Here is a 45,715-nt window from a genome sequence, read left to right on the forward strand (position 1 = left end):
TTCAAATCTGGCCCCCGCAACCACTCTTTCCGATCCGTTGATTTTTGAGATATAGACTCGACGGATTCGCGAAACAAGAGAAAAAGTTCGGGTGCATGCCTCTAACAGAGGAGGCGGCACTTCCGAGTTTCATTTTCCCTAGAATTTTCAAGTAGATAAAGAAAAAACCCGTCGGCTGCAACCAACGGGTTCTTGGAAAGGCTTAAACTTCGCCCTCGCTGAAACATGAGGCAAAGTTTAGGCGATGGGACCGCTTTGTCAAGTGCAAATGCGGTGTGTGGACTCTGCCGATATCATAGATGACATCTTCCATTTCCGACGCGCAAACCGGCGCGGGTGCTGAGCCTTCAGCACCGGTCGGAACGTCTGCCGTTGCCCGCTGGCACTGGGTGCAGACAAAGGTTCTCGATCATCCTGATCTCACGACCGCCGAGATCTGCGTCGCCGTTGTTCTGGCGTCGCATGTCAATGACCGCACACAGAACTGTTTTCCCAAAATTGAAACCATTGCCCGTGAGGCGAGCCTGTCAGATCGTAAGGTGCGTCAGGCGCTCAAACGGTTATCCGAGCTTGGCCTGGTTGCCAAGCAGCGCCGGGCGGTTGGGCGGTTGCGGAATCGCAATGCCTATCAGTTGCTCGATCTTGGCGCTAAACCGGCATCTGGTTCCCTCATACCGGCATCAGATTCCGCTGTTAAACCGGCACGGGGTGCCGGTTCCAATAAGAAGAACACGGATAAAGAAGAAAACACGGATGAAAAGGAACAGGCACCTGCCGTTTCCGGCACGGGTGCCACCGTCCTTCCTGCCGTCAATTATCATTGTTTGATGTTAGCAAGGGAATGGCAGCGGCTGTGTTGTGAGCCCTGGACGCTGGCCAATGCTTGTCTGCGAGTGAATGAAGCGATTGAACGGGCTGGCGTGGATGCCGTCAGGCTGGAGCTTGATAGTTTGCAACAGAAGGGGAAACGGCCTTCACGGCTTGTCATTCTGGATGTGCTTGATGGAATACAGCCAGAGGCTTGCGCAGAAGACAACGCATCCGCTTCTGCACCGATATGTGATGCTTCTGATCCGGCTGAATGGCGCGAGATATGCGCCGTTATTGCTCAAAGCAATCTGCCAGACTGTCGCCATCCCCGCGCATGGTTGTCACAGATCCGGGCGTCTGTCATCGGCAATGCTTTGCAACTGGTCGCCCGTAATCGTTGCGCGCGCGATACAGTGCAAAATCATTTGCTTTCCGAGATCACCCGGCAGGCCGCACGACGCGGGCTTGTGACCGGAGGTGTGACATGCTTGAACTGATCACCCCCACTCAAAACATTCCCCCGTCTTTCGAAGAACGCCTTGAGATTCTCAGGCGTCAGGCCGCAGGTCTGGCGTGTATCCGGCGCTGGAACGGGGCCTGCGAGGTTACGGTGGCCCAGCATTGTGTGCAGGCCTGTGATCTGGCCTCATCGCAAGCAGCGGGATATGCGCTGCTGCATGACATTGAGGAATTTGATACCGGCGACATTATCACGCCGGTCAAAAATACCCTGCGCCGGCTCGGCGTCTGGCAGCGTTTTGAAACCGAAATCGTTCTGCCGATCCGGCGGCATTTTACCCTTCTGGCGGGCCTTGACTGGCCGTGGCCGCAAGCCGTGCTGCATGAAGTCCATGAGATCGATCAGCGTTTGAAGGCAACGGAATATCGCGATTGTGTGGATCCGTCTCTGGTGCAGTTGAGCGCGGGCGATCTGGCGAAACCGTTTGACGAATACATGCTGCCCTGGAGTGCAATCAAGGCGGAGCGGGTTTTTATGGATCGGGTGCAGCGTGTGCTGCCAGCTTTGGGAGGTCGGGATGCAGGATGACAACATCACAGCCTATGCAAGAGAAGCAATTGAAACCCTCGAAGCTGAGAAAAAGGCGTTGCAGACGCAGCTTGTCTAGCTGGACCAGATGCAAGATCGGCAACCCGGTGTCCTGGTCTGTGGCAGTGACCCCCTTGCATCTCTGGAAACGGCACAACGGGCAAGTGTCATGGAATCTCTTGAAGCCGAGATTGCGCATTGGCGCAACCGGCAGGATTCTGCCGGTTGAGTTCGGTCTTTTGGGCGGATTTCCGCTTAAGCTGGCGAAAATCCGCCTGAAACAAGGGCGCGGCATATGTTTTGATTTTTTGAAATTTGTTTTCAAAATCAATCAACTAATAGAATTTCACTCATGACACGCATTTGGCGATTTTGCGGGGGACTCTGCTCAAAGGGTTTTGGCATGGTCTAGCCTGCCACACAAAAGGGTGTGGCAGGGTTAACTGTGTGAGGACGCGCCTGATGAGGATTGTGAGATGACAGCACCGGAAGTGGAGCCCTGGCTGGGGCACTGTCATTTTGTGCGCGATCCTTCAGGCGACGTCGATACTGAGGACGGTTTTGGCAATGATACGGCAACCGTGACAGAAACTCTGACCGGCGTGGCCGCTGTTTGGGCCGATGGTCGTGACGCCTATGAAACTGTGTTGCGCGCGCATCTTGCGGAGAAAGGTGGCGATCTTGCACATCTTCGCCTGCTCTGGGCCGAAAATGTAATGCCAGCCACCGAATGGATGGTGCGCCATGCCCGGGAAAAGAAAGCGCTGGATCTGGCCCGCCATGTCTATGCCCAACATCCGGTCGAACTGGGGCTGCTTGCCAGCGATACTACGGCGACAACAGAACCGGTTGCGTGGCTCGATATTAAAGAGATACCCGGTATTGAGCCGCTTGATGACCAGTTCGGTGTGCATCCGCGCAAAACAGTGCCCGATGGTCTGCTTGAGCCGCTGTTCGGGGAGGTGGAACCAACAGCAGCAGAGATTGCTTTCTATGATGGCCTTGAGAATGTGCCGCCGCTTAAAACCTATGCCGTAATTGATGCTGCCAAACTGACAAGCGGGGCCAGTGCCATTGAAACCTGTGGTATGCCCTGGCGCTGCATGTTCAAGGGCAAGGCCGCCATCGAACTTGGCGATGTCGCGCCTTATCTGATCGAGCTGGATCAGAAGACGGACTTCACCCGCATCCTGTTTACCCATGATCCCAATGCCAACGCACAGGCGACCACCCGGCATCTCTGGCACCGCGAACCGGCGATTTATATTCGCTCGCGTGCCGATATTGACGAGATCCAGTCTCATTTTCGCAAATTCACCCGTGTGCGTGATGAACAGGAACAATGGTATTACCTGCGCTTCTGGGAACCCCGTGAGACGGTTAATCTGTTTTCCCTGGTCAAACATGAGCGTGAAGATGTGGCCGGGTTACTTCATCCCCGTGAGCAGCCACCGATCCAGGCGATATATGCGCCGGTGGGCGAGAGCCTGTTTAAAATTTCCTCCCGGATTGATCGTGAGGTCGAGAAGACATCCTTCATTCTGACCGCCGAAAAACGGGCTGGACTGGGACGGCGACGTCAGGACCGGTTCGCCACGGAGTTTGGTCAGAAGTTGTTTAATGTCGCTCCGCGTCATTTTGAGCGGTTGGAGGTTAAGATTGTCGACCCTGTCATCACAATGATCGAGACTGTGACAAAAGAGCTCCGGGACAAGGGGTTCTTGCGTCGCAACGAGATTGCCAAACTCGCGACCATGGCCGGGTTCCACGGCACATATTTCTTGCAAGATGCCCGGGTGCGTCCGATTGTGCGGTCATATCTGGATGATATCCTCAAAAGCCCGATGGTCCGGCTCCAGCAGTTTGAAGAAGCCTTTCAGAACCACAATTTTCCCAACATCCTGATGGCCAATGCCGCCCTGAAACAGCTTTTGCCATTGCTGGATCAGGGGATAGCAGGTGACCTTTCCGGCCCGGATGAGGTGATTAAAAAATCCACGCCGTTGCTGCCCGAAGAACATATCGGGGAATTTGTCATCCAATGCCGGGAGGCGAGGGAGAAACGCGGGCTCATTTCGGAAGACCAACAGGTCGCGCATCTGATTTGTGCTCTGGCTTTCACGCCCTTTTTTCTTGATGACCCATTGCACACCCGTCTTGCCGGTCTGTTTGCAGAGCAGCCGCCTGACCGGCTGTTTGAACCGTTAAAGATCGAGTTTTTACGTCGTCTGGATATCGCCTGACAGGTATGAATGACATGAACCAGATTACAAACGAATATCAAAAAGCCCAGGCGCTGGCCTCTTCCGAAGGGGGGCGGGTGGCCGCGGATGGGTGCCAGCATTGTCATGACGGCAACTGGATTCATCTGCGCTATGAATATCCAGATGAGCAGGCTGTCACCGATACGACTTATGTGGTGCAAAAGCCCAATGGCGGGGAGCCCGGCGGCGAGGTCATTACCGAAGGGGTGCTGACCGTTACCGAGCTGTCCCGGCATAAATATATTCATGTCGATCTGGGTGATTATGACGGCGAGGTCGAGGTCTTTTTCTTTGACGATCCGACTGAGCCGGTGCCGTTTGAAGAACCCGCCCCGGTTGAAGATGAACGCACCTGGCTGGAACGGGCGACAGAGAGTGTTGCCTCCAGTATTGCCTCTGGTGCTCAGTGGAGTTGGGAGACTCTTCAGGGTGATTTTAACGAGAATATGTCTACCAGCCAGATCATTACCAATGCCGTCGTCACCGCCGTGCCGGTGGTCGATCAGGTGGCTGATCTGCGTGACCTTATTGCCAATAGTAAATTGCTGATTCGGGACAAGCGTTACGACGAAATCGGCGTATGGGTGGGTGTCTTTGCCTGCCTGATCGGGCTTGTGCCGTCGCTGGGGTCACTGGCGAAAGGGGTGATCAAGATCATCTGGAAGAACGCCTCGGAAATGGGGCGGGTGCTGGTTTATATCAACAAGGCTCTGCACCGCACCGGCATGCGGGTGAATGGCTATCGCTTTGTCACTAAACTGGCCGATGATGTGGTCGATCAAGTCGGGTTTGTTGCGCATAAGTTTGACGAGTTTCTTGATCTGACAGCGCAAAAGGTTTCGTTGCTGAAGAACCTCACCCCGGGCTTTGTCGAAGATACGCTTGAAACCATCGAAAAAGTTCGTCGTATGGCAAGCCGCCGTTTTGAAGCGGCTGCTCTTGCAATTCGCAAGCGGATATTGTGGGCTGTGACCGACTTTGCCACAAAGGCGTATGCTGTGCTACCTGGTCAATCCATTATCGTAAGACGGGTCATAGAGCCCATTTTGGATAATGGGGTATATCGACGCTTCCAGAACCATATGGGGCGTGAAGGGTTTGAGGATACGGCTCTGACGCCAGGCGCACGAGAAATAACCGAGGCAGATCGTGCAAAAATTAGAAGAATAAGGGAAGTAGAAGTGGTTCGCTGGCGTCAAGACCTTCTTGCTGATCCAAAGTTCCCAGATTCTCTTCGTGAGTTTGCACAGGAGCCTGAAACTGCGCCTATTTTCCTGGAGGTTCTGAAAACATTTGGAGAAAAGCCATTTTATAAAGATTTCACGAAGGATGGCTCGACCGAGATATATAGAGTAATTGGCAAGGAAGATCAAATCGGCGGTGCTTTTTGGAGCCGCTCTGCACCACCCGATGACGAACAAACATGGCGTGTTCGTGACGCTGTTTCAAATGACTGGAATCGCGGGGGAGGTTATATGGTCGCAAAAGTTCCTCCTCCGCCGGCTGCCTTGATCGGGCCTATTGGGCCTCAGGATTTGGGCGATGCCACAAAACATGATGCAGTTGCTTTGCATCCAGACATGATATTGGATGGTGGCGGAGAACAATTGTGGTTTCCCAAGTTAGACCGGGATACTCCTGCCATTCCCGAAAAGCAGCTATTGGGATTTAAGTATACAAAATGGAATGCTCCATCAGATGCGTTGCGTTCGTTAAGACAAGCCGGAAAAATTGATGAGTGTGATTTATGAGTCAGTTTAACGAAGAAATAAAATTGTTTTCTGAGGCAGATCGGCGCCTGGAGGTTTACCCGTCCAAGTTGCGGGATTTAGTTTCTCATTTGAAAGCGTTTGTGGAACGTGGTGTGCCATTAGTTGAAGGCGCAAATGCCCCACTTTGGCATCCAGATGATGTAGGAAGTGTAAGAGAAGCCATGGTTTATTTCGAAGGTAAAGGAATAGATCATTTAAAATTAATAAGCCAAAATTATAAAAAATCGTTGGGGCAATGTGAGGTAAATGAGGCTTTTTATATAATTTCGGGAATTGGCGGAATTCACCGAGCTTGGCACAATTACTTGGCTGATATATACCAAAGTGATATTTTCCCGTCTCCTGTGGGTTATCTGTACGATATTCACTTAAAAATTTACGATCGGTTTCAGGTTTATGAGGGTCCAAGGGAAAAAGCATTTGTTAAGTATTTGCAAGAAATAGCAAATCCCTGGGCTAAATACCGGACCCTTTAATTGATCGATAACGGTTAGCTTAAGTGGAAATGATAAGTGCAACTTGTCTGTCATGCACGCAGCGAAGGTCTCACACTGGTGACAAACAAGGTCAAAGAATTCAACCGTGTTGCCAGCTTGCGTGTTGTGAACCGGGTTAACAGTTAGCGGCAATACCAATCAGGCTCGTACCAGGTATCATTTCGACATCGAACTTGCGGGTCGGCCAAAGGAAGGGCTGCGCCCTCTGCCGTAAAGCAGAATCAGGGTCCCGGTTCACGCCTTAACGGTCGTGAACATCCCATATTCAGCTTGACGGCATTCACCCCTTTTTGACGACGGGAAGAAGTTGAACCGGCCACATCGGCCATCCTGTTGTCATTAAGGGAACCAGAACAATGCGCAAGGTAACAGAAAACGATATTCAGACGGCCAATCATATTGCCCGTGAATTTGATGCCGCCGTCAGGGCGAACGATGGCGCGACCGCAGAGAAGGCTGCACAGGATTTTAAGGCCCTGATTGTTGCGGCCAATGGCGAAAAGGGCAGCTTTGGCAGTTTTGCCCAAGACGGGGCCGGAACAGCCATCACGGCGGCTCTTGCGGCCAAAGAAGGTCAGGTTCCGCACTGGGGCCAGAACGGCTTGTTTGTTCTGGAAACCAAACATGGCCGGGCACTGGTCGATTTCACCTGCCCACTCGATACATGCAGCAGCTTTGGCTTTATTGCCATCGACCTTGGTTTGCCGTTCATTTCCGAGACCGGCTTTCGTTCGCATTTTTATGCACAATGGCCGCCGCTAAGTGTTCAGGAAGCCGCCGCCGCAATTTTCTGCAAATATGCCGAGACCGAGGTGATGATGAATATCGAACTCGAATACCGGCAGAGGCGGGCGACTTCTTTGCCTGACTTTGTGCAAGCGTCCTGCACCAGCTTTCAGGGCGTTCTGACAGAGACGAACGACAAAGGACAAATCGGATTTCAGTTCTGATTGGCATTGATGAGGGAACCGGCAACATTTTGCCGGTTCCCTTTGTTCTGACCCGGAATGCGCAGCGTTGCGGTCTGTTAAAAGCCAGGTAGTAAACCGGCAGGATCCTGCCGGTTGTCATGGTCTGTCAGTTCAGGGCGTGTTTTATTTCTCGCTCGCAATCAGGGCGTTAAAATCAAATGTCGCCTTGCATTCCTGCCGCCATGTTTTGGTGGCCTGGTCCCGGAATGTATGAATTGTCAGCTTTTCGATAACGCGCCGTAACGGAACCACAGCTTCCGGATCCCGCGACCAGACCCGCAGTCTCGCCACCAGACTGGTATGTTTCTGGATAATGCGATCCAGACTTTTTGGGAGCGTTGTTTCGGCCAGTTCGCGCTGGTGGCGAGAGATATCCAGTTTGGTTCGGTGGATAAGTTCCGACTTGTCGTCAAAAAAGGCACGGATGTCGTGCGAGCGTGCATCCGGCCCGAGAGCCTCGATGACTTTATTGACACTGGCTCGTAAGGCTTCCAGTTCCGCCTTCAGGCGGATGATCTCCTGTTCGTGATGGGTCCGGGTGGTTGTCATTTTATTATCATCGAAATGATCGCGGATTGTGTCCTGGTCAAGATCGCTGATGGCATCGATGACCAGGGCCATAATCTGATCGTAATTCAGGCTACGGTTATGGCAGCCTTTGACTGGGCAGGAATAGTGTTTGGCGTAGGTCGCGGTGATTTTGTGGCCATGTTCTCCGCAATACAGCTTGCCGCCAAAAACGGCATTGGAGCGTTTTGTCGTGATCGCCTGATTTCTCCGCCATTCCTTTGATCGCTTGATCGAGATTTCCCGTTTTTCTTCCTCTGTCGTCACCTTGGGGCCGAGTTTGCGTTGCAGGTGTTTGCTTGACCGCATATCGAGGGCTTTTTGCACCTTGGCAAAGACGTCCTGATCGATGATGGCCAGTTCGGGGATCGGAACGGTGATCCATTCGCTTTCCGGGCGAATGATCGAGACCCTACGGGCACTTTCCGGGTGCTTGCGGTATTGCATCTTGTTGAAGGTGACAGTGCCGTTATAGAGCGTCTGGCGTAACATGCCGGTCTGGCGGACAAAGGAGCCAACAAGGCTGGAGGGGGCCCATTTGCCGCCTTTCGGGGCATCAATGCCCCGGTGGTTCAGATCATCGCAGATATGCTTGAGTTTGCGGCCTTGAGCATAATATTCAAAAATCTCGCGGATGATCACGGCCTGTTCCGGGTTGATGGTGCGCTTGCCGCGTATGGGCTCGCCAAACTCATCCAGTGCGTGGACCAGATCATAACCATAGAGCTTTCCTCCGGGCACGCCGCCGCGCAGAACCGCTGCAATCACACCCCGATGTGTCTTGTATGCGAGGTCTTTAAGGTAGAGCGCATTCATCGTGCTTTTGAGGCCGATATGCAGCTCGTTGATCAGGCCTTCATTGATCGTCTCGACAGGCACGCCCAAAAACAGCATTTTCTTGAAGAAGTTCGCCGTATCGGCCTGATCGCGACTGATGCGGCTGAGATCTTCTGTCACAACAAGATCGAACCGATCATTGAGCGCGCCGACCAGCAAGGCTGCAATACCTGGGCGATTGTCGATGTGGGCTCCTGACATGGCTTCGTCATGATAAACCTCGACTATATCGTAGCCCTTGTGCTGGCAAAACTCCTGACAGAGCCGGATCTGGTCCTGCGTGCTTGTTTCCTGTTTGTCGGTTGAGTGGCGTGCGTAAATTCCGGCTCTCAAATCTGGCCTCGTTTCGGGGAAGGATAAAGAAAAAGGCACGAGGCCGGGAAGGTGAAGGCGTATTTCAGGCCGGGTCAATGGTACCGGCGGCGTTGCCAGGTGACCCATTCAGGCATGCGGGTTCCGATGCCCGGGGCAAGGATTTCAGCAATGGTGTCGTCCGGGAAGTTGGTTTTTTCAAAAAGCTGGCGTGCCACGCCGACGAACATCGATGAGACCCTGCGGTCTTTAACCAATGAACGGTTTTCTTCCAGAAGTGCGATCTTGTCGCGCAGCGCCTCGATCAGTTCCTGCTGGTCATTGCTTGCTGCTGAAGATGCGTGCGGGGCAGGGTGATAGGCTCCGGTCTTGCGGATTGCAGGCAGAACTTCGTTCGTAACCCACTTGCGAAAACGATGCTGTAATGTATCAGGCTTCAAAGCGTTCCGACTGCGCAGGATCAGGATGTAGAGGCCACTTTCATTGATGATGTTCGTTTCCTGTTGCCGCCCGATGGCGTCACTTAAAGTTACGTCATCTTTTTCATCATCGTCGAGCACCTGGATTGCCTTGCGGGGATTTCCAATTCCCAGCGCTTTGCAAACATCCATGGCAACAAACCACGGGTCGTTATCCTTGTAGACAGTACGAATTTCAGCACCTTCAAAGCTGAACGGTATGATTTCATTCATGTTGTGATCCTTGGTCAAGCCATCGCGTTTTATCCGCAGAGGTTGTAAGTGCTCTGAGACAAGAGCATTCCGACTCTTTTGATTACGCGATGAAATGACTTATGCGCAAGGGGTAAAACGTATATTTCCGCAAGAATAGGTATAGATAAAAATACAACAATTACAATATGTTGCCAGTGATTGCCCAAGATTGCCAGAGATTGACGGAGATTGCCAGTTTGTGCCAGAGTGTGCCAGAGATTGCACAACTTTCCCCTGTCGTTGGTCTGGGCAGGATAGGTGTGGTGGGCCCACCACACAGCCCGAATGGGCATCCTGCTTATTCGCATGGCAAGCCATGCTCAATGCATAAAAATCGTTTATTCGTTATGTTTTAATTTCGTTTGATTTGGCTAAAAGAGTTATAGGATCCTAGGGTAGACGCAGGTTCGCCTTTTCCTCAGTCTCAAGGGGCAACCGCATTAAGATGTGCTGGCAGAGGAAATTCCGCAGGAGCCAAGGACCAAGTCTTGCTTATCGAAAACATTCGTTCTGAAGGCGTTGATAGCTTCGGGCAAATAGTAAAGGCACTCAACGGTCCGAGAATGTTGAGGCTTCGCGGTAGGGCGGAGGCACAAGTCTTCAGTAAGCAACCTGTTAAATCGATTTGAAGGGTTTTGATGAGGAAAATAAAATGCGCACCGGGGGATTCGCCCCCCCCCCACCGATTGGAATTCGGGCGCTCTGTTCAGTTGAGCTACAGAGGTCCAATGACCCCTAGTGGGAGCGTGTGTTGAGATGCTCGTATATTTAGAGATTGCTGTCAACGGCAGCCTATAGTTTTATCAGAATTAACAAGACTACTTAATAACAAGGAACTTGCAGTGGTTAACGGGGAAATCGAAAAACGCCTTTGGGCGACAGCGGACCAGCTTTGGGCAAACTCTGACCTGAAGCCCGCAGAGTTTTCAACACCAGTCCTAGGGCTGATTTTCCTGCGCTATGCTGAGAAGAAATATGCTGAAGCCGAAGCCAAGCTCGGTCCCATCGGGTCAGGTGGTCGCCGCAAGATCAGCAAGGCTGACTACGAAGCAGAACACGTCATCTTCCTGCCGCCCGAAGCCCGCTTCTCGTATCTCCAGGCCCTGACCGAGGGCGACAATATCGGTAAATCCATCAACGAGGCGATGAAGGCGATTGAGGAGGAAAATCCCGACCTCAGAGGCGCTCTTCCGCGCAACTATACCCGCATCGACAATAAGGTCCTGATTGAGCTTTTGCGTCTGCTGTCACCGATTGATCTTTCAGGTGACGCGTTCGGTAAGGTCTACGAATACTTCCTTGGCAATTTCGCGATGAAAGAAGGCCAGAAGGGTGGTGTATTCTATACCCCTGAAGCCATCGTGAAGCTAATTGTCGAAATCATCGAGCCTTACCATGGTCGCATCTATGACCCAGCCTGTGGGTCGGGCGGCATGTTCGTGCATTCGGCTGACTTCGTTGAACGCCACCACAAATCCGCGATGGATGAAATCTCCATCTTCGGGACGGAAAAAGACCAGACCACGGTCAACCTGAACAAGATGAACCTCGCGGTTCACGGATTGTCCGGTGATGTGCGTGTGGCCAACACCTTCTATGAAGACCCGCACAACTCGGTCGACAAGCTTGGTGGCCGGTTCGACTTCATCATGGCCAACCCACCGTTTAATGTCTCGGGCGTGGACAAGGAACGGCTCGAAGGTGACGTTCGCTTTTCACTCGGTCTGCCAAAAACGGACAACGCCAACTATCTTTGGATACAGCTTTTCTATACTGCCTTGAACGAAACCGGACGAGCGGGCTTTGTCATGGCAAACTCTGCTGGTGATGCCAGAGGTTCGGAACAAACCATCCGACAAAAGCTGATCGAAAGCGGTGCAGTGGATGTGATCGTCTCGGTTGGTCCGAACTTTTTCTATACCGTCACCCTGCCCTGCACCCTTTGGTTCTTCGACAAGGGTAAAATCGGTAAAGACAATGAAGACAAGGTCCTGTTTGTTGATGCACGGCATATCTTCAACCAGATCGACCGCGCCCATCGTGACTTCACGCCGCAGCAGATCGAGTTCTTGGCAAATATTGTGCGCCTTTATCGCGGCGAACCCATCGAACAAGAGCAAGGCAGTAGAAACCTTTTGACTGAAAAGGGCCTTGATTGCGGCTACGCAGATGTCCCTGGACTATGCAAGGTAGCAACCCGAGCGGAAATTGAAGCTCAAGGCTGGTCGCTTAACCCTGGTCGCTATGTAGGCGCGTCAGCGCGAGAAACCGAGGACGTGGACTTCACCGAACGGCTGCAAGAACTTAACGAGGAACTGGAGGTCCTCAACGCCGAAGCGCGGGAACTGGAAAGCCAGATCGCGGAGAATGTGGTCACCGTATTGGAGGCTGCATCGTGAGTGAGTGGGAAGAGACAACGATTGGGGATATCGTTGAGTTCTACGACTCACGACGCATCCCGCTCAATTCCAGACAACGTGCAGCACGTCAGGGGCCTTACTCGTACTATGGGGCATCAGGTGTAGTTGATCACATCGACGACTACATCTTCGAGGGGCGCTACTTGTTGGTTGCTGAGGACGGAGAGAACCTCAATAGCCGTAAACTGCCGATAGCATTTTTTGCAACTGGTCGTTTCTGGGTGAATAACCATGCTCACATCATTCGAGGTCGTGAGGGAGTGGCTGACGATCAGTTCTTGAAACATTGGTTCGCTGATACGAACATCTCTGGTTACGTGACAGGCGCAGCCCAACCGAAGCTAAACCAAGCCAATCTGAAACGTATGGCTATTCGGTTGCCCGACTATGGAACTCAGCGCCGCATCGCCTCCATCCTCTCCACCTACGACGACCTGATTGAGAACAACACGCGACGCATAGCAATTCTGGAAGAAATGGCTCGGCGGCTCTACGAGGAATGGTTCGTGCATTTCCGCTTCCCTGGGCATGAGGAGGCGACGTTCATCGACACTGAAGATGGAAGGATGCCGGAGGGGTGGGATGTAGTTCGACTTGACCAAGCAGTTGAAATTAATCCGCGAACTAAGGTTCCAAAGGATGGCGAGAAGCTTTTCGTGCCAATGGGGGCCTTATCAGAAACTGGTATGAACATTGCCGCCGCCGAATATAAAACGGGCAATAGCGGAGCGAAGTTTATGAACGGAGATACTCTCGTAGCGAGAATTACGCCGTGCCTTGAAAATGGCAAAACCGGCTTCGTTGATTTTCTACCCCAAGAGCAACCCACGGCTTGCGGTTCAACAGAATTTATTGTCCTGCGGTCACGCACCTTATGTCCTCAATATGTATATCTGCTCGCCCGCTCAAACCGGTTTCGTGACGTAGCGATCAAAAGCATGTCTGGTGCAACCGGACGACAGCGCGTACGAACAGAGGCAATACAAGAATTAATGATTGTTCAGCCTAGTGCTCCTTGCTTAGAACGCTTCGAATACATTGTCGCACCTTTGTTCAAACTCATACAGTCGTTGACCGGGAAAAACCGAAACCTCCGCACTCAGCGTGACATTTTGCTGCCGAAGCTAGTTTCAGGGGAAATCGACGTTAGTAATGCGGAAGTACGTGTCGATGTGGAGGCTGCATGACCAAAAGCTTGGTTGCACTTTTGTTTCTGGTCCAAATCGGTTGGATTATTGCCGCTACCGAAGCGAACGCGCACTATCGGACATGCTACCGACCGGACGCCCCATACTGCATTGATGGTTACGGCACTTTTGACAATGATTGGTCTTTCCAAAGCTGCAAAAGCGAAGTCGAGCAGTACGTTGCAGATATGAATGAATACTCAAGCTGCATTATCCGACAAACCAAGAAAGAAGTTTCTGAGGTTGAGGATGAAACCAGCCGCACCATTGAGAAATTCAACTGCAATGCAAGAGGGGAGCTTTTCTGCCCATGACACCTCCATCTCCCACCTATGAATATTCTGAAGACGCGCTTGAACAAGATGCTCTGCGCCTGTTCGGGGATTTGGGCTGGGAGATTGCAAACCTTTATGGTGAGTGGGCGAATGGTGCGTCCAGCGAGGGCAGAAAGAACGATCATGAAGTGGTAATAACCGCCCGCCTTCGCTCGGCTCTGGTTCGGTTAAATCCGCAGCTCGGCAATGATGCATTTGACCAGGCAATCGAAACGCTGACCCGTGATCGTTCAACCATGATTGCGGTGAACGCCAATCAGGAAATCTATGGGCTGCTGAAGCATGGGGTTCGGGTTGAGGTTCAAGATGAACACGGACGACCGACCAGTGAGCTTGTCCGTGTGATCGACTGGAACACGCCGGAGAATAACGACTTCTTCCTGGCGTCTCAGTTCTGGGTACGTGGTGATCTGTATAATCGTCGCTGTGACTTAGTCGGCTTTGTGAATGGTATTCCGTTGTTGTTCATTGAGCTGAAAGCCAGCCACAACACGCTGAAAGCGGCCTACGACGGCAACCTCACAGATTACCGCAACGCCATTCCCCAGTTATTCACCTACAATGGCTTCCTGATGCTTTCCAACGGCTCCAAAAGCGTGATGGGAAGCACTTCTGCCGCGTGGGAGCATTTCTTTGAGTGGAAGCGCATAAACGACGAAGGTGAAACCGGTGTGGTTTCCCTTGAAACGATGATCAGGGGGACGGCAACATCAGAACGCCTGCTGGACATCGTTGAAAACTTCACGGTGTTTGAGGAAGCCAAGGGTGGCTTGATCAAGAAAGTTGGGAAGAACCATCAGTACCTTGGGGTTAACAAAGCAATCAAGGAGCTGGAGAAAGTCAGCCAACGTCCTGATGATGAAGCCGGTCGCCTCGGGGTTTTCTGGCACACACAGGGGTCTGGTAAGTCGCTTTCGATGGTCTTCTTCACGCAGAAGATTTTGCGCACCGTTCCCGGTAATTGGACCTTCCTGATCGTTACCGACCGAGAAGAACTGGACAGCCAGATATACAAAACCTTTGCGGCCACCGGTGCAGTCACAGAGGCAGAAGCCCATGCGACCAGTCGCGCCCATCTGAGGCAATTGCTGACCGAAGACCACCGCTATGTCTTCACACTCATCCACAAATTCGGCACGGCACAGGGTGAGGTTTACCCGAAGCTGTCAGACCGGCAAGACATCATCGTCATTACAGACGAGGCCCACCGTTCGCAATATGACACGCTGGCGCTAAACATGCGCTCTGCACTGCCGAATGCGGCATTCCTTGGCTTTACAGGTACTCCGTTGATTGCGGGCGAGGAGAAGACCAAAGAGGTGTTTGGTGACTACATATCGGTCTATGACTTTGGTCAGTCGATTGCAGATGGGGCAACGGTGCCTCTGTACTATGAAAACCGTATTCCCGAGCTTCAGCTTACCAACGAGAACCTGACAGACGACCTTCAACAAATTCTTGAAGATGCCGAGCTGGACAGCGATCAGGAACGCAAGGTTCAGCAGGTTTTCGCCAAGGAATATCATCTGATTACCCGCGACGAGCGCCTAGAGGCAATTGCAGAAGACCTCGTGCAGCATTTCACAGGTCGAGGACACCAGGGCAAGGCGATGATGGTCTGCATCGACAAGGCAACAGCCATCAAGATGTATGACAAGGTTCAAGCCCACTGGAAGGGCCACCTGACGCGGTTAAAAGACAAGCTGCCCACTGTACCAGAGGAAGAACGTGAAGCCATCCAGATGACCATTAATCGGATGCAAGATACCGACATGGCGGTGGTGGTCTCACAGGGACAGAATGAAGTCAACGAAATGGCCGCAAAGGGTCTCGACATTCGACCACACCGCAAGCGCTTGGTTGATGGAGAAGTCGACGAAGATTTCAAAAATCCAGACAATCCCCTTCGTCTCGTGTTTGTCTGCGCGATGTGGATTACAGGATTTGATGTACCATCTTGCTCGACCATCTATCTCGACAAGCCGATGAAGAACCACACCCTTATGCAAACGATTGCCAGAGCAAACCGCAAGTATGCGGGTAAGGAAGCAGGCTTGATTGTCGACTATGTCGGCGTCTTCAGGAAGCTTCAGGAGGCCTTGTCGATCTATGGCGGCGAGGTCGGAAGCGATGGTGAGCAACCGATCAAGGACAAGAGTGAACTTGTCGAACACCTCAAGCACCTGATTGCCCATGCCATTGCCTTCTTGGTTGAGCAGGAAATTGAACCCAACGCGATCAAGGAGGCTCAAGGCTTTAAAAAGGTTGCCCTTCTAGACGAAGGTGTCGAGAAACTGATCAAGGATGAGGAGACCAAGCTCGGCTTCCTTGGCATGGCATCAACCATTTCGCGAGTGTATCGAGCAATTCTACCTGACCCGCTGGCGAAAGAAGTAGTTGCTGATGCTGTTCTGATTTCTGTTCTCGGCCAGAAGATCAAGTCGCTGGCACCGGCAATCGACATATCAAAGGTCATGGACCAGGTTGAAGATTTGCTCGACCGGTCTGTCGCACCAATTCCTTACCTTATCAAGGAAACCCCTGACGAAAAGCTTTACGACCTCGGCAAGATCGACTTCGAGAAGCTCAAAGAAAAATTCGCCAAGGGTCGGAAACGGACCGAGGCAGAGAAGCTGAAGGCATTGCTGAACGAGAAGCTGGTCCAGATGGCAAAGCTTAATCCTTCACGCGCTGACTTCCTCGAAAAGTTCGAAAAACTGATTGCAAGATACAACTCCGGCAGCGCCAACATTGATGAGCTTTTCGACCAGTTGCTCGACCTTGCGGCATCAACCAATGAAGAAGACCAACGCGCCATGCGTGAGGGCCTGACTGAGGAAGAACTCGCTGTCTTTGACATCCTGACGCAACCAGAACCGGCATTGACCGACAAGCAACGAGAAGAGGTCAAGAAGGTCTGTAAGAGCCTGCTGGAGAAGCTTAAGGCTGAAAAGCTGGTTCTGGATTGGCGTGATAAAGCAGCCACCAGAGGCGCTGTGAGGCAGGCTATCGAGCTTGAGCTGGACCGTGGCCTTCCAGAAGTATACGACGAGACGATATACGAAGATAAATGCCATACCGCATTCGCTCATATCTTCAGTTCTTACCAAGGCGGAGGCGCAAGCATTTACTCCATACTTCACTGACATTTTCCATCCACAGGAGCAGTCTGACGACGGAGGGAAAGCAATGTGTTATTGTCGCGAGTTTTGCCTCTGGTGTGTCTGTGTTGGAATTTGCGGCCCGGCAAGGGATTGCTTGCAGCATCCTGAACAAGTGGCGTCGACAGTATGGTCTTTCGGCAGATAGCCGTCCCGGTTTTGTGCCGGTCGCGCTGACGGACCGACAGGATGTTGCGGATAATTCTACTGATTGTCCGGAAGAGGCCTTTTTATCTGAACTGGTTGAGGAAACCAGGATTGCCCGGATCATCATTACCCGGTGCAATGGCCGCCGTGTTGAAGTGCGCAAAACGATCCCGCCCCGCACGTTGAAACACCTCCTGTCTGTTCTGGAGGGTAAGCGTCCAGGCACGGCTACCTTGGCAGATTTGTGAGACGCGCTTCCGGGAAGCAATCAAGCTTGGAGGTCGATGTTCCAGGAAAGCAGTTCATTCGGGCGTTTTGCGTGTTCTATTTTCTATCAAATATTCCCGAAATAGTGGTTGTAACAGTTTGTTACTCACGGATAGATTGGAATGTATTGACTTACTTCATTAACCGTAAGGTCGGAAGTCTATACTGTTTACAACTATGTCCTAAGTGCGAAATGTGAACGGTTGTTAGGGCAATAAATTTCTCGGGGGGGAGAATGGAAAACTTCAAGGAAGTGGCGGATGATGTTCGCCCTATTGCCCAAGAAAGCTTGGATACGTTTGAAAAAATTGCACGCTCCGCCTTGCAGGATATCCAAAAGAAGCGTGCGTCCGGGAACACAATATCAATCGCCAGAAACACTTTCACAGATGGGGCCGCTGTCCGTTCCGCAGGTAATACTGCTCGGCGGATTCTTGAGGGTAATCGCTCCTTAAAGCAAGAGCCAGCGATCGCGCGCGTTGTTGTTGCAGACGAAGACGGCCAGAGAACAACGTACTATTTCTCGCGCACATATGCTGCTTCGCTGCCTGGTGAAAAAGCAAAATTTACAACGTATCATTCCAAATTAGGTACTCTTGCAGAAATCGAAGTAGGCGATGAATACACCGTTATGTTAGGCGAAAGAGAGGTTTCTCTTGAAGTCCTCGAGCGCGCAAAATTCTCTCCGTTCCTTTCTGATGGAAAATGGGATGCTGATAATGTTGTGTTTCAGTTGGAGAACGAGCGTTTTCTGAGCGCTGATTCATTGCGTCAACTATTATCAGAATATGAGGATTTCAATGAGGACATCCTCGATGCTTTGATTCGAGAGGAAAGTGCCGCAGCTGGTATTCGAGAGGGGATTCGCAGAGCCGTGATCTCCAAAATGGGTTTGCGAGACCAACTAATCCTTGATCGTTATCAAGGTGAGATTTTCCGCATGCCACTTAGTGCTCGTTTGCTTTTACTTGGGGCTCCTGGAACCGGTAAAACAACTACCTTAATCAGGAGACTCGCGCAAAAAATTGATGTCGAATTTCTTGAAGGTGATGAGCAACAGTTAGTGTCTCGCGATCATAGTCAAAGCTGGATCATGTTTACGCCGACAGAGCTTTTGAAGCTTTACGTGAGAGAGGCGTTTAACAAGGAAGATATTCCAGCGCCGGACGGTCGTGTTCATACCTGGTCTGAGTTTCGTAGCCATTTAGCACGGAATGAATTTAAGTTCCTTCGATCAGCGACGCTCCGATCGGGTTTTGTTATGAACGCTAGCGTTGGGATACTTTTGCCAAATGTCGAGAGTGATCAAATCAGTTTCTTCAATGATTTTTCAGGTTGGCAACAAAAAAAGTTCTGGGATGAAATTCGGATAGCAGCAGAAGGGCTACTCAAAGGGAAGAAGCCAGAAACCATAGCGCTTGGCGAACGCGCATTACAGGTGCTTCGTGAGGCGCGAACACCTCTCGATGCTGGAACACTAGTTTCGTTTACTGCGATATCTTCTGAAGTTTCTGCACTTGTGGGTGAACTTAAAAAGTCATCTGACGAGATAATTAAACGTGGCCTGACTGAGCAATTGAACCGTGACAAGGGTCTACTGGATGATATTGCGACGTTCCTAACAGCTCAAGGTACTCCGTCTGAAGATGAGGATTATGATCAAGAGCTCGAAGATGAAGAGGAGGGTAATCAACCACCTAAGGGGCGGGCGGCGGCTCGAAATGCTTATATGCGCGCGATGCGGAGCCTTGCGAGATCAAAAGCGCGAGGTGGGAAATTATCGCCCAAGAGTACGATGGGACGCCTTGTCGCATGGATGGGCGATAGAGTATTGGCAGAAAAAGAACTCTCAGTTTTGGGACGTAGTCTACTAATTCAGTCTTCTTTACGTCCGCTTGTGAACCCTGCAACGAAATATATTGAAGGTATTCCCTCAAGGTATCGCCAATTCCGCCGCATTCGTCAGGGAGAAGGGCATTGGTACGTTCCAGATGGGGGGAGCCAAACAGATATAACCCCCATTGAAGTTGACATCCTCCTCCTCGCAATGTTGAAAGCTTCGAATTCAGTTGAGGCGCTATCAAGTAGATTGATTGAAAATGACCCATTGTCCGGACGTTTGATTGAGAGGATGACACGACTGTACAAGAACCAGGTGTTGGTTGACGAGGCTACTGACTTCTCACCGATTCAGCTCTCGTGTATGGCCAACCTGTGTAATCCTCGGATCCGGTCTTTCTTTGCTTGTGGTGACTTTAATCAAAGGGTTACGAACTGGGGCACCCGTTCAGCCGAAGAGATGCGTTGGGTGTTGCCTGATTTTCAAATCAGAACAATTGACGTTGGCTACCGGCAGAGCAAAAAACTGCATGAGCTTGCTCAACACATTTTGTCGTCGACGGGCACTTTGACCGCAGAAGTCAAACTACCAAACTTTTCCGAGAATGTTGGCTTGTCTCCTGTTTTGATACAGTCTCTGAATGTGCCTTCTGACCAAGCAGCGTGGTTGGCTGACCGTATTACCGAAATTGAGCGGTTCTCAGGCGCGATGCCATCAATTGCAGTGTTGGTAAATGCTGAAAATGAGATTTTTGAGCTTGCAGCTGCTTTGGAGGTCGCGTTGGCACCGAACAATGTGACCGTTCAAGCCTGTCCACAAGGGCAAGTGCGGGGCAGTGATAGTGCAGTTCGTATCTTCAGTGTTGAACATATCAAAGGACTGGAGTTCGAAGCAGTCTTCTTTGTCGATGTCGATGAGCTGGCAGAGAAAGAACCGGACTTATTCGACAAGTATCTTTATGTCGGGGCGACCCGGGCTGCCACTTATTTGGGTGTAACTTGCAGAAATTTGCTGCCATCGAAGATGATTCCATTGACACCTCTATTCTCTGAGAACTGGCTGTAATGAGAAGTGAAGGACGATAGTTTCAGCTCTTTATCTGTTTTTTTGTCAATATTGAATTGAAAGCGAAACGAAGAGGTTTAATACGGTGTTGACTAACAACATAAATGAAGTGGGGTTTTTTAATTGAAGCAGACAATTGAAGCCAAAGAACAGGAGCTAAAGCGTATCTTTAGCGATGACTATTTGTTCGAAATTCCTGCCTTTCAAAGACCTTATTCCTGGACGACAGAGCAAGCAGGAGAGTTGTTGGATGATCTGCTAGGAACCATGGGAAAAGATGAGAAGATTGAGGAAGTAGCACCTTACTTTTTAGGCAGTATCGTGCTTATCAAAGATCTTCTTCATCCTCGTGCAGAGGTTGTCGATGGCCAACAGCGGCTTACCACACTTACAATTTTGATTGCTGTTCTTAGAGAGCATTGTGAAGACATTGGTTCAAAGTCGAACCTGGACAAATATATCTGTGAAAAGGGAGATAAATTTGCAGGTAGTGAAGATCGTTTTCGACTGACATTGCGTAATCGCGATAGCGAATTCTTCAGAAAATCAGTACAAGTAGCGGGGAAACTAACTGCGTTTCTTCAGAAAGACAGCGTTGGTATGACTGACAGTCAGAAACGTATTTATGAAAACGCTAGGCACTTTTATGCTGAGCTCTCGAAGTTTGAACAAGATCTGCGTGATCGCCTGACGATGTTTCTGTTGCAACGATGCTTTTTGGTAGTCGTTTCTGCATCGGATCAGGAGTCCGCTTACCGAGTCTTCTCGGTAATGAATGATCGAGGGCTAGATCTTTCCCCAACTGATATATTAAAAGCCGATATTATCGGTGCCATGCCTGAAGAAATCCGAGAAAAATATAACGATCAGTGGGAAGAAATTGAAGAAGAACTGGGAAGAGAAGATTTCAGGGATTTATTTTCCCATGTTCGTATGATCTTTGCCAAAAACAAGGCTAGGGGAAATCTGAATCACGAGTTCCGAGAAAGTGTTCTTAAGATCAAAAATGGAAAGGAATTTATTGACGATGTTCTTGTGCCTTATGCGGAGGCTTACCAGACCGTTTCTTATGCTGCATATGAGAGTACGGCGGATGCAGAAATCGTCAACAGGTACTTGGGCTACCTCGCTAGGTTAGACAATTACGACTGGGTACCGCCCGCAGTCTCTTTCTTTGAGAAGCACCGAAATGATCGCGATAAGTTGGTTCGTTTTACGATTGACTTGGAGAGATTAGCGTATGGTTTGTTTATTCTGAGAGCAAACATCAACCAAAGAATCAATCGATACTCAAATGTGCTGCGTGCAATAGAAAATAACGAAGATATCCACGTAAAAGAAGCCCCACTTCAGCTAACTGAGGACGAAAAGCTCTCTATACTTGGCGCCTTGAACAGTCCTATTTACTTGCAAACTCGTGTTCGGATGCCTTTGTTGCTCAGGCTAGATAGTTTGTTGTCTGACGGAGGTGTATCTTACGACCATAAGGTTCTTAGCATCGAGCATGTACTGCCTCAGAATCCGAATGCCAATTCTGAATGGCTGAAATTGTTTCCAGATCAAGAAACGCGAGACTTCTGGACTCACAGGCTTGCTAATTTGGTTCTGCTTTCACGACACAAAAACTCCCAAGCAAAGAACTTCGACTTTGGGCGTAAAAAATCTGAATATTTTCAAAAAAAAGGTGTCGCAACTTTTGCGCTCACATCCCAAGTTCTTAATCAGCCGGAATGGACGCTTGATGTTTTAAAAGGGCGGCAGAATGAGTTGATAAAAACTCTTCAGCGCGAGTGGCTACTGAGTGTTTGAAGTGGGACCGCATTTCCATTTGATTGTTTGGGAAATCTGAATTTGAGCAACATCAGCAATAGGTGTGGACATTTTTTTGAGATGGCCTCATTCAGGCAGAACAAACTCTGGCCATAGTTTGTCTCCTCCTAATACAGATATGGGGGCGTCGAGGAGAGGAAAACGATCCTTTGTGCTTGCCAGCAGAACGACAGCAGCATCGGTGCCTGAGAGAGTCTCCTTGTTGATCCTTAATGGTTCGGTCGTAACGATAACGCTCGCTCCTCCGCTGCGAGGGCTTATTCTGAGCGTATTGTGATCAATTTCCTCTGCGAGTAGGCTAGGATACCCATTAAGGGTCAGGCCTTCAGAGGCGTTCGTCTCATCGCTTGCTTCATCAGCTGTAATAATCGCCTCGTATAGCGTGAGCAATTCACTCTCATCACTTTCAGGTCCCCATAGGATACTATCAGCAAGCGTCCGTTTTCGACGCATCAAAGATTGCAAGAGACAGTCGAACGAACCGCGTTGCAGACGTGGGTGTATGGCAAGGGGAATGTGGATCGTCACGGGCCGCGTTTGGCCGATACGATGGGTGCGGTCGTTGCATTGCTCCTCGACCGCTGGGTTCCACCAGCGGGTGAGATGAATGACATGGTTGGCTGCGGTGAGGGTCAAGCCTGTACCCGCAGCTCTTGGCCCGAGGATGAGGACGTCGAACCCCTCGTCGAGGTCTAGATGTCTTTGGAACCGCTTGGTAATCTCATGACGTTGCGAAATCGGTGTGGAACCGTTGATAATGTCCACGCGGGCTAGGGCGAATTCGATTTTTACTAATTCCGCGAACCAGTGTTGCACATCAAGGCTTTCAACGAAGACCAGGGCGCGCTCGCCTTTGTTCTTGATGCAGGTGAGGATATCCATCGCTGCGGATATCCGGGCCGACGAATGAGTGAAGCTATCCGGTGCTTCGCCCTCGATCAGCCCTGGATGCAGCGAGGTTCGGCGGATATGATGAAGGAGCCCAAACAAGGTTTGACCGGGCCGACGTGCCTCATCGTAGCGTAAAGCCTGCACCGGCGGCATAATGCGGGGGTGAAGGACCCGCGTTTTGGTCGGTAGCTCGCGGGCAACTGTTTCCTTGGTTCGTCGCAGACCAAGACTGGGGTTTCCCGCCTGGGGTTGAAAGATAGCTGCGTGAAGGGCGCGCATATTTCCTGCCTTGGGGGTATCGAACGTCGTTCGGAAATCAGTGAGTGCCCCAAGTGCCCCCGGAAACAACTGGTCCATTACAGCCCATAAATCGCGTGTTGCGTTCTCAACAGGTGTTCCCGTTAATCCGATCCGAAAGTCGGCATTGACCGCTTTAGCAGCGACAGCTCGGAGTGTGGCCGGATTTTTTACGTTCTGTATCTCATCGAAGACAACTACTGAGAACTGATTTTCAGTGAAGCTGACAGCATAGTTCGCTAACGTCTGGTAAGTCGTGATTGCTATGCGTGGCGTGTTGCCCTGGTAAAGTTCAGTGAAGTCGAGCCTTGCATGGCCATCCTGTATATCGCGGCCTCTGACATCGGTTTTGCGCGATTGTCGCAGTTCTGGTCCATAGAGCCGTACGGGACCACCCCAAAGTCCGGGCTCCAGATGGGCTCTAATCTCTTCTTCCCAGTTCCGGAGTAATGAAGTTGGTGCGACGATCAGGATTGGGCGATTGGGTATAGCCCCACTCAGTATCCCTTCGATCGATAACCATGTCAGGAAGGATAAAGTTTGCAGTGTCTTTCCCAGCCCTTGTTCGTCGGCATTCAGGATGCCGGGCAGGCCGGCCTGCCATGCTTCTACTTGCCAGTGAAAGGCTTCAATTTGATACGGACGCAGCTTTTGCTTGACTGCAGCGGGCATATTTGAGTTCAGGGTCTGGGGACGTTGCCGTAACCGTTCGCGAAACTGAAGTTCCCAGAAATTGTCGTGGGTGACCGGTAGAAAGGCAGTTACCTCGTCGTTAGGAACTGTGCTTTCTTTGCGCGCCAGATAAAGTTCAAGGCGGCGTTTTAGGGCTTCATATACAAGCGGTAAAGCGGGAATATCGCCATAGGCTGTTGGTACGGTTGGCCGGTTTTTTGCAATGGCTTTTACCAAGGCTGAGACCAGTTCTTTTAAATCCTCGTCGGGAATTGTACCGAGAAGCTCGCCCAGGGCAGCGTCGATATCGTTTGGTAGCCAACTGGTGCCGCTGCCATCTGTTACTGCTATTTCAGGCTTTTTCCACTTGCGGATTTCAATCACACGCTCGGCCCATTCGCGTGTCTCAGCCCAAGCTGATTTGAAGGCGGACTCAACTGCTTCGACCTGGTCTTGAGGGGATGTAAGTTCGTTTAGTTTCCCGTCTTGACGGAGCGCATCTTCTATTGCCTCAAAAATGATTTGTTCGGCATTTTCGAGGAAGTTGAGCTTCTCTTCTTCGGAAAAGGCGGCATGCCGTGAGATCACGTCGACCACGGGCATCGCAGATCGATCCAGAATCAGATAGCGGTTGTTGCTAATTTTATAGGCGGGTTGAGCGCCTTTTTTGTTTGCCTCTTGTTTGAAAGTTTCAAGCTCGTCTCCTGCGAGGGGGGAGCTTTCCGTTGATGCAAGGTCTTCTTCGCCAAGTTGGCTTGAAGTGAAGGGGATTGGGGCAAAAGAAGATGGGTTGGTTTCGTCGATGGAAAGTCCAACCCGGTCGCAAGAGACAATTTCGATATGCTTTAAAAACCCTTCGGGTTGAGCACCTTCGTCCTCGACCATACCAATAGCGTTACGGAAACGTGCCAGGGCATCCCAATGCTCCGGCAGCGGTGCGGAGCTGTTAAAGGATTTTGACAACTCAATCGCGTCGAAAATTGGTGCCGGCAGCCGCATACGTATAGAGCCGCTTTGGACTACCGACCCAATTCGGTTTAATTGAACCTGACGCCCGCCCTTTTCCCACCACCATTCGAGGGCAAAACGTTTGCTTCCTACAGTGGCAGATGTAGCCGCATGGAAATCAAAGCCTGATAATCGGGGGGGCAAGCCCAATACTCTGGCAGAAAAGTCGTCCATCCTCGAAAGCAACCAATGGTCAAGGAACAAGGTGTCCGCTTCAAATCGATGATGATTGTTATCCCGATCTAATCCTCTGATACGGGCAAGAGTGATAGCGAACACGCGATCCGATGTCTTCAAGCTATCGAAGTCAACACGTTCCCGTCGCCGAAACCGATCCATCAGGCCTTTTCGTTCTTGCGCAACGCTCAGTAGGCTTCCATTCGTGTCTACTGTGAATTGGAACCGGTTCATGTTTGTTTGATCCTGTCTCTGACCCAGCCTTTCCAATCACCAGTGTGTACGCGCGCATCAGCGTGAGGCTTGGGAAGCAAGATCTCGTTTATATTGTAGCTTGAGGCATAGAGCTGCGGGGTTGGGCGTATCGGGTTTGGAAAGGCATGGATCCTGAAATTGTGTGAACCCTCGACAAAAATCTTCTCGCCGATCCTTATGAATAATAGGCAGGTTCCTTTGCGCGGTATCTGTCTGCCAAAACTAAGGTAGGATTTATCCCCGGTGCGTTGATGCAGCTTGTTCGCTATTGGAATAATGTCATCGCCAAGTGCGAACCACGCTTCGTCTATACGGCCGTCTTCATAAAGGCTCATCCAGAAACGCCGCCGACCAGGCCAATGGTTGTTGTTTTGTGTGTCCTGCTCCGCTTCTGTAACCACTTGGAACATGGCTTCCATGCTCTTGCGCGCCAACCATTTATTCAGAACACGCCGATGAGGTGCCGCAACGAGATTCCAGAATGCAGGGTTGTCGCGCCTTGGATCACCGAACAGGGTGATTAGTCGATCAATGCACGTTTCGCGATAGTCGGGAGGGCATGATGCTGTTGTCCAGGGAGACAGAATGCAGTCAATTACTTCAGCCGAGCGTTTGTCATCCAACTTTGCCGCGTCGGCAGGTGCTGCCCATGACAGGAGTTTATCGAGAGCTGGAATGGTCTTAGGGTTCGGGTTTTGTGCTAGAAATGCTGTGTGGGCTGATTCCATGAAGCCTGACCCATGTGGTGCAGGGAGGCCCTCTTTGATTAACCAATGGTACGGGTTTACAACGGTCGCCATTCGATTTCCAATTAATTGAGGACCAGCTTCAATATCCAGAAATTCGGGGCATGAGAGAAACAAGTTCTGCCAACGATTGGGTAATTTGTCGGCGCGGGCTATGAGCAGGCGGTGTAAATGGGATGTCTTTGTTGAACCGCTCGACCATGTTTCCAGATATGCCCGTGCTATGGCATCGAGCAGACGCGGGTTGGTTGTCGCTATTGCTTCTGCAGTCAGAAACGTTTGGAGGTCGTTGGGTATAGGGAGTTCTTCTAACAAAGACGCGAGCAGTGCAATGGCAACATCTCCGGTAGAAATTGCTTGCCAGTTGGCGGTGCGGGCTGACGCCGCTACACGTTGCACTATTGTCTCGGTATCGTTAGGGATTTTTGTTTCAACGTCCGGAAAAGCGCGTTTGATCTTCGTAACGGCGGTTTCTAACGGAACCATATCGAAGGACCGGGTTCGGAACTCTGGACTTAAGACAAGAAGATCAGCGAGGCTCATCTTGCAACCCTTCTTGCCAATATGTCGCGAACACGGGTTAGGTCTTTGATATTTCGAGGAATGGCTTGTTCTGTAATTGGCGAGAACATGATGAAGCGGATATCTATCCGACGGTTGGCATCTTTTCCGCCGTCAATTGCCTCATTAGCAATCGGACGTCCTTCGCCGTAGCTAGCCACGGAAAAAATGGGTTGTTTTTGAAGATTGCGAAATTTTAGAAGCACTGGATGTGCCGAAATCATCACATTATAAATTGATGCACCTCTGCCCGCTCCAAGCCCCATATTGTAAATATCGTTCCCATCGCTGTCGGTATGACCTTCGATCTGAATCGCATCAATAATAGTAGCGTTTGGATTGCAGCTTTCGGTCATGGCTGCGTTATCAACTGTAAAACAACCGATCTCCGTGCTTAATATAGCTGCAATTTCCTGCATTTTTTTACGACCGTCCCGTGACGGTTTCTGTTGCCCGCGTGCGAACAACCCGTCGCCGCGAAATTGCAGGGCATCTTGTTTTAGTGAAATTTCAACGTCGATTTGGTCGTCAATTTCTTTGATCCTGCTGCGCATACGATTCAGCAATGACGCCAGTTCGGATGACGCGAGAATGTTGTAGCGGGCTATAGGGTTTTCCGTCTCTTTTTCGCGGAGTAATTCATGCAGTAGTTCGATTTCCGCGCGTAGGTCTAGAATTTTCCGCCGCAGGTCGTCGGTTGGGCCAACATCCAAATCCTCGCGCAAGTTGGTCAATAACGTATTTCGTTGCTGGAGTTGTGCTAGCAGTTTTCGCTTCTCGACAGTAAGCGATTGAATTTGCTGTTGAAGGGTGCCAATCACGTTCTGATCGGTGTTTTTTACGAGTTCGTCATAAAGCAGTAGTCGCTGGTGCATTATGGCGATCTGGTCGTCTCGCTCGTCCAGCAGTTGTTTCGGTACGGTTTCACCTGGCGAGATTTGCGTGGCGAAAAAAGCAAGAAGGATGATGACAATAAATAGAAAGCCGATTGTCATATCGGTCATCGAGATAAAGACCGATTCCTCCTCTTCTTCTCCACGCCGACGACGAAAAGGGTGTCTCACGTTTCAACCTCTTTGGGATCACCTTCATTCGTTGACTTGGTGATGCTTTCCGGTTCAAAGGCTTTGGCGTTCTCAATTACAGTCTGAAGAACACCCAATGCTTCCACGAACCGATCTTGAACGCCGGAGCCATGCCGTTCCAGCCGGTCGATGGTTTTTGCCACTTCGTCCTGATAGGTCTTGAATGCTTTTTCGAGTTGTCCATCGTAGGCTGCGGCCCTGCTTTCGAAAGATCTGATAAGGTCCCGGAGGGCGTTCATCGTTTCGGTGACAATTTCTTTTTCTTCGGTGATGGTTGTCTTGGCTGCATTTACCATCGACACCGAACCTTCAGCAATTTTCAAGCTGTGATTGTTCGTTTCCTTGATGGTCTCTAGAAGGGAAGGAGTGGCTTCTCCGACAGCTTTGCCAGCAGTAGTTAACTGCGTACTAACCTGTTCCAATCGTTGGACAGATGTGTCGAGGGTTTGCGTTGATGCTTTTAGGGTGCTGTCGAATTGCTGGGCCGCCTGCTGAAGGCTCGAACCCATGGTATCAAGAGCTGTACTCGCTGTTTCAATCCGGTCACAAAATTTTGTGAGGGCATCGCCTAATCCTGATGTGATATTATCTCCCAATTTCTCGACCATTGAGTCGATATTATCCATGGAACTCTTCGTGACCTGCTTCAGCGGCGTGGAGAGCTCCACAGTCATTGTTGTGATCAGGTCTTTCATGTCTAATGTTTGATCTTCGACCGCCCTTAACTGCTTCTCGGCCAATCCCTCAAGGCTGATGAAGTCCATTTTCTCTTCAAGTTTAGTTGTAAGAGCATCGGCCTGTTTCTCGATTATGTGAATACGCAGTTTCAGCCAAAAGTTTAACAGGATGGAGCAGAGCAGACCTGAGAGGGAAATTGTAAACTTCGCAGATGCCTTGGCGAGTAGGATGCGCAAGGCATTCATTGTTGCCGTTTGATCAGTCGTTTGGCTGTGGGGCAGAATATCTGCTGTGGAAGATAACACAGCAACCAAACCAAGAAACGTAAAGAACAAGCCGACGGATACGAACAGCGGGGGAAAAATGCGGTAGAACCTTAGCGAGAAACCGAGCTCATCGGCGTTCAGGAATGCAGATGGCCGGATTGCGTTTTTTACCGTGGTTTCATCGCCTGAACCTATTTCCAGAAGAGTTTCGCGGAACTCCTTAAATGCAGTAGCCAGTAGGTGCCCGGGGCGAGTTTTCTGTGAATTTAATTTTTCCTCAAGGCTGGCAAGATCCAAATTTTTATGTCCGGATGCAGCTTTGTCGACGCTTATAATTGCATTTTTATAGGCAGTAATAAAAGAGCGGGATTTGTATCCGATGCATATCGCTAGTACCGCTGCAGCAGCAAAAAATATCAGGCTGAGAAGTCCTGGCCAATAATCGGCAACAATCCCGTTGGCGATATAGAGAATTATCTCACCGGTCTTGGCTCCCGCCGCCATTGCTTGATTTATCAGGTTCATCGTTTGCCTGAGCGGACATTAATTTGTGTGGAATCTTGTGATGCCATTTTTAGTGATATTCCCCCCTCGACGAGCTCGATCAGAAGTAAATGAATGGTGACTATATGTGCAGTCATGATTGTACGCATGATTGTAAAATTCTCTCAATACTAATGTCGTGAGAGAAGTACATCGGTTCGTCTATGTTTTTTTCTGCAGCCTGAAAATTTTATATTCAATGTTTTCGTGATTCCATAAGCGATGCTTGACAGTCGCCGATTGCGGAGTTGACGAGGCCTGAATCAGGATGAGAAAAGTATCATCTATCCCATTGATCGGATGATTGGTGTCTGAGATGGTTTATAAATATGGACCGTTATGATTCCATACTTATAAACCACCAATTGTTCTTGGAATAATTACGATCTTCACATCAAAACTGCTGAGTTAGTGTTCGCCGGAATAAAACAGTGAATTTTAACCCAGCCTTGTACAATGTTTCCTCCACTTGGCTTGTCTTGCCGTGACGCAATATCTCCCCAAACGACGTAACATTTCGCGCCCTGTCATGTTGCGATGACGGGGGAACAACTAGCGTCGCACGGACGGCATTAGCCGCCTCCTGTGCCAACTCTATCGGTCGATTTCCCTTCGCCATAGGCGCATCCGTCGCCGCAATAACGATCTTGCGCTCCGGATTAAACCGCCGCAGGTTTTCCGCCACAGCTTTCAGATTCTCGGCCTTTACCGCCCAAACCACCGGTTTACCCATCAGGCGGTTAAGCTCGATGGCACTGATCAGATCATCAGCAATCAGAATTGGCTCTTTCTGATTTCTGGAGAGGCTGCCCCCGACGACATGATGCTGCCCTTTGTCGTCACCCCGTCCGGTCCACGTTTCACCTGATCCGTCTTTATCAATTCGGTATATCGCACAGAGACGATTTCTGCCGTCCCTGAGCGGCACAAGAACCTTGCCGTCATCCACGCGATACCCCGCCCATGCTTTTGCCGTGCCCATCTCTGGCCGTTCTGCAATGGTTTTCGTGTCCGGTGTGTAAGCGTTTTGCCAGGCGATCCATGCATCATCGCCAACCGGTGAGGCCAGTTCATTGCGCAATGCCGCCATGGTCGGGGCTACCGCAGGGTCGGTCACAATGTCAGCTTTCCAGACATTGCGATGCGTCTCGATGGTTCGGCTTTGCCACAACCCTTTTTCGTCGCGATAACGTTCTTCGACCTGAACCTTCTTCTTCTCGGCAATTTCGAGCGTGATCCAGTCACCTTTGGCGGCCCCTGATTGTTCGATACTGTCAGCAATATCGACACCCCAGAGGGTGCGTTCGGTTCCGTCAGCATCTTGCAGCTTTACAAAGCTCGATTGTGATTTCCCGGGATCAAAATTGTAAGGAGCGCGGCCCAGTTCCAGCAGTTGGGCCGCATTTCGTGCGGATCCGTTTCGGGCATAGTCCTTGAAGGCGGATGCCCTTTCTGGCCGGACGATCTGCACGCCCAGTTTTGCGGCCTTTTCGTTGTCCTCGGTACCTTCTACGGCATCCAGTGCCACAACAATCCGGGCATCACTGTTGCGCTGAAGGATTTGTTCGGCCAGCGCGGCCCAGCCATCGGGTTCGGCGGGCACCATTACCGGGCAGTTGGTCGCACGATGCAGGGCGGCCCCATCGGCGTAATCCCGGGCAATGAGGATCGTGTCCTTGTCCCGCCGTCGTTGCGGGTCAATCATATGGCCAAGTGGGTGTTCTGGGTCGGTATCCATCACCAGACGCTGTTGTCCCTGTTTGTCGATCAGCATGACGTTTTCAATCCGACCGGAGCGGTCGCGCAGTGGCACGGCAATGTTGCCTTTGGCTTCGAGCTTGACGCCATAGCCGCGCAGGTCGTTGGCTTTCAGCCAGCTTGAATTGCCCGGTTTGGCCCAGTCGGTGCAGGCATCCCAGACCATGAAGGCTTTGTCATCTGTAGCATGGGCAAAAGCGCGGCGGATCACGGTCGCATCATCCTGATCGGGCAGGGACACAAAAGGCACATTGGGATGGCGCGGGATGTTTGGATCGGCAATGATTGCGTTGCTGTCCGGGTATCGCCTTTGATGCTCTTTAAGCACTTGGCGCATGTCGTTGGGATCGGCCAGAACAATTACTGGACGCCATGTGGCATCATGGATTTTAACGGCATCGGCATAGTCACTGGTAAAAATGACAGGGCCTTTGTCGATCTGTTTTTTCGGTTCAATGAGGTGGGTGAGGCCACGCGCTTGAGTGTTGCCGATGTCCATAATGTTGCCATCTGGCGCATAAAGCCGCACAGCTTGCATATGGCCGTTGTGATCCTTAAACGGCACCAGCAGATTGCCCTCGTCATCCATGCGACAGCCCCGACCAGTCGAACGGGTCTCTGACAGCCACGACAGAGATTTGGCCTTGGCCCAGTGCGCGGCAGCTTTCCAAGCGGCTAGTGCCGGATTGGCCAGTTTGGTGACAGGGGTGGGTCTGTCATTGCCAAACACCAGGTGAAGCAGCTCTTGTTGGGCGATCAGGAACACCATGGCCAGCGGATCGCGATAGGCCTCACTGATCAGAAACAGTTTCCAGTTCGAGAGGGATCGACCGAGCAGGGTGCTGTGGGTCGGGACCAGTTTGCGGGTGCCAAGATATTTGCGCCAGAGCGGCGGCATGGAAGGATGGCGCAGGGTGGGACGGCGTTTGTAGCGCCGTTTCGGCCGAGATTGCTTTGCCAGTGCAGCTTTGTGTTCCTCAACTGGCGGCTTGAACGCACCCAGTTTCTTTTCCAATGCTGCTTTGCTCATGCTGCGATCCAGTGCCGAGGCCTTCATGCCCTGGCCATCCGGCCCCATCAGAACAAAACCGTTGCCGCGCTTTTTAATCCTGATGTCGTAATCGCTTAAAGCGGCGTGCAGATCCTGCCAGGTCTTTGCCTCGCTGGCGTGCTTCAGAATGGCATCACGATGGCCAAGCACATGGGTTTGGAAACTCTCCTGCCAGGTTTGGGATTCATAATCCCGGGCGGAGGGGGAGAGTTTGGCGCTGTTATCCATACGCTGCGCCATGCCGTTATCCACAAACAGGCCGTATTTCTTTTCGAGTTGGCGCGAGACCCGGTCGAGGATTTTAAAATCGCGATACGGGGTAACGAGCTGGAGGGTTTCTGGATGCACCCGGTTAAAGGCGATATGCATATGAAAATTGTCGGTATTGATATGGGTGCCGGCCACATATTGATGTTCGGCAAAGCCAAGTCCCTTGGCATAGGATGCTGCAATGTCCTTGAGGTCCTGCTCAGATAGTCTTTCTTTCTCCCCGGGGCGGAAAGAAACAATCATGTGATAAGACTTGTCCTTGACGTCAGGCTTCAAACGCCGAACCGCGTCAATCTCGACGAGGGCGAGATCGAGATCCTCGCGTTTTTCGCCCGCGCCGCAATTGGCAATCCAGAAATGGTCGAGCTTTTCCCCGGGTTCCTTGGCCGCTGCGATATAATGGGCCAGTTCCTTGTAGTTATCTGCGACCTTCGGGTCTTTGGGGATCTTTTTGGCAATCATTGGGCTTTATGTCGGATGGAATGATCAATCTGTCGCACCAGGTCTTTTAACGCATTCTGGGTCCCCTCGATCTCAACGATCAGCTGATCAAACTTGGCCAACAGATCGGCGCTCAGCGGTTCATCGAGGGCCAGTTTAAAGAGATTGCCGAGACGGGCCTGATCGGCATTGACCTTGAGAAGGTCAAGTATGGCATGAGAGGCTTCAAACGTGCGATGATCGGGCAGTTTTCTGTTCATCAGAAGACGGCGTAGCAGTTCGGAGCGGCTCAGGCGTAACTGGCCTGCCAGCCGGTCAAGGCGGGCCAGTTCGATGTCATCAAGATAGGTTTTAACCAGGTTGCGGGTGGTGGCCATGAGATCGTTCTTTGTCGTGAGAGAAACGAAGCGAGATGACCGGCAACATCCCTGCGCTGCCGGTCATGCCAACGGATGATTACATTGCCACTTGCTGGCGCTGTTGTTGTTTGGGCGCAGGCAGGGACCGGGTTTTCTGAACTTTTTGTGTCAGGCCCAGTTCCTTGATCTGCTGCTTTACGATTTTGGCGAAGCTCGCCATGCCGCGCGCGCCATGCAGATCGTTAAAGTCGGTGAGGCCGGCCTGTTTCTCTGCCGGGGAGAGGTTGGGCTTAATCACTGCCGCTTCCACCAGTGCCGCCGCACGCTCCGCCCCCTTGATGCCGGGATTGATGCCCTGTTTGGCTTCAACCCCGTGATCATCATCGGCGGCGAGGATCAAAGGGCGGTCGGGGAAAGCCTTTTGCAGGGCTTCGGCGACCGGGGCAAGATTGCCGCTATCCATCGCAATGGCGGTTTGATGGCCGGTGGCCATATTCAGGCTTTTGCCGGTGGCATAGCCTTCGGCAATCAGGATTGGGCCTGTGCTGTTTTTGTTGGTGCCCGGGATCATATGCATCAGCCCGGTCTTGCGGCCATCCTTGAGGAAGCGTTTGCTGCCATCCGGCGTAATGACCTGGACATTCTCGACAAAACCTTTGGCATTTGTCATCGGCATCAGGAGATTGTTGTGAATGTCTTCTTTCAGCGTTTCACCACCCACCTGCTTGCGTTGCAAATAGACATGATCGCCAGGGGCGGCATCTGCGCCCTGCACCATGGCATAGGCGCGTTTGGCCACCTGCTTGTATTGGGCCTTGAGGTTTTCTTCCATCTGCGCCTTGCGCGCAGCGGCTTCGGCCTTGCTGCGTTCAATCTCGGCGGGATTGCGTTCGGCGGCTGAGCTGACCCACTTCACCGGCTCGTTCCCGGACTTGTAATTGACGATATTGCCTGCCGGAATGCCCTCGATGAAACCACGATAGGAGCCGCTTTTCTGGCCCTTGCGGTCGCCTTCAACCGCGACCCGGTGCCATTTGCCATCCATGGTGGGCGCGCCATCAATCACCAGCCCGTTTTCCCGACAGGCGAGAGCAAACTCTTCTTCCGGGCGCATGCGGGATTGCGGTTTTTGAGCCGCCGGTTCGTTCCAGCGGGCAAACGGTTTGAGATCGGCATCATCCCGCACATACCAGGACTTTGCCCGGCGGTCCCATTTGGCCCCGAGTGCCTTGGCATCGTTCCTTTCGCTGTAAGGCACGTTGAGATAATGACGTTTCTTCGAGGTATTTGGTTCTGTCCCCGGGGCGAGATCATTTGCCACAGCTTCTTTGGGATGGGAAGCTGGTCCCGCCGTTGCGGCCAGCGCTGCCGCCCGGCTTTCCTGCCTTGCCTGTTTTTGCTCGGCAATAAACCGCTCCGCCATCGTCTGTCCCGGATCAGCCCCAAGGCTTTTGACCAGGTCACTGCTGCGCTGTGCTTCCGGCACGAACCATTGCGGGCGTAACGGTTTAAAATAGTCCTGATCGTGATGGGCGTCATACATGGCCGAGAGCAGTTCGGCATGTTTGGAAGACCGGCCTGCGAGCTCGGCCATGGTCGTGAAGGTTTCCCGTTCCTGGTTAAAGGACCGGTCTTTCTTGTCGGGATCATCAGAATATTGCCACCAGACATCGATGCGTTGGAAAGACTCCTTTGCGTCATTCAAGGCCCGGGCCTCGGCATCGGGCAGACCGTCAAGACGGGCGGCATGCAGCATCCAGTCTGATTTGATCTTGACCGATGTGTTTTCCGCCTGCCGCTCAAAGACCCGATCCGCAACCCCCTGCGCCGGATCCGTGCCGAGGCTTTTGGCCAGATCGTTTGTGCGTTGTTCGGCAGGAATGAACCAGTCAGGACGACGGGGTTTAAAATGATCCTGATCGGGATGGGCGTCATACATTACCGAAAGCAGTTCGGCGCACCGCGAGGAGGACTCTGCCGGTTTGGCCATGCGGGCAAAGGCTTCCTGTTCGTGCTGTATTGCGCTCTCGCGAAGGGTTGGATCGTCAGAGCCTTGTCCGGCGATATCGATCTGATCAAAGGCGCTTTTGGCCTCGACCATCCTTTCGATATCCATGTTGATCATGTTTTCAAGCCGGCCTGCATGAAGCAGCCAGTTCTGTTTGACCTCTTTTTCATTCCAGCCCGGGATGTCTTCGCTGTGTTCGGGTACAATCCTGTTTTTCGTGACCATGTTGGCGGCCTCCTTGCGCTTGTCTTGCGCCAGAACCGGTTTGAGCTGTTCGCGCATGTCCGGTTCCATGATCCAGCTTTTGATGTTTTCGGCATCGCGTGCGGCGGTGAAGAGAACGTTGCGATCTTCCTTGATGGCCCGCATCCAGCTTTTGACATAGCTGGCATGGCGCTCCGGATAATGGCCGAGGCCCAGTTCGGTGCTCAGCATGTAGCTGCCAATCTCGGCGCGCAGTTCTTCTTTGGCGTAAACTTCCGAGCCAAACGGGCCGAACTCCCGGGCCATTCTGGATTGATGGCCGGTAGCATGGCCAAGCTCATGAAGGGCGGTTGCGTAATAGTCATATGGGCTGCCAAAGGCATCTTGCGGCGGCAGATGGATATGATCTGTCGCCGGGCGGTAAAAGGCGCGGTCCCGCTGATCATGAAAGATTGGCACATTGCCCTGGCGCAATAATTCCTCGGCCCGTTCCACCGGCTCGAAAGTTGGTTCCGGGGCAATCCACGGGGCCAGCCCGTCGATCTGTTCGGCGTTAAAGACCACGGCATGAAAGACCTGGGGACGATCAAGACGGACTTCGCGGTTTTTGACCTTGCCGTTGTCATCAAGGACCGGCTTGCCGTCCTCATCGAGCACGGGGCGTTTGTCGGTCCATTTCCAGTATTCGATTTTGGTGCCTTTTTCGCCCTTGCGCACCTGGGCGTCCTGCTGTGTGGCCTGGCGATAGGTCATCCAGCGCGGGTCTTCATGACCGCGCAGCTCCAGCCACAACGCATTGATGCCGCGATAATTGGCTCCCGAGACGGGATTAAACGGCCCCAGCCGCACCTTGCCCGGGTCCCAAGGCTTTTGCCACGGCGCCGTACCGGTTTCGATATGGGTGAGCAATTCTTCGACCACCTGGTCGCGATAGGATTTTTTCTCGCTCATTGGACATTACTCCCGGCAGGATCGTCATCCCCGGTCGGTTCAAGCCCGTCAAAATGACTATCGAGCGCGTCCTGATCGGACAGGGCGGTTTCGCGAAACGCGCCCATATCGTCCGCCACATCGGGATCAACATGGAGCGGACCGTCTTCACCGGCACGGTTCACCGCTTCGGTTGCCAGCTTGAAATAATCGCTTTCCGAAAGATGGGCGTTGGCGGTTTCGACGGGACGGATTTTCGGTGTGTCAGACATAGCTGGTCTCCTGTGAGCTGTTGGGGGAGGGAAGGGATTGCGTCATTTTCGGCGGACGGACCCGGCTGCGGCTGCGCAAAACCGGATCGAGGAAATAGAGTTTCTGGCGTCCCAGAATGGGCGGACGACCGCCAACAAAGATCAGGGCGTCGCCGGGCTGCGGTTTTTTCTTGCCGTCAGGATCCACATCGATCATGCGCAGCCGCATGATTTCATCGGCGGTCAGAAGATCGCGTGAGACTTCCTGAAGGTTTTCCGAGTGGGATCCTTGCGATCCGGGCTTGCCCGAACGCGAATGTTTGCGCTGAACAATGGTCTGTTTACCGGCCAGCTTTGACAGCAACTCGGCGGTCGGCAGTTTGTTGGGCGTGAAGGCAATGCGGACATGGCAGTTGGCAAAGATCGATTCATCCTTGCCGTATTTTTTATAAAGCTGCTCGATATTCTGAATGATGATGTAGGCCTTGATGCCGTAGCCGGCCATGAAGGCCAGGGCCTCTTCAAAGATCTCGAGCTTGCCAAGCGACGGGAACTCGTCGAGCATCAGCAACAGGCGGTGTTTGTACCCTTGCTTTTGCTCGCCATCGCCAAACTCCATCTTTTCCGTCAGGCGGCGCATGAACAGGTTCATCATGATGCGGATCAGCGGGATCAGCCGGTCCTTGTCAGCAGGCGAGAATACCAGATAGAGCATGGCGGGATTATCGCCATTCATCAGATCATCGAGGCGAAAGTCACTGATCGCGGTGTTTTCGGCAATGATCGGATCGGCATAAAGGGTGAGCTGGGTTTTGGCATTGGAATGCACGCCCGAGCGTTCCTGCGGGGCCTTGATCGCCATGCTGTTGGCCCCGCGTTTGACCTCCTTGTTGACATGGGCAAAGCCATGGTCATAGGCGGCCATGGATTGCAAAATGGCGACGAAATTGTCTTCGGCATCCATGTCATCGCCGTTCGAGGAGGATGTTGGATCGTCCTCGTCACTCTCAACGGCTCCGTCGGGCGGGGCAACGGTGCTAATACCCGAGAGAAAGATATTCACATCATCAAAATTGGCGGTGCGGTGCTGTTCCTTTTGCACCTTGTAACAAACATGGAGCAATACGACGGAAAGCCAGCCCCAGCCTTCCTCGCGCCAGTAATTGCCGGCAATGCCCTTGCCGTCGGGATCGACCACCATATTGGCAATGTTCTGGCAATCGGCGATGTCGCGCCGGCTGTTGATGCGGATTTCGGCCAGCGGGTTAAAGCGCACCGTTTCATCACGGTTGGGATTGCTGGGATCAAAACGCAGCACGGTCTTGCCCTGATCACGGTTCCAGCCGGCGGTCTTGGCGTAGTTCTCGCCCTTGATGTCGAGCACCAAAGCACTTTCGGGCCATGACAGCAGGGTGGGGAGTATAATGCTGACCCCTTTACCGCTGCGCGTCGGGGCAAAGGCCAGCACATGTTCGGGGCCGTGATGGCGCAGTTCGCGCACCTTGCCAAAGAAACGCGGGAAGCCGCCAATCACCACCCCTTTGGTGGTGAGCAAGCGGGCCTTTTTAACATCGCGCCAGGTGGCCCAGTGGGCCGAGCCATGCAGCTCCTTGCCCTTGCGTGTCCCCGAGACCGTATCGTTGCGCGCCCGGGCCGAGAAGATGGCCAGCACGATCAGGACCAGCATCCCGGAGCCGAGAATGACCAGGGCCGGGTTTTGCATATTGTCGGGCAGACCGGCGGGATGAATGAGGGTGGCATACAGCCACTGCCACCATTCGAGATGGCGGGGATCAAAACCGACCACAACATGCCAGTCGGCAATGACGCCGGCCAGCATGCCAAGGACGACGACGAACATGGCAAAATGATAAAGTTTTGCGGTCATGAGGGATGCCCTTCCTCGTTATGGGGCCGGGACGCGGCAACTATATCGCCCGATGCTGTCATCAGGGCGCAGCAGGCGGCACTGAACAGGGCTGCGATATGGATCATGCGCGAGAGGGGGACCAGCTCGGGCAGGTCGCGGGCAATGCCAAGCGCGAGAACGCCAAGAAGCATGGCGACAAGCGCCATAGCAACCCGCGATGCAATGAATTCATCGAGAAGTGTGGGATGGTCTTTAAGCAGGGTATGGCCGGGCCGGAAAAGCCATCTTGCTGCCATCCAAAGCAGGACATAAACTGACAGAAAGACAAGCAGCGCCCACATTCCGGCAAACAGGCACATCAGGGCGCAATAGACGGAATATATCTTCTTCATGCCGCCCTCCCATCCTTGAGGATGTAATGGTCATTGGCGGGCTGCCAGAGATCGGTAATGCGGCGATAGCCGTCCGGCCCGCGTTTGATCTGAACGACAAGATCAATCATCTCGGTCAAAAACTCCGGGATGCGGTCCATCTTCATGCCCGCCCAGGCAATGTTCTGATCGAACTTGCGATGAATGGCCTGACGCGGGCTGGTGGCATGAATGGTGAAGGTGACACCGGTGGTGCCGGCATTAAGGGTGCCAAGGGCGGCAAAGGCATTTTTGGTGGAAATCTCGCCAAACAGCACCCGGTCGGGCGTGATGCGATTGACGTGATCAAACAGAATCCGCCAGTCGACCATGCCGGTAGTGGCGGAACTTTCACGCGCCGCCAAAAGGCCGTTGCCATCCCAGAAGGGATCAAGGGCCAGCTCCATGGTGTCTTCCAGGGCAATGACGCGGATGTCATTGGCCAGCGTTGAGAGCAGCAGGTTAAGCAGGGTGGTTTTACCGGTATTGGTCCCGCCCGAGATCATGATGTTTTTGGCACCCAGCATGGCCTCGGTCAGAACATCCCGGACTTCGGTTTCGCAGGCGATGCGGTGAAGGGGCAGGGTTTCTTCGAGCGGTGCGCCGGTGTTTTTCCCGGCTGGCGGGACAATCTGATCCCAGCCCGGGGTGAAGGGATGTTTGCAGCGAATGGCGAGGCTCAGCCCACTTCGTACCGACGGCCCGACCAGGCATTCAAAACGATGGCCTTCTTCCAGGGCGGTCGAGAGGATGGGATGGGTATCGCCGTCAAAGGGCAGGCCACGCTGGTTGCCCAGACTGCGACAGATGCGTTCGATCTCGGCGAGACTAAGGGCGGCATCAACGATACGGGTTTTGCCTTCGCCTCTGCGATCCACAATGATCTCGCCGGGGCGATTGAGCCGGACCTCGACGGTTTGGGGATCATCATAGTACCGAGCCAGCGGGGCCATGATGTTTTTATAGAGCGGGTTGATGGCGTTCATAGCGGCCACCCCCAATTGACAATGCACTGGCTTTTAATGGCGATTGTCAGGGCCGGGTAGGCGGGGCCAAAGGGCCGGAACTGAATAGACTGGCCGCCATTCTGGGTACGGTAATTCCGGATGGAGGGGGCCGATGATGTGGCCCGACAGCTCGCGCTCACCGGCTCACCGATGACTTCGCCATCTTCGCGCAGGATGCTTTTGGTGCCGATGGCATCGGTGAAGGCGCAATGGTTTGCGGTGCTATTGGTGCCGCTAAAATCATTGTCGCCCGATGAGTAGTTGAAGCTCAGTGTTGTTGTGCCGCAGACATTGCCGGCATTGTAATAATTGCTTGATGACAGGGCATAGGTGGCGTGGGTATCCGGCCCCCAGGTAATCTGTGCCGTGCAGACATTGCCCTGGTCCACCGGATCGGCAGCGCCAACGGTTAGCGCATATTTGGTGCCATCGGGACGGGTATAGTTCCTGACCAGATCCTGCCCGGCAAAACGAGTGCAGTCTTCATAGGTGACGTCGCTGTTTGGCGCGGTGCTTTCGCCGTCATAGGTGTAGGGTGTTTGTGCGGTGCCGGGCAGCACTTCGCTGGTCTTGATGTTATAGCGCCCTTGCGGCGTACCATCGATATAGACGGTGGACAGGGCATAGGCAAAAAGCTGGTCATCATGGGGCTGCCAGCCGGTAATCTCGACCTGGTGGGTATAAACCTGATCGCTTTTCTGACAATCGGTGATGAATTCCTGCTTGTCATCATAGAAGTAATAATACCGCTCGCTGCCATAACTCTGGCCGGCACTCAGGCTGTGTGTCCAATAGGCAGGATCCTCGCAGCCTTCGGTGGTGGCAATAACGTCCATGCTGGTGGTGTCGGGTGTGCAGGCCGTGCGGAACTGTTCCAGCCCATTGACCAGGATACGCACCCGGCTTTGCAGGGTGACGGATTTGTCTTTGCTGTTGATCAGCGGCGTGCAGACATAATCGCCACCATCGGTTTTATAGACGGTTTCATGGGCAAATTCGGTACCGCTATCGGTGCAGGCGGTGCTGTAGGAAACGCCACCCAGCTCATAGACATATTTGTGGCGCTGATAGGAGACACCGGCATCAAAATCATCGCGAATGTCGCAACCTTCGCTGGTCGCTGACATCACAGCCGGGGCAACGTCTTCGGACGGGCTGCAATCACGCACTTCGATTTTGCGGCCGCTCTGGTTGGTGTAAACCAGCTTGGCATTGGTAATCACGGTGCCGGCGTCATAATCAAGGCTGACCCGGCAGGCCGAACTGTCTTCGACAATGTCAAAGCGGGCTTCGGGATCGGGCTGGCATTCGCCATGTTCCACCCGGTTGCCCGAGCCATCGGTGTAATAATAGATGAAGGACGCCGTGGCGGTGCGGGCATCCAGATCCTCGATATAGGAACAGGCACTATAGCTTTTATTGATCTTGTAGCGTTCCTCGCCATCGGCACAGGTGCCATAGCTTGTTTCGCCATCGGTGGTGGTGGCCATGCGGGTTTGCTGGATCGCCTGAAGCTGATCAAGATCGATACGCATCTTGCAGCCTTCCGCCGTGATGCGGGTTGAGGTTTGCGGCGTATCATCAAGCTCCAGCGCACCCGGGGTGGTGTAGGACCCGGCATCGGGATTGCTGGCAGCATTGGAGGCAACGGCACCATCCGAGGCCCCGACGCCAGCCTCTTCGACTTCTTTTTTACTGGCCGTTTCCTCATCCCCGGCAACAGCCAGACGCTTGAGGGCTGCAATCAGTTCGCTCTGATCGCCTTCAATGGTGATCGGGGCGGCAGGGTCGAGCTTGGGGTCATTTTCAAGGGCGAACTGGGCGACAAAATCATCGGAGTTCAGGGCCTCGGCCCGGCCATCCTTTTCGACACCGGAAAGTACAAGCTGGCCGACCTTTTGTTCTTCTACCTTCACATAGCGGGCATAGGCCTTGGCGGTGACCCCTTCGGTCAGCTTGCTATCGGCCCCGGGCACATCGACCAGCCCCAGATCAAGGGCAATCGGGGTGTTCTCGGGAAGTTCGGTGGCACTTTTGCTGCGCGTGATGATTTTGACCTTTTTGACCATGGCGGCCATGTCGGGATCATCGGTTTCCAACCCGCCAGTTTGACCGGACGGGGTTTGTGTGACGGCAGCCCGGGCAGCAGCAAGATCTTCATCGGGGCTTTGGGCATGGGCGGGCAGGCTGGTTGCGGCCAGCCCGGCGCAGAGAAACAACAAGACAGGCAAAATGGGTTTCATGACTTACTCCACCTTGGCGATATACCAGTCCATCGAGGGGCGGATCTGAAAGCGCGTCCCCTGGGGAATGGTGATGATGGGTTTGAGCGAGAGGGTTTCTTCGAGGATGTTGGCGGTGATCTCGCCAAACTTGTTGGACAGTTCCTCGGCGGCTTTTTCCGAGGCCGCCGTGGCGACCTGGCCGTCATTGCTTTCGGATTTGGTCGAGGCAGCGGCATAACGCACCGCTGTTGAGATCCCGGTCAGAAGGAAGGCATTGCCATAGCGTTCAAGGAACCGCCGGTCGACCTCGCCCGAGGCCCCCAACTGGCCTTGCGCATTGGCAACAAGGGATTTGATGTTGCGGATCTCGGCACGGTGCCCGGCAATCAGCACCCGTTCGCACTGCATGGCGAGGCGTGAACTGCCCATATCTTCGGGCGGCATATAGTTGCAGATCAGGCGCGAGCCCTTGGGCAAAAGCGCCAACCGGCTGTGATAACCAAAGACATCGCGCGTGGTTTGCACCACCACCGTGCCGGTATCTTCACCGCCCACCTGGCTGTTGATCCCGGTTTCAAGCTGGACCGGGATATAGCGGTCGGCGGTTAGAATGCGCGAGTTATCGACCGGCAGGCTCGAGGTGCGGCGCGGGCCTTCATAATCGCCTTCGATCTCCATCTTTTTGGCATCGAGGATGTGTTCGGGGCGGGAAGCCTCGTCCATTTTGGAAAGATCGGGCACGGCAAGGTTGCTGGCAGCGGCAGAACCGTTTGCACTGTCTGGACCGGAAGAAGCACCGTTCGTGTTGGTCGCAGTTGCTGGTGAATGGCTAGAACCGTTGTTAGTCGGTTGGATCGCGGTACCGTTTGGTTGACCGTTGGCAGTTGCCGCTTTTGTGCCGTTTACCGTTGCAGCGTCCCCATTTGCAGGGTTGGTCTGGGTCTGAGTCTGGGTCTGGCCAGCTTGCTCGGGCTTGCCGGGAATGCCGCCCGGTTGATCCGGCGACATCGGAATGTCACCAGCTTGTACATTGGGAGCCTGTTCTTCTGTCGTCCCCATCCCCGGCTCCAGCCGGACGGCTGTGCCAGATGCATCGGGCGTAGCTGGTGTGTTGGGGATAGCGCCATTGCTGCCGACCCGCACCATTCCGTCCGTGCTAAGCGGCTGACCTGAAGGTGAAGACGGCAGGGAAGAAGGACCCGTGAGTGTGGCGTTTCCACCTGTTGTCGTGTGACCAGCGGGGGCGTGTGCGTTACCGGCACCGTTCCCGGTTTTCGACAGTTCCATGTCTGGGACAAACACCGCCAATGTATCGTCTTGCTGCGGTGTAACGCCCAGCCCGGGTGTGAGCGAGACCCGCTGTGCCGGGCTACTCGGGGCCGCCGGAGGCTGGCTGTAACCGGCGATCTGCCAGTTGGCCGGCACCGCTTGCGCCCAGGCAGCCTCAAGTGCCAGCCGGTAAGGATCGGGTTTTGGGGGCGGTGCGGGTTGCACGACCGGAGCTGGCGCAGGCGGGGGAGGTGGTGCCGGACGCTCGATATAAACCTTTTTTGTCACCACGACCGGCGGGAAGCTCGGAGCCGGTTCGGGCGCTTTGGGCGGTGCCGGTGGGGCGCTTGGCACGCCCCACACGGTTTTGTCATCCGCCGGGAGTTGCGGCGGCGTTTTGAATGCGGATGGATCAGCACAGGTGCCGCCAAAGGTCAGGCCCAGAACCAGCGCGATGTCACAAAATGCGGTGCTCATCAGTCCCCCTCATATTCAATACAGAGGAACTTCTTGCCGCTTTTAAGCGAGATCAGGCGCTGGGTGCTTTCGATGATATAGGTGTGGCCCTGAATGCGGGTATTGACCAGCTCGTCCACCCCATCGACCACCACATAGGCGGTCGGCAGTTCAAGATCCTTCCAGCGGTCGCCAAAGCGGATATAGGTGAAATAATCATCGCGAAACACCGTGACCGGGCGCAGTTCGTCGTCACCCCACAGGTCATAATCGCCCCAGCCGCGCAGCTTGTTGGGATCAAACCCGGCATCGGCAATAAAATCATCCTTCGGCGTGCCGGGGTCGGTATCGCCAAGATCATGAACCGCAGCGGCAAGTTCCTGATTGTCGGCGCTATCGTTTTTGGCCGTCATGTCAGAAGATCCGCCGTCGATTGTTGTGGAAGTCCCTGGCGACATGCCAGTTCCGGTTGATGCGGACGTGACGGGTTTGTTGCTATATGTCCGGCCTGTACTGGTAATTGTGCCGTTTTGAGTTCTGGTAATGGTCGCGCCCGGGCCAGAGACATTTTTGCCAGCCGGCGTGCCAGCATCTGTTTGCCCGGCGTTGTCGGCATAAACCGGCAGGGTGCCATCATAGGACAGCGGTGCAATCAGATTGCCGTCGCTGTCAAACCGTCCCGCCACCAGATCGGGCCGGGAAGTGCCAGGCGTACCGGTCGGGGATGTCTCGATAATCGGACGGCCCTGGTAATAGCCGGTAACACGCGATTGGTAGGCATTGCCGGTGTCATCAAGAGAGATGCCATCGGGACCGGTCAGTCGTACCGGATTGCCTTGCGCATCAAGCGGGATTTCCTGAATGTCGTGATATTGACCGGTAACCGGATCGGGCAGGATAATCCCGGCCTCGTTTTGCAAGGCGGTGCGCTGCATCCCGCTGCCATAGCGCATCCGCTGTTGCGGGCGGAGCATCGCCACTGTCATGTCGTCCTTGGTGGTAACCGAGCCTTTAAGCCGCACCAGCAGATCGGGCATGTTGATGGAATTGACGCCTTCGGCCCGCAGATAGAAGGGATAAACATGGCCCGACCCGCCATAAACAATCATGGAAGTGTCATAGCCATAGCTGGCCGGGCGAATGGCAATGCGCCGTTCATCGCGTTTATTGACCGACCAGCTGCGCGGATCGCCGACATCAATGCGGGTGATCTCTTCGCCAGCGGGAAGCTCGATCAGGGTGACGAGATATTCCCGTGTGCGCACCCGATAGGTGCAGGTTTCACAAACGTCGGTGACATAAACCCCGTCGCTTTTCTCGGCATAATCCCAGGCATCCTGAATTTGCCCGCTGGTGCGCGGGCGCACCATAGGACCAAAGCGGCCCTCGGCCTGATCCTTGGCCTGTTTGACGACGGAATCAGGAACCGGCATGGTGGGCGCTTTCGGGGCCGGGCTGGCACTCACAGCAGCATCAGTCTGTTGGCCATTTGAGTTTGCCGTGTTTGCCTGATTATTGGCATTCTGGCGCTGCCCCGGCATGGGCGGGCGCGACGATGTAAAAGCCGCAGTCTGGGCACGGGCCGTGTGAATGACAAAGACGGCAGCCAGCGCCACCAGCAGCGTGGCGACTGCGAAAGTCCAGGCGAATTTGCGAAGACGGTTTTTCATGAAATCTATTCTCCTGCACCGGACGGATTGCGTTTGCGCAAGACCAGGCCGGTGACGGTAAGGCCGAAGGGATTGGTGTATTTTTCAGAAACCGGCACATCTTTTTGCGGGCGCGTGATCAGCGAGAGGTAGGCGCGCAGGCGTTGCGGGCGGCCCAGCGGGCGACCGTTGATGCTGTCGGTCTGGATAAAATCGATGGCGAACTTGTAATCATCGGTCAGGCTGGCAACCCGGTTGATGGTTTCCACATCAATCGATCTGACCACGCCGCGATCCAGCGCATCGCGGATTTCGCCGCTGCTAATGCGTTCCTT

At 53.0% G+C, this 45,715-nt stretch carries 30 protein-coding genes; 13 read left to right on the top strand and 17 right to left on the bottom strand.

The genetic code is table 11. The features are described from left to right. The first annotated feature begins 299 nt into the window (after window positions 1-299). The 6 genes from J4E05_RS23865 (at window position 300) to J4E05_RS23890 (ending at window position 7,341) form a co-directional block, all read left to right on the top strand. On the top strand, window positions 300-1,307 hold the full coding sequence (locus J4E05_RS23865; protein ID WP_349600962.1) for a helix-turn-helix domain-containing protein: 1,008 nt from the start codon (window positions 300-302) through the stop codon (window positions 1,305-1,307). Continuing rightward, window positions 1,295-1,858 (top strand): hypothetical protein, encoded by a 564-nt coding sequence (locus tag J4E05_RS23870; RefSeq protein WP_349600965.1) that lies wholly within the window; start codon window positions 1,295-1,297, stop codon window positions 1,856-1,858. The genes J4E05_RS23865 and J4E05_RS23870 overlap by 13 nt, the downstream gene beginning before the upstream one ends. Window positions 1,859-2,334: 476 nt before the next feature. Next, window positions 2,335-4,101, top strand: a complete 1,767-nt coding sequence (locus tag J4E05_RS23875; protein ID WP_349600967.1) for a DUF4123 domain-containing protein — start codon at window positions 2,335-2,337, stop codon at window positions 4,099-4,101. Window positions 4,102-4,115: 14 nt separating this feature from the next. Beyond that, on the top strand, window positions 4,116-5,873 hold the full coding sequence (locus J4E05_RS23880) for a hypothetical protein (RefSeq protein ID WP_349600970.1): 1,758 nt from the start codon (window positions 4,116-4,118) through the stop codon (window positions 5,871-5,873). After that, complete coding sequence (locus J4E05_RS23885; protein WP_349600972.1) at window positions 5,870-6,370, top strand: hypothetical protein; 501 nt, start codon at window positions 5,870-5,872, stop codon at window positions 6,368-6,370. The genes J4E05_RS23880 and J4E05_RS23885 overlap by 4 nt, the downstream gene beginning before the upstream one ends. Before the next feature lie 377 nt (window positions 6,371-6,747). Further along, window positions 6,748-7,341 carry a hypothetical protein gene (locus tag J4E05_RS23890; RefSeq protein WP_349600975.1) on the top strand — a complete coding sequence of 198 codons (594 nt, stop codon included), beginning with the start codon at window positions 6,748-6,750 and terminating at the stop codon, window positions 7,339-7,341. Window positions 7,342-7,485: 144 nt separating this feature from the next. Here the strand turns inward: J4E05_RS23890 and J4E05_RS23895 are convergent, their stop codons facing one another. Together J4E05_RS23895 and J4E05_RS23900 are read right to left on the bottom strand one after the other, a co-directional pair. Next, window positions 7,486-9,207, bottom strand: coding sequence for a recombinase family protein (locus J4E05_RS23895; RefSeq protein WP_349600977.1), 1,722 nt, complete (start codon window positions 9,205-9,207; stop codon window positions 7,486-7,488). Then, window positions 9,174-9,770, bottom strand: a complete 597-nt coding sequence (locus tag J4E05_RS23900; RefSeq protein ID WP_349600980.1) for a BRO-N domain-containing protein — start codon at window positions 9,768-9,770, stop codon at window positions 9,174-9,176. Before J4E05_RS23900 ends, J4E05_RS23895 begins: the two co-directional genes overlap by 34 nt. Window positions 9,771-10,633: 863 nt before the next feature. On the opposite strand from J4E05_RS23900, the gene J4E05_RS23905 reads away from it, so the two are divergent. The 7 genes from J4E05_RS23905 (at window position 10,634) to J4E05_RS23935 (ending at window position 22,022) form a co-directional block, all read left to right on the top strand. After that, complete coding sequence (locus tag J4E05_RS23905) at window positions 10,634-12,190, top strand: type I restriction-modification system subunit M (protein WP_349600982.1); 1,557 nt, start codon at window positions 10,634-10,636, stop codon at window positions 12,188-12,190. After that, window positions 12,187-13,398 (top strand): restriction endonuclease subunit S, encoded by a 1,212-nt coding sequence (locus J4E05_RS23910; RefSeq protein WP_349600985.1) that lies wholly within the window; start codon window positions 12,187-12,189, stop codon window positions 13,396-13,398. The genes J4E05_RS23905 and J4E05_RS23910 overlap by 4 nt, the downstream gene beginning before the upstream one ends. Then, a complete protein-coding gene (locus J4E05_RS23915) occupies window positions 13,395-13,712 on the top strand; it encodes a hypothetical protein (protein ID WP_349600988.1) in 318 nt (105 codons plus the stop codon). Before J4E05_RS23910 ends, J4E05_RS23915 begins: the two co-directional genes overlap by 4 nt. Beyond that, window positions 13,709-16,879 carry a type I restriction endonuclease subunit R gene (locus J4E05_RS23920; protein ID WP_349600990.1) on the top strand — a complete coding sequence of 1,057 codons (3,171 nt, stop codon included), beginning with the start codon at window positions 13,709-13,711 and terminating at the stop codon, window positions 16,877-16,879. The genes J4E05_RS23915 and J4E05_RS23920 overlap by 4 nt, the downstream gene beginning before the upstream one ends. A gap of 83 nt (window positions 16,880-16,962) precedes the next feature. Further along, window positions 16,963-17,289 (top strand): hypothetical protein, encoded by a 327-nt coding sequence (locus J4E05_RS23925; protein WP_349600992.1) that lies wholly within the window; start codon window positions 16,963-16,965, stop codon window positions 17,287-17,289. 254 nt (window positions 17,290-17,543) lie between these two features. Next, window positions 17,544-20,213, top strand: coding sequence for an ATP-binding domain-containing protein (locus J4E05_RS23930; protein WP_349600995.1), 2,670 nt, complete (start codon window positions 17,544-17,546; stop codon window positions 20,211-20,213). A gap of 123 nt (window positions 20,214-20,336) precedes the next feature. Further along, complete coding sequence (locus tag J4E05_RS23935; RefSeq protein WP_349600997.1) at window positions 20,337-22,022, top strand: DUF262 domain-containing protein; 1,686 nt, start codon at window positions 20,337-20,339, stop codon at window positions 22,020-22,022. A gap of 87 nt (window positions 22,023-22,109) precedes the next feature. Here the strand turns inward: J4E05_RS23935 and J4E05_RS23940 are convergent, their stop codons facing one another. The 15 genes from J4E05_RS23940 to J4E05_RS24010 all read right to left on the bottom strand — a co-directional run. Next, window positions 22,110-25,322, bottom strand: coding sequence for a DEAD/DEAH box helicase (locus tag J4E05_RS23940; protein WP_349601000.1), 3,213 nt, complete (start codon window positions 25,320-25,322; stop codon window positions 22,110-22,112). Continuing rightward, window positions 25,319-26,632 carry an EH signature domain-containing protein gene (locus J4E05_RS23945; protein ID WP_349601003.1) on the bottom strand — a complete coding sequence of 438 codons (1,314 nt, stop codon included), beginning with the start codon at window positions 26,630-26,632 and terminating at the stop codon, window positions 25,319-25,321. The genes J4E05_RS23940 and J4E05_RS23945 overlap by 4 nt, the downstream gene beginning before the upstream one ends. Continuing rightward, on the bottom strand, window positions 26,629-27,654 hold the full coding sequence (locus tag J4E05_RS23950) for an OmpA family protein (RefSeq protein WP_349601005.1): 1,026 nt from the start codon (window positions 27,652-27,654) through the stop codon (window positions 26,629-26,631). Before J4E05_RS23950 ends, J4E05_RS23945 begins: the two co-directional genes overlap by 4 nt. A gap of 56 nt (window positions 27,655-27,710) precedes the next feature. Next, complete coding sequence (locus J4E05_RS23955; protein ID WP_349601008.1) at window positions 27,711-29,204, bottom strand: hypothetical protein; 1,494 nt, start codon at window positions 29,202-29,204, stop codon at window positions 27,711-27,713. 412 nt (window positions 29,205-29,616) lie between these two features. Continuing rightward, a complete protein-coding gene (traI, locus tag J4E05_RS23960; RefSeq protein ID WP_349601011.1) occupies window positions 29,617-32,763 on the bottom strand; it encodes a TraI/MobA(P) family conjugative relaxase in 3,147 nt (1,048 codons plus the stop codon). Further along, on the bottom strand, window positions 32,760-33,119 hold the full coding sequence (locus J4E05_RS23965) for a plasmid mobilization protein (RefSeq protein ID WP_349601014.1): 360 nt from the start codon (window positions 33,117-33,119) through the stop codon (window positions 32,760-32,762). Before J4E05_RS23965 ends, traI begins: the two co-directional genes overlap by 4 nt. A gap of 79 nt (window positions 33,120-33,198) precedes the next feature. Beyond that, a complete protein-coding gene (locus tag J4E05_RS23970) occupies window positions 33,199-36,264 on the bottom strand; it encodes a zincin-like metallopeptidase domain-containing protein (protein WP_349601016.1) in 3,066 nt (1,021 codons plus the stop codon). Then, window positions 36,261-36,515, bottom strand: coding sequence for a hypothetical protein (locus J4E05_RS23975; RefSeq protein ID WP_349601018.1), 255 nt, complete (start codon window positions 36,513-36,515; stop codon window positions 36,261-36,263). The genes J4E05_RS23970 and J4E05_RS23975 overlap by 4 nt, the downstream gene beginning before the upstream one ends. Further along, a complete protein-coding gene (locus J4E05_RS23980; RefSeq protein ID WP_349601021.1) occupies window positions 36,508-38,382 on the bottom strand; it encodes a type IV secretory system conjugative DNA transfer family protein in 1,875 nt (624 codons plus the stop codon). Before J4E05_RS23980 ends, J4E05_RS23975 begins: the two co-directional genes overlap by 8 nt. Then, the gene (locus tag J4E05_RS23985) at window positions 38,379-38,756 is read right to left on the bottom strand and encodes a hypothetical protein (protein WP_349601024.1); all 378 of its coding nucleotides are present in this window, start codon (window positions 38,754-38,756) and stop codon (window positions 38,379-38,381) included. Before J4E05_RS23985 ends, J4E05_RS23980 begins: the two co-directional genes overlap by 4 nt. Continuing rightward, window positions 38,753-39,760 carry an ATPase, T2SS/T4P/T4SS family gene (locus tag J4E05_RS23990; RefSeq protein ID WP_349601027.1) on the bottom strand — a complete coding sequence of 336 codons (1,008 nt, stop codon included), beginning with the start codon at window positions 39,758-39,760 and terminating at the stop codon, window positions 38,753-38,755. Before J4E05_RS23990 ends, J4E05_RS23985 begins: the two co-directional genes overlap by 4 nt. After that, on the bottom strand, window positions 39,757-42,024 hold the full coding sequence (locus tag J4E05_RS23995) for a DUF2059 domain-containing protein (protein ID WP_349601030.1): 2,268 nt from the start codon (window positions 42,022-42,024) through the stop codon (window positions 39,757-39,759). Before J4E05_RS23995 ends, J4E05_RS23990 begins: the two co-directional genes overlap by 4 nt. A gap of 3 nt (window positions 42,025-42,027) precedes the next feature. Further along, on the bottom strand, window positions 42,028-43,752 hold the full coding sequence (locus tag J4E05_RS24000; protein WP_349601033.1) for a TraB/TrbI/VirB10 family type IV secretion system protein: 1,725 nt from the start codon (window positions 43,750-43,752) through the stop codon (window positions 42,028-42,030). Continuing rightward, on the bottom strand, window positions 43,752-45,401 hold the full coding sequence (locus J4E05_RS24005) for a TrbG/VirB9 family P-type conjugative transfer protein (RefSeq protein WP_349601035.1): 1,650 nt from the start codon (window positions 45,399-45,401) through the stop codon (window positions 43,752-43,754). Before J4E05_RS24005 ends, J4E05_RS24000 begins: the two co-directional genes overlap by 1 nt. A 5-nt stretch (window positions 45,402-45,406) precedes the next feature. Continuing rightward, the coding region (locus J4E05_RS24010; protein WP_503012366.1) for a bacterioferritin-associated ferredoxin at window positions 45,407-45,715 on the bottom strand (309 nt) is incomplete at its 5' end.

Source organism: Thalassospira sp. NFXS8 (genome assembly GCF_040148805.1).
Classification (GTDB): Bacteria; Pseudomonadota; Alphaproteobacteria; order Rhodospirillales; family Thalassospiraceae; genus Thalassospira.

Bases quoted from the DNA above. Each gene is read 5' to 3' on its own strand.
- J4E05_RS23865 (WP_349600962.1), top strand. From the start codon at position 300: ATGACATCTTCCATTTCCGACGCGCAAACCGGCGCGGGTGCTGAGCCT.
- J4E05_RS23870 (WP_349600965.1), top strand. From the start codon at position 1,295: ATGCTTGAACTGATCACCCCCACTCAAAACATTCCCCCGTCTTTCGAA.
- J4E05_RS23875 (WP_349600967.1), top strand. From the start codon at position 2,335: ATGACAGCACCGGAAGTGGAGCCCTGGCTGGGGCACTGTCATTTTGTG.
- J4E05_RS23880 (WP_349600970.1), top strand. From the start codon at position 4,116: ATGAACCAGATTACAAACGAATATCAAAAAGCCCAGGCGCTGGCCTCT.
- J4E05_RS23885 (WP_349600972.1), top strand. From the start codon at position 5,870: ATGAGTCAGTTTAACGAAGAAATAAAATTGTTTTCTGAGGCAGATCGG.
- J4E05_RS23890 (WP_349600975.1), top strand. From the start codon at position 6,748: ATGCGCAAGGTAACAGAAAACGATATTCAGACGGCCAATCATATTGCC.
- J4E05_RS23895 (WP_349600977.1), bottom strand. From the start codon at position 9,207: ATGGGTCACCTGGCAACGCCGCCGGTACCATTGACCCGGCCTGAAATA.
- J4E05_RS23900 (WP_349600980.1), bottom strand. From the start codon at position 9,770: ATGAATGAAATCATACCGTTCAGCTTTGAAGGTGCTGAAATTCGTACT.
- J4E05_RS23915 (WP_349600988.1), top strand. From the start codon at position 13,395: ATGACCAAAAGCTTGGTTGCACTTTTGTTTCTGGTCCAAATCGGTTGG.
- J4E05_RS23920 (WP_349600990.1), top strand. From the start codon at position 13,709: ATGACACCTCCATCTCCCACCTATGAATATTCTGAAGACGCGCTTGAA.
- J4E05_RS23930 (WP_349600995.1), top strand. From the start codon at position 17,544: ATGGAAAACTTCAAGGAAGTGGCGGATGATGTTCGCCCTATTGCCCAA.
- J4E05_RS23940 (WP_349601000.1), bottom strand. From the start codon at position 25,322: ATGAACCGGTTCCAATTCACAGTAGACACGAATGGAAGCCTACTGAGC.
- J4E05_RS23945 (WP_349601003.1), bottom strand. From the start codon at position 26,632: ATGAGCCTCGCTGATCTTCTTGTCTTAAGTCCAGAGTTCCGAACCCGG.
- J4E05_RS23950 (WP_349601005.1), bottom strand. From the start codon at position 27,654: ATGACCGATATGACAATCGGCTTTCTATTTATTGTCATCATCCTTCTT.
- J4E05_RS23955 (WP_349601008.1), bottom strand. From the start codon at position 29,204: ATGAACCTGATAAATCAAGCAATGGCGGCGGGAGCCAAGACCGGTGAG.
- traI (WP_349601011.1), bottom strand. From the start codon at position 32,763: ATGATTGCCAAAAAGATCCCCAAAGACCCGAAGGTCGCAGATAACTAC.
- J4E05_RS23965 (WP_349601014.1), bottom strand. From the start codon at position 33,119: ATGGCCACCACCCGCAACCTGGTTAAAACCTATCTTGATGACATCGAA.
- J4E05_RS23970 (WP_349601016.1), bottom strand. From the start codon at position 36,264: ATGAGCGAGAAAAAATCCTATCGCGACCAGGTGGTCGAAGAATTGCTC.
- J4E05_RS23975 (WP_349601018.1), bottom strand. From the start codon at position 36,515: ATGTCTGACACACCGAAAATCCGTCCCGTCGAAACCGCCAACGCCCAT.
- J4E05_RS23980 (WP_349601021.1), bottom strand. From the start codon at position 38,382: ATGACCGCAAAACTTTATCATTTTGCCATGTTCGTCGTCGTCCTTGGC.
- J4E05_RS23985 (WP_349601024.1), bottom strand. From the start codon at position 38,756: ATGAAGAAGATATATTCCGTCTATTGCGCCCTGATGTGCCTGTTTGCC.
- J4E05_RS23990 (WP_349601027.1), bottom strand. From the start codon at position 39,760: ATGAACGCCATCAACCCGCTCTATAAAAACATCATGGCCCCGCTGGCT.
- J4E05_RS23995 (WP_349601030.1), bottom strand. From the start codon at position 42,024: ATGAAACCCATTTTGCCTGTCTTGTTGTTTCTCTGCGCCGGGCTGGCC.
- J4E05_RS24000 (WP_349601033.1), bottom strand. From the start codon at position 43,752: ATGAGCACCGCATTTTGTGACATCGCGCTGGTTCTGGGCCTGACCTTT.
- J4E05_RS24005 (WP_349601035.1), bottom strand. From the start codon at position 45,401: ATGAAAAACCGTCTTCGCAAATTCGCCTGGACTTTCGCAGTCGCCACG.